A 57,671-nucleotide genomic window follows, 5' to 3' on the forward strand; every position below is an offset into this window, starting at 1 on the left:
GCTCCGCGTGACGGACGTGAGCCCCGGGATGCGACGGGTGACCCTCGGGGGCGAACAGTTGCAGGCGCACGTCGCGCCGAACGGGTTCCCGGTGGAGGCGTTCCGGTCCGACGGTGTGGACGACGAGTTCAAGCTGATGTTCAAGCATCCCGAACTCGACGAGGCCCTCGGCCCCACCCAGGCCGACGGCGTGGTGAACTGGCCGCGCGATCCGAAGCTGCTCATGCGCACCTACACCGTCCGGCGCTGGGATCCGGTCGCCGGCGAGATCGACGTGGACTTCGTGCGCCACGGCGTGGGTCCCGCGTCGAGCTGGTCGTACCGCGCGGAACCCGGTGAGACCATCCAGATCGCCGGACCGAAGTCGTCGGCCGGACACCCGCAGGGCGTGGACTGGACGCTCGTGGCAGGCGACGAGACGGCTCTGCCGGCCATCGGGCGCTGGCTCGAGAACTGGCCGGAGGGTGCACGTGGCCGGATCTTCGTCGAGATCGCTGACGACTCGCATCGGCAGGATCTTCCCGTTCCCGACGGGGTGGAGCTGACCTGGCTGAGCCGCGACGGCGCCGAGCCTGGCACGACGACCCTGTTGTTCGATGCCATCCGGGCCGCCGAGTGGTGGGACGGCACGGTCTGCGCGTGGGTGGCCGGTGAGGCCCTCACGCTCACCCCGATCCGGCGGTGGCTGCGCAACGAGAAGGGCCTGCCCAAGGAGCAGGTGGAGGTCACCGGTTACTGGCGTCGTCAGGAGGTCGCGGTGTCGGAGGCCGACGCCTCCCTGCCCGATTTCGAGGCGACCGAGGACGAACGCGACCGCTTCGACGAACTGGCCGAGATCGCACCGGGTTTCGCGCTGCGGGTCGCGGCGACCATCGGACTGGCGACGGCCTTCGACGCGTCGCCGCGCACCCTCGACGAACTCGTGGCCAAGACCGGAACCGACCGCACCGGTCTGGGCAAACTGCTCCGCTATCTCACTGCCGTGGGGGTGGCCGAGGATCTCGGCGAGGGCCGGTTCCAGCTCACCGGCGTCGGCCGTGAACTCGAGGACGACCACCACATCGAGGAACTGCGACTCGACGGCGTGCACGCGCAGCGGGAACTGGCGGGCATGCTCGCGCTCCTCGCCGCCGTCCGCACGGGTCACGGGGACGACGCACAGCGGTTCGGGAAGAGCTTCGCGCAGCGCATCGCGGACGACACCGCTCTCCTGACGGACCGGTACGAGCAGGAAGCCGAGATGGCCGTCTACTTCGCCGGTGCCCTCGCGGCGAAGGTGCCCGCCGACGTCATGACGATCGTGGTCTCCGGTGAGGCCGCCGGTTCCTACGCCCACGCCCTCGTCACGGCGAATCCGTCGGCACGGGCGACCGTGGTGGCCGCGCCGTCGGAGATCGAGGTCGTGCGTCGCGTCCACGGCGAGCACGTGCGCGTCGCCTATACGCCGGGCAGCATGCTCGAAACCCGCCCCGAACCGGTCGACGCGGTGCTGCTGACCGGGCGGTTGAACGAACTGCCCGATGCCGACGCCGTGCACGTGCTGCAGCAGGCGGCGGCGGGACTGAATCCGGACGGCCGGGTCCTCGTCTTCGGCACTGTGCTCGACGACATCGCCGGTGAGCACGACTACGAGGACGATCTCGTCGACTTCGCGCTCAGCGGCGGCGGTGGTCGTACGCACGAGGACCACCTGGCACTGTTCGAGGCGGCCGGCCTCGCGGAACCCGAGCGCACGACGGTGGGTTGGGGCATGACGGTGTACACGTCCACCGGCTCGGCGGGCTGAGATCGTGAGAATGCAGCGGCCTCGCGACGCGCGGGGCCGCTGCAGAACGACAAGAAGAGCTGCTGCGAGGAAGTCTCCCGCGAGGAATGTCTTCCGAACGGTGGACCTAGCGGGAGGCTTGTCGAAACTTGCCCCAGCGCTGGACGGATGGTCCCGAGCCACGGGGCTATTCGGAAGCGTGCGTGTCCACCAGGCGCACCGAGGCGGAGCCTTCCTCAGCTGTCTCGACCGGATGAGGTTCGTCAGGTTCCGGAAGTTCAGGGCCGAGCCGCGGAGGCGCTCCAGGCACCCGTTGACGGTCCCGGTCGGGCCGTTGCACGTGCCGGTCCGGTCGAAGAACGCGAGGATGTCTCGTGGGCGAGACGCCGCGTGTCCGTCCCGCGCGAGAGCGCCCGGCTACCGCATCCCCGGCACCACGGGTCCGGCTCGGCGACGCGGCACTCGATCACCGCGCGATCCGGCTCGAGCAGCTGACCGACGGCCACAAGACCGAGCTCGTCGAGGTGGAAGAAGACGGTCAGGTCGGGGGTCGCGAAGGTAGCGTGGTGCACGTCGAGGTCTTCCGGCGGATGGTCAGTGTGAGAGCTTCCATCATCGGAAGGCCTCGACTTTCATCCGGCGACCGACGCGCTCAGCCACCCACCCCCTCAACTGCGACACTCCTATTGACTTGCTGTCAAGCGGCGGTCGTTTGGCGTCGAGGCTGCAGCGTCTGGACGATGAGTGGATAGAGCTGCCGAACGAGATACCGTTTCAGGCAGCGGATGATTTCCATCTTCGTCTTGCCTTCCGCGATCCGTCGTGTCGCGTAGTTACGGGTCTGCTGGTCGTAGCGCAGCCGCACGAGCACGATGTGGTAGAGCGCTGAGTTCGCCTGCCGGTCGCCTGCGCGGTTGAGTCGGTGACGGTTGGTCTTGCCCGACGACGCCGGTATCGGACAGGCTCCGGCCAGTGCCGCGAACGCGGCTTCCGAGCGTAGCCTGTCAGGGTTGTCGCCGGCGGTGATCAGCAGCTGCGCCACGGTGTCTCGGCCGCAGCCGAGGACGCTCATCAGGTCCGGGGCATGGTCTTCGAGTAGCCGTTGCAGGTGCCCGGACAAGTCCTCGATCTGCTCGGTCAGTGCTTGCCAGCGCCGCGCCAGCAGCCGCAGGCTGTAGGCCGTGGCCTCGGCTGCGGTCACCGGCGCAGGTGTCGGTCGTGACGCCGCCAGCGCAGCGATCAACTTGGTGTTCGACAGGCCCCGGTAACGCGAACGCAGCTCCTCTGGCGCCGTGATCAGCATGCCCTTGATCTGGTTGATCGTCGCTGTCCTGGCGGTCAGTGCAGACGACCTCGAGGTGCGCAGCACCCGGAGTGACTCCACCAACCCATCGCCACCCTTGGGTGCGGCGCTGGCTCGACCCGACAGCACCGCCTCAGCGGCCGAATAGGCGTCGAAGGGATCGCTCTTGCCGCGAATCCGGCGATCGAACCGGTTGGGGCGGTTGACCTCACTGACCGCGATGCCCGCGACCTGCATCGCACGACTGACCCCAGCCCCGTACGAGCCGGTGCACTCGATGCCTACCTTCACCAGCCCAGGCCAGGACCGCAGGAACCGCAACGCCGCCTGGTAGCCGGCCGCGGTCGCTGGGACCTGTACATCTGCCAGTCGTCGTCCGGTGGCATCGATCGCTGCGACGTGGTGGGTGTCGGCGTGGGTATCGATTCCGCCGTAGACCTCGAGGTGATCCTGATTCACCATGGGACTGCGCCCTTCCATCTTGTCGGGTGCGCAGTCCGGCCGGGCGTCAGTCAGTTCACTATCGGGGATCTCGCCAGACTCCTATCAGGACATGACGGCCCGCCGGGCTGCACTCAAACGAGTGAGCCGAGCCGGTCGACACGTCGCAGACAGGACAGCCACCAACCTGCAGTGGCGTCAGAAGAGCCGTGAGCCAGACCCGCCCACCAGACCCATCCTGCGTCCACCGAGCCGAGACCGTCACGCCCATCAAGGAGTCAGACCAACCGGTCCACGAGATCCATAGTGAAGAGCCACAACACCGGCTACGCTCATCGTGACCGGCGTGCTGCACACACCCCGGCGGCCGGATCCGCCGCCCGAGAAGGGATGAAGGAAACAGAACAATGAGCAACATCACACACGTGACCGTCCTGGGAACCGGAGTCCTCGGCACCCAGATCGCCTTCCAGACCGCCTACAGCGGCTTCCAGGTCACCGCATATGACATCAGCAGCGACGCCATCGAGGCAGCCAAGAAGCGGTTCGACGCTCTCGTCACCACCTACAAGGACGACGGAGTCGCGGGGGCAGCCGAGGGGAAGGCGGACGAGGCGCTCACCCGCGTCCGGTTCTCCTCCGACCTCGCCGACGCGGTCGCGGACGCGGATCTGGTCATCGAGGCGATCCCCGAGGTACTGTCCATCAAGCAGGACACCTACCGAAGGCTCGGCGAGCTCGCACCGGAGAAGACGATCTTCGCAACGAACTCGTCGACACTTCTGCCCAGCGACCTCAAGGACTCCACCGGACGCCCCGCCAAGTTCCTCGCGCTGCACTTCGCGAACCGGGTCTGGAAGTTCAACACCGCCGAGGTGATGGGCACCGCCGACACCGATCCGGCCGTGTTCGACGAGGTCGTCGCCTTCGCCGGCAACATCGGGATGGTTCCGATCCCCGTGTACAAGGAGAAGTCCGGCTACGTCCTCAACTCGCTACTGGTGCCGTTCCTCAACGCCGGGTACGCACTCGCCGCCGGCGGATACGCCGAGCCGAAGGACATCGACAACGTGTGGCGGATCGGCACGGGAGCGCCGATGGGCCCCTTCCAGATCACCGATGTCATCGGCCTGGCCACCCCGTACAACATCCTCGCCCACGGCGGGGAGGAGGACCAGGCGCTCGCGGCCTGGCTGAAGAGCGAGTACATCGACCACGGCAAGCTGGGCGTCGCCACCGGCGAGGGCTTCTACACCTACAACTGACCCACGACCGCGGCAGAACAGTCCACGAGAGGACGTGCAAGCCAGATGTACTACAGCAGTGGAAACTACGAAGCCTTCGCCCGCCCCCGCAAGCCCGAGGGAGTCGAGAACAAGACCGCCTGGTTCGTCGGCGCCGGGCTCACCTCGATGGCCTCGGCGGTGTTCATGATCCGCGACGGGCAACTCTCCGGCGACAAGATCACAATCCTCGAGCGCCTGGACCTGCCCGGCGGCGCGCTGGACGGTATCAAGAAGCCGGACAAAGGGTTTGTCATCCGCGGCGGGCGCGAGATGGAAGACCACATGGAGTGCCTCTGGGATCTGTTCCGCACCATCCCGTCGCTCGAGGTCGACGGATCCGTCCTCGACGAGTTCTACTGGCTCAACAAAGACGACCCCAACTACTCACTCAACCGGGTCACACACCGGCAGGGCGAGGAGTTCGTCACCAACAATGAGTTCGGCCTGAGCGAGAAAGCTCAGAAGGAGTTGGTCAAGGTTTTTCTCGCCTCGCGTGAGGAGATGGAAGACAAGCGCATCGACGAGATCTTCGGTGAAGAGTTCCTGAGCAGCAACTTCTGGCTCTACTGGCGGACGATGTTCGCGTTCGAGAACTGGCACTCCGCACTCGAGCTGAAGCTCTACCTGCACCGGTTCGTGCACCACATCGGCGGGCTCCCCGACCTTTCGGCGCTGAAGTTCACAAAGTACAACCAGTACGAATCGCTCGTGCTGCCCATGTACCGCTGGCTCCTGGACCAGGGCGTGAGATTCGAGTTCTCCACCGAGGTCACCGACATCGACTTCGTTTTCGACGGCGACCGTAAACAGGCCACCCGCATCCACTGGACAAAGGGCGGCGTGCCCGGCGGCGTCGACCTCGGTCCCGACGACCTCGTGCTCGCCACGATCGGTTCGCTCACAGAGAACTCCGACGACGGCACCCACCACAATGCGGCCAGACTCGACGAAGGTCCCGCGCCGGCGTGGGACCTGTGGCGGCGCATCGCGGCCAAGCACCCCTCTTTCGGACGCCCCGAGGTGTTCTGCGGCGACATCTCGAAGACGAAGTGGGAGTCAGCGACGGTCACCACCATCGGCCCTGAGATCCCGAGGTACATCAAGAAGATCGCCAAGCGCGACCCGTTCTCCGGCAACATCGTCACCGGCGGCATCGTCACCGCGAAAGACTCGTCCTGGCTGCTCAGCTGGACAGTCAACCGCCAGCCGCACTTCAAAGCGCAAGCACCCGACGAGATCGTCGTGTGGGTCTACGGCCTGTTCGTAGACGTGCCCGGCGACTTCACCGGCAAGACAATGCAGGAGTCGACCGGCGAAGAGATCACCCAAGAATGGCTCTATCACTTGGGTGTGCCCGTCGAGGACATCCCGGAGCTCGCGGCAAACGGCGCGAAGACCGTGCCCGTGATGATGCCCTACGTCACCTCGTTCTTCATGCCCCGCACCGCCGGTGACCGCCCCGACGTGGTGCCCGAGGGCGCAGTGAACTTCGCGTTCATCGGCCAGTTCGCCGAAACCACGCGCGACACGATCTTCACCACCGAGTACTCGGTGCGTACTGCGATGGAGGCCGCCTACCAGCTGCTGGGCATCGATCGCGGCGTGCCGGAGGTGTTCAACTCCACCTATGATCTCAGGTTCCTGCTCGAGGCCACCGCGCGCTTGCGCGACGGCGAGGAGGTAGAGCTCCCCGGCCCGAAGTTCGTCGGCAACCGCATCATCAAGCACCTCGACCACACTCAGATCGGACAACTCCTCACCGACTTCGGAGTCATCCCCGAGCTCGACGGCACGACGAAACGAGTCCGTGCCGATGACGCCGGAGCCTGACCCGCAGACGCTGACTCCGTCCACCGAGCGACGATCACCCCGCGCCGATCTCCGGCCTGAGTTCCACAACTTTTGGTGACCCGCGTTTATCGCATCGATGAGTTTGCGGGCGTCGTCGTTGATGCTCGGCTCGACGATCATCTCGTGGTCGCCGATGGCGACCACGATCGTGCGCAGGGGTTCGAGGGCGCCGACGACCTTCTTGATCGATACGCCGGTGATGTTCTGCAGGTATCGGGCAACCGCCAGCGCGGCGAACACCACGGTCAAGTGCGCCTCGATGGAATCCCTGGTCCGGTGGAAGACCGGTCTGGCCTTGAGGTCGGACTTGGCCATCCGGAACGACTGCTCGACCTTCCACAGGTCGTGGTACGACGCCACCACGGCGTGGCCATCCATGATCGTCGAGTCGATATTGGTGACGTACCCCTTGTATCCGGCCGCTTGGCGAGCCCGTTCGATCGAGGCCTCGTCCAAAGTGACGTTCTGTCCGATGAGCTTGACGAACCGCTGCTTCTTCAAGGGCTCGGCCCGGTGGGCCACTCGCTGAGCACGGTCGATCTGCGCGCTGAGCGTGCGGCGATCCCGCTGGGCGCGCTCCCACTTGTAATGCCACACCACTCGGCGGTCGCGCCTGTCGCGGCCTTGCCCCATCGGGCGGGTCAGCTCCACGATCTCGCCGTCGTCGATGCGTTGCCGCGGCGACCGAAGTGCTCTTCGAGCTCCTTGGGCGCTTTGGAGGTGCGGGAGCCGACGATGAACAGTAGACCTGCGTCTTCGAGTCGTTGAGGTTGGCCGCTGAAAGCATCCCGGCGTCCGCCACGACGACCATGTCCGCGATTGCGTGCCGCTCCTGGAAGGCGGTAATCACCGGGATCAAGGTCTTGGTTTCGGCCTTGTTGCCCTCGAAAACGTGCACGTCCAGCGGGAATCCGTCCCGGGCGACCAGCAGGGCGACGCCGGGGCCGCCGGCGGCCGTGACGTGGCGCCAACAAGCGGCCGCGATGAGAGTGCGGTAGTCGCGAGCAATTACCCGACCCAGACAGTTGTAAAGCGTGTTGACGTGCGGGGGATCTAGGCCAAGGCGCCCAAGCACCCGTACCGAATCTAGTTTGCTCGTCGGCTCGACCAGACGGGCCAGTACCAGGTCGCGGAATACCGAATCCGCCACCACGCCCAACCCCAGGCGCTCGTAGCTGCCAGCCAAGCCCTGCCACAAAATTCGTGGCGACGAGCGTTTGACTACGGCTGCCGTGCTGGCGGGCAGATCGATCACCGCCGAGGCTCGATCCTCCAGCCCGAGATCGAGTTCGTGCTGGTTAGCGTTGATTCGTTGCTTAGCAATCTCGATCAATGATTAGGTCGTCGGTTCGATTCCGACAGGCGGCTCCGGCGAACAGCCCCTGACCTGCGCAAACGCAGGGCAGGGGCGGTTCGGTTCTGGTGGTCGCGCGATGCGCTGGCCTCACGGTTCTGCCCGACACCGACGTCGCTCTCCTCTGCGACGGACCCCTCGCCGGCTGAGCGCTCGGGCCGGCATCCTGCCCGTGTGCCGATAGGCCTCGCTCCGCTCGGCAACGCAGCGTGGCGTTGTGTCGCGACCTGGACGTGCGAGGTGTCAACGGTGCGTCGGCGCAGCGATCGTTGTGTGCGCAGCGAGATGCTCCATGCCGCACGCGCGGCGCGCACGAACGCAACGCCCCGGAACGCCAACGACCCGTCATCGCTGCGACGCGCAACGCGTCTCCCGTCACGGCAACGGATCGCAACCACGACCCGCCCACGGCGCCTCGCGGGACGGAGGGCAAGTTGACACAGTTGCGCTGCCATGGAACCGCGCTGGCTCTCTCGATGACCACCGGTGAAACAGTGCCGCTCCAGGCTTGCGCCTGGTGTTGCCTGGCCTCCTCGTGATCGGCCCGTCGGGGATCGTCAACGTGGTGCGGGTGTCGAGGCGGTCGGGTCCGACGGCTCGGCGGGGCGCGATCGTCTCGTGCGTTGGCGGACTACGGGAGCTTGGACGCGAGGACGTCGGCCGCCAGGATCTCGGGTGCTGCGCCGAGGAGGTGCTGGTTGGCCATCAGGGCTGCGACGATGGCGCCGTTGGCGTGGGCGTCGCGAGCGGCCTCGTCGGGGAATGCATCGAAGATCCAGAAGGTGTCGGCGTGGGTCCTAGCCGCGAACCAGACAATCGTTCCTACTTCTTCGTTGGCGAGTGCGACAGCGCCGGCGAGCAGATCGGCGAGCGCGTCGTGCTGTCCATCGGCCGCGACGATCTTGGCGACGAATGCATACGGAAGTGATGCTGGTGTGGACATGAGGGGTTCTCCTCGAAGTCGGGGTTCTTCGTGGGGCGAGTTCAGCGTATGACGAGCGAGGGCCGGTGGGGAGTGGCGTATACGACAGTATTGCTATTGTTCGCGCCATGCGTATCGGACTGATCGCGATCGACGGCTGCTTCGGTTCGGCTGTCGCGTCGGTCATCGACATCGTGCGGGTGGCCGACGGAGCCCGCGGCGATGTCGACCCGCGGATCGACCCGATCGAACTCGCCATCCTCGGACCGAAACGGCGAGTGACCACGACGGCATCGATGACCCTGTCGGTAGACCACCCGCTGTCGGAGTCCGGAGAGTTCGACGTGGTCATCGTCCCTGCGCTTGGAACCCTCACGGCCGCCGCTACCAACGACGCCCTCCAGAGCCGAGATGCACGTTCGGTCATCGCCTCACTCGGGCGCCTCGACGACGCGACCACCCGGATCGCCGCGGCGTGCACCGGCGTGTTCGCCGTCGCCGAGACCGGACGGATGAATCATCGGCGGGCGACGACCAGCTGGTTCCTGGGGCCGGAGTTCCTGAAGCGCTATCCGACCGTCGCCCTCGATCTCGACACCATGGTCGTGGTCGACGGGAACCTCGTCACCGCCGGCGCCGCGTTCGCCCACATCGACCTCGCGCTCTCACTCGTGCGATCGATCAGCCCCGACCTGGCCCAACATGTCGCCAAGCTCCTCATCATCGACGAGCGTCCGTCGCAGGCGGCCTTCGTCGCCTACGAACATCTCCGGCACGAGGACCCGATCGTCGTCGAGTTCGAACGCTTCGTGCGCGCCCGCCTGGACGAACCGTTCAACGTCGCCTTCGTCGCGCAGTCGCTCGGCACCAGCCGGCGCACCCTCGAACGACGAGTCCGTGCGGCGCTCAACCTCACTCCGCTCGGCTTCGTCCAACGGCTTCGCATCGAACGAGCTCGGCACCTCTCAGCAACCACGGACCTCACCTCCGCCGAGATCGCGCTACGGGTCGGCTACGCGAACGCCGAGACTCTGCGCTCCCTCCTGCGCAGGGAGCGACGCCGTTCCTGACCTATCGCCATGCCTGTAGCCGGTGTCCTAGCGCTCGGTTGGAACCACCTCTCAGCACGTCGCGTCGACGCTCCTGCGTCGCCCCTGGACGACCCACTCGACACGCCCGCAGCACAGGCCATGTGACGTGCCCCGGCTTCCCGGACGGTCGGGGTCGGGTGGCTGTGGTGTCGCTGCGTTCTCGTCGAGGAGGTCAGCAGACCCGATCAGGGTCGATTGGGATGAGCCGCGAAGGCGGTCAGCGCGGCCGAAGCCGGCCGGCGGGGTAGCGTCGGACACGTCGAGGTCTTTCGGATGGATGGCGTAGGAACCTCCATCGTCGGGAGACCTCGACGTCTATCTGCGGACCGACGCGCCCGGCCGACCTACACCGTCATCTGGGAAGAGCCTGTAATGGTCGCACGGAATGCTCAGGCTGGGGAGAAGCGGTAGAAGTATTTGGTGACGTAGAGTTCGTCGACGATGGTGGTGACCATCAGGATGAGGTCGGGGCCGTCGGTGAACAGGTTGCTGTTCATGTCGAGGTCGCTGTCGGAGTACTTGCTCACCCAGGTGCCGTCCACGAGTCGCTCCATGCGGAGGTATGGCGCCACGCTGCTGACGATGCGTCCGTCCTGGTCCTCGATCGAGTCGGTCAGGACGCCCTGCTCCTTCTCGGCGGAGGTCCAGGGGACCTTGGCGCCGCCTCGCATCGAGAAGTGGACCTCGCCGTCGGAGTCGGTGATCTCGAGCGTTTCGCCTCCGGCGGGGGAGATGGTTTCCGGGGTGTAGAGCGAACGGTCGCGGAAGATGATCGCGTAGCTGCCCGAGCGGTGTCCGGCGTCCTGTTCGGAGAAGCCGGTCAATTCCCACCGGCCGAGCAGCGCTGTCGGGTCAGTCGTCTGGGGAGCGGGCATGCCAAGTCCTCTCAGTGGGGGTCGGGTCAGGGGGGGCAGCGCGGCTCGAAGCTCCATGGAGTTGTCATCGTTGAAGCGCCAGGCCTCGGCTTCGTTGCCGAGGTGGTAGGTCACGGTTGCGGACTTCGCCTCGAGGTCGCACTGGATCACCCCTGCGACAGGTTCGCCGGGTTGGTCTTCCCGGTTGTCGAGCCAAGTGTTGTTGACTACCGCTTTTAGAATCCCAAACGTCTTGGGGTGGATGTCGCCGACGTTATCCTCACGCTGAGGCCCATAAGCGGCGGCAAGGAGTTTTATTGTGTTTGACTCGTAAAAGAGGATAAAGGCAGCGTGGTCTGCGGGATACTCGGCGAGAAAATAGCGGTCGTTGGCGAGTTTCTCGACAAGAGCTTCGACTGTTTCGTTATCAACTGTCAATGTGGTTGGCATTGCTGTATCACTTTATCTTTGATCGGCTAAACCTCTGGCCTGCCTCGTTTTTGAATCTCTCGGTTATGGTTTCGGGGAGGCCAAGTGAACTGTATCCAACGGTAACTTCTGACGCCCGAGAGCCATCCGGTGGGTGGCTCAAAACTATCTCACCTCGGACCACCGCCGAGGCTCGATCCTCCAGCCCGAGATCGAGTTCGTGCTGGTTAGCGTTGATTCGTTGCTTAGCAATCTCGATCAATGCCGCAAGCTCGCCGGGCGTGTGGGCCGAGCCGATGTGCGCGATCATCTGGCGCCGACCGCGGATCTTCTCCCAGATCTGCACGCCGATGGCCCCGGAGGCGGTCTTGGACTGCACCACGTACAGATCCACCTCCTCCAAACTCCGCTCGATTAGTGACCCGCGCGCCACATGCTCGAACTCGTGACCTGCAGCGATCCTAACGAATTGGCTAGAAACGACGTCAACTTGTGGAACTCAGGTCTGACACGGGGTGATCCTCGCTGATGCCCTGCACCCGTTTGACGAATTCGTCGCCGGGCTGAACCTCGACCGCGTCGACACTCTCGTCGGCTCGTTCCTCAGCGTCGAGTGCGGTTTCGAGCACGGTCTTCGTCAACTGCCCGAGCAGTCCGTTCGGGCCCATCAGTTAGACGCCTTGTTCCTCGGCCTGGGCCAGTAGTTGCTGCGCCAACTCCAGCTGGTTCATCTCGTCCGCCATGGGCTCCAGTGTTTCCGTCATGGTCGATCCTTCCCGCCAAGCTCGCTGCTCGGCGTGTCAGGCCAACCCGGATCCACCGTTATTCAGACAGTCCCGCCTCGACAGCTTTCGGTCGAGCTCGTCGGCTGTCGAGTAGACCACGCGCGGGCGCGCAGGATCAGGCAGGTGGTGGTGGCGTGGGAGACTCGGTTGCATGAGCGCCGACGTCGGCCCGCATCGGCAACCCCGCCGCAACGATCCGCTCGAGGTGGGCGATGCCTTGCACATGAGAAAAGCCCATGTCCGGTCCAATCCCCGTGTTGTGACAGCCTTTTTCGTCCGGCATAGCTTCGGTGTAGGCGAGCCGGGCAGAAGCCGTCGACCGCGGAGTGCAGGTAGAGACATCCAGCCATTGCTCCGAGCCGTTTGGCTGCGTCGGCGGTTCCAGATGGCGCGGAACCGCGACCGTGGGCCCGCCGGCCGCCGCCATCGACGATTATCCGGGCCGGGGCATCGGCGGTGGTGGCGAGATAGTGCCGTTGGTGGTGAACCATGATCAGGTCATTCTGCCCTAACCGATCCGGCTGATCCCCGACCACAGGTCGCAATGATGCTCGGCGGCGAAGGAATCGGCGGTGCTGATCCCAGAGCTGCTCATCTCGAGAGTGGAGCCGGGGGTGGTCGGCCAGTCGGCGAAGTCCGCTGTCACCGGATCGCCGGTGTGGGCGAAACGTGCCCAGCTCTACTGGATGCGGCGGGAGAGCTGGTCGCCTGCCGGGGGAAGCGGGATCGGGATGCCGAGCAGCTCGGTGAACACGTAAGGAAGTTCGGCCGCGTGAAAGGCGCCGGGAAGCACCGGGTTCTGACCGAGCGGCGCTTCGTTGAAGCGGTATTGCCAGACCTCGGCCCCACCGGCACGCGCGGCCTCGGTAGTGAACAGTGCTGGGCACGCGAAGAATCCGTCGGTGAGCACCTTCGCCTTCGCCTTGACCGCGGAGGAGAAATCGACTGGCGGATATTGGCGCAAAACCTGGCCCGCGTTGTCGCCGAACAGTTCCTGGGCCCAAGCCAGGTAATCGGATTCATCGGGGATCATGCCTTTCAGGTAGTCGAGCAGGGCGATGAAAGTGGCGCCTTCGTCGGCGTTGCTGCCTACCAGGAGCGGCATGTCGCGGGCGGCTCCGGCGGCGAGCGCCTGTTCTGGAGCGGAGGTCAACACGACGCCGTCCTGTACGGGGCTCCAGGCGACCGCCATCGAATGCAGTTCGGCGCTGGGCGAATCCAGCAGCTTCCCGACCGGAAGAGCGCGCAGGCAGTTCAGTCGCGTGTGCGGATCGCGGCAACCGAGGCTCGCCGCGTAGTCGGCCGACCGCTGGAAGGCGAGTTCGGAGTCCGGAGGTGACAGCGGGCTGCGCGCGCATGAGCCGCTCTGGATGATCGCCCGGTGGAAAAGGCCCCGTGCCAGCGGCGAAGCGAGCTGCGTGCACACACTCATTCCGCCGGCCGATTCGCCGAAGAGGGTGACATTGCCGGGGTCGCCACCGAACGCGGCCGCATTCTCCTGGATCCAGCGCAGCGCGGCCTGTTGATCGAGTGTGCCGTAGGTCCCGGTGATGCCGCCGGTGCTGTCGGCCAGTTCGGGTAGCGCAAGGAAACCGAACGGGCCGACCCGGTAATTGGGGATAGCCACGATGACCTTGTCCTCACGCACCAGCCGGTCGGGGGAGTCGTACTGGGCGTTGGAGCCGAGTACGAAGGCGCCACCGTAAATCCACACCATCACCGGAAGAACCGCGCCCGCAGAGTTCTCCGGCACATAGATATCGATACTCAGGCAGTCCTCGCTCGATTCTTGCACCGCCAGCCCGAACGGCGCCGGAGACGCCTGCGGGCACTGCGGCCCATGCGCGTGGGTCGCAGGTACACCCGTCCACGGAGCGACCGGTTGTGGTGGTGCGAAACGGTTTTCACCCGAGGTGGGTGCGGCAAACGGAACACCGAGGTATTCGACAATCCCATTGGCGTGCCGACCGCTGATGGGTCCGCCCGTGACAGTGACTACCGTGTCGTCGGGTGCCGCCGCGGCGGGCGGAACCACCACTGCCGCACTGGCACTCATGAGGACTGCGGCTGCCACCAGCAGTCGACGGAAGGATCTCGGGTTCCGCAACGCAACGCTCCCGCAGTAAAATACTTTTGGAACAAAACCACTGTAGGTGACCGGCCTCACAGAGGGAAGAGTGCGCGACTTATTCGTCCAGCACGGACAGCAATCGCCGCAAGGCCGGAACCGCGGATTCCAGGACTTGCTGATCCTCTGGTGACAGTTTCGCCAGCGAGTCCCGTAGCATCGACGCACTGGCCCGGTCGTACCTGGCCAGCAGTTCCTTGGCCCGCGCCGTCGCGACAAGCACCACCCCGCGCCCGTCCTCGGACGACGGCACCCGATCCACCAGATCCGCCATCGTCCGCACCAGATTGCTCACCGTCGACTGCGCCACCTTGAGCTCGAACGCCGCCCGCCCCGGCGCCAGACCATCCTGCGACACCAGCAATCTCAGCAGTTCGATCTGCGCCTCCGGCAAATCGGGCAATCCCTCCAGCACCCGCGTCCGTCGCAGCACCGCTCGCCGCAACGGTCCGAGCAACGCACTCAACTGAGCTTCGACCCCACCTGCCATCCCACCATTCTCCCGGCCTCGCACGAAAGGCTGTGCGTGGTGTCCCGCGGGAAGCCCAGCTCCCACATCCGAGCGCACCGCCCTGCCGTCAGGCTCGCGTGTCAACCGAGCCACCGGAAACCGCGTCACCACCTCGCCGATAACGAGCTGGATGCTGGATCACTTGTTACGTTGTTCCACCGACAGTTCCGGCCGACATGGAGCGGCGGTACCGAGCGGAGCGCAGTCGCCTGATGCCGATGATCAACGCGGCAACGGACCCGAGAGCAGCGATACTCGGGCCGATAACGCGCAGCGCTGTGATCTGTTTGCGAGCGGCGGCCACCTGGGTGGCCATCTGGTCGATCGTCTGATCGTCGAATTTCAGGTCGCCATCGAAAACGGTTATCCGGTCGGGGGCATCGGCGGTGGTGGCGAGGTAGCGCAGCTGGTGCTCGTTGATGATCACGACGGCGCCGGTGGTCGGCTCGACCCAGTAGTCACGCGTTGCCGAATAGTACAACGAGACTCCGACCAGTTCATCGCCGCCCTTACCGCCCAGGAGCCTGGCAGGGAGATCCACCCGCCCACGCATCGGGAGCAATCCGCTGAGATCGACAACTGGGATGTCAGCACGGAAGTGCAACAGGCGTAGACCGTTTCGGACAGTGGAGTCATCGACGTAGGCCATGGTGGTCTCACGCTGCGAGATCGCGTCGAAGTATGGATGATCACGCTTCGCCGTGCCGAAGGGAAACTTGTATTGCAGGCCGTGGCGGACAGTTTCGAGCGGCTTCTGATCGAGTTCGAACATGGTCATGGCTGGTCGACGCTGAGGCATGCCAGTGGTTCTGCTGACGGCCACCTGATCGACCGACGCGTCGAGCAGTCTCGATGTGTCGGTGCGATCGCGCCGGGTAACTTCGAAGGAGGCGCATAGTGTGACCAAGTTCGAGTCCGTCGGAACGACGCTGTTGACCAGGGTGGTCAGCTGTACGGGAACCTCATGGTCGATGTGCACCGTTCCCTCCAGCAGTTGCCTGAAGTCCAGCACGTCTCCCGTCCCGGTCGCGCGGGTGACCTGATGGATCCGGTCCGGGAATTTCACCAGACTCTTCGCCACATAGGTGGGCAGGACGATCGCGACAAGGGCGAGAAGCGTGGCGGTACCCACCGCGATATAGCCGAGACAACTGGCGCGAGAACGGGTTTCGCGGGCCGCACTCGCAGGCACGGACGCTGGCGGGCGCCGGGAATGGACAGCGGTATCGGGCATGGTCGATCCCTTCGAGTTCCGCTCCCACCGGATCGGTTGCCGCTCGGGGGTCTATCGGCCGACTGCGGCGAGCGAACTCGTACAGCTGTCCGATCGGTCGGGGGAGGGCGGTCGGTTCAGTGATGGACTCCCATCGCCGTACCACCGAGACATTGATGATGATATCGTCACATTCGACGCAAGTCTCAGTCAAGTAGATATGACGAATTCGTCACTATATGGTGCGCACACCCATGTGCCATGGATTTCACGGCCAACCTCAGGCGATCGATGAGACGTGGATCTTCCGGCATCAGCAGCGCCGGAGCCGGATCTGCACCGCCCGTCGCCGCGCGGCCGGCAGCCTCGACGACCGGATACGATGCGAGGTTCGTGTGTGGACGGGTCGATCCGAGCTGGAGAGCGGGCGTGACGTAGGTGCGGATCGGGTTGCGCCGACCTCGAACACCTCCCGGCCGACCGGCCGGGAGGTGAGGGGAAACCGTTACCGGATTCCCCCTGCTTCGGCCGCATCGTGGGCACCGTCCGACCAACTACAGCGGTCGCGATAGACCACTTTGCAACAGGTGTCCGATACCGGCAGGCGGACAACCGCGTCGCACAGACGTGACAGGTCACGGCCGGCGCACTGAACGGTGCCGTCGGGGCGGATCAGCGCAGCGCGGGCGCGCCCCTGGCGCAGCCAACGATGGAGTTCCTCCCCTGCGTTGGTGATGATCAGGACCGCAGCGCGGTCCTCCACCATCGCGCGCTGGGCCGCGGTCGGTGTCCGCGAGGTGATGAGGGCGAACCGGCCCGTGATGAGGTCGTCAAGTCGCCGGCCGTCCGGTAGTGGTGGATTCGGAACGAGTCGTCCAGCGAGGCTGGTGAAGCGCGCAGTCTTGGTCACCAGGCTGCTGTGGTGGAGCGCGGGGGTCTCGCCATTTATGAAACGCCGGTCGAACCCGGGCATGCGGTGCACATACGGTGCGAAGACCCGGCGAGCTCGGCTACCGATCTCACCACCGGCGGTCATCGATGCGCCGAGCAGCATCGCGATCCGAATCATCGCCTGCGCGTGCGGCTTTCGTTCGATTTCGTAGCTGTCGAGGGCGTCGTCGCCGAGCTCGCCACTGAGTACCGCGGCCAGCTTCCAGCTCAAGTTCGCGGCATCTCGGAGTCCGGCGCCCATACCCTGGCCGATGAAGGGTGGTGTCAGGTGCGCCGCGTCGCCCAGCAGAAAGGTGCGCCGGGAGCGCCACTGCTGGGCGACCCGTGCACAAAAGGTGTACTCGGCCACCCGAAGCAGCTCGAAATCGGCGAGCGCGACCGACTCGGTCCAGGGCCGGATCAACGGCAGCAGATCCTCCATCTTCTGATAGTCGGAGGCGGATTCGTTCGGCAGCAGCTGAAATTCCCAGCGATATCGCTGTTCCCCGATACGCATGAAGGTGGCGGCCCGGTTCGGGTCGCTGACCTGGTGTATACCGTCCCACTGTGCCAGTTCGGCGCTGGTGGCCACATCCACGACCAGCCAGCGTTGCCGGAAACCGAAGTCTCGCATGCCGACGCCCATCGATGTGCGCACGATACTGTTCGCACCGTCGCAGCCGAGCAGGTACCGGCCGCGGATCGAATTCCGAGCACCGGTCCGGCGGTCGATGTAATCGACACGGACACAATCAATTTCATCGACAGATCCGATGACCTCCACCTCGCCACGGATAGTGACCTCGGAGCGGTGACCGGCATTTTCGCGCAGTATCGCTTCCAGCTCCGGTTGATCGAACAGATTGGCCTCGGGATGCCCGTTGCGGCCCGGGTTGGGGTCACGATCGAACTGCGCCAGTACATGACGCCCGGCTCCGTCGATCAAGCGCAGCCCGAGCGCGGGCCGGGAGATGGCATCGAATGCGGTGCCCACCCGCAACCGGGTCAGTATCCGGCGGACCTCACCGTCGAGATGCACCGCGCGGGGTTGCGGATAGACGCCGTTCCAGCGTTCCAAGACAACCGTTTCGATACCGTACTGCGCGAGCAGGGTCGCGGCCGTCAACCCGCTGGGCCCCGCGCCGACGACCACGACCGGAACTGCGGCAGTGCTCATCTCAGCGCGCGCCTCGCACGGTGGTGCGCTGGGTACCGAGGTCGATGGCTCCGTCGTCGGTGCCGATAAATACTTCGATGAGGTCCCCGGGTTGGAGGTACTTCGGATTCTTGGCCTGGCGGTCGAAGAATATCTTCCATTTCAGCTTCGGCGGCAGCAGCGACCCGATCATCTCCACGGGCTTGGGTGGTGCACTGAGCGCAGTGCCGATCGGCGTCCCGGTCAGCAACAGATCCCCGGCATCCATACGCTGGAACCGAGTCAGGCTTCGCAGAGTCTCGACCGGCTTGTAAATCATGTCGGTCACCGTCATATCCTGGCGGATATCGCCGTTGACCCACAGTCGCAGCCTCAGTTCGTCGAATCGCTTCAACTCGTCGGCGTCCATGAGCACCAGCGCCGGACCGACCGGAGTGAAAGTCGGATATGACTTTCCCTCGTAGAACTGGGTTTTGGGGAGTTGCACATCGCGTGCGGAGATGTCGTTCGTGACAACCAGGCCGGCGATGTAGTCGGCCAGATTCGCTGCGTCGATGTGCGATCCGACCGGCATCGCCCGGCCGAAGACGAGCCCGATCTCGACCTCGTAGTCGAGCAATCGCACATGCTCGGGGCGAATCACATCGTCATAAGGCCCACTCACCGAACCGGATGTCTTGCGGAAGAACGTGAGCGGAACCGACTCCGGATCGCCTCCCGAATCCTTGACATGCGACGCGAAATTCGTCATCTGCGCCACAACCCGGCACGGAGCGGTCACCGGCGACACCAGCGCGAGTTCACTGACCGGAACCAATTGCGGCGCGAGTTCGCTGATGGGAACAACTTCGCTGTTGCGGCACGCGGCGTTGATCGCGGGCCGGACAGCGAGAAGTTCGGCGGTGGTTGTCGCATCCGTATCGATCCGGGCCGCTCCTGCGGGTGTTTGCACCCACCAGGCATCGGCGGTGCGAAGAACAGTCACAGTCATGTACGGGCTACTTTCATCAGGCCGAATAACCGGCGAAGGTCGAATTCGTTGTCGTTCCCACCGACTGCGCGAAATATCGAAAGCAGCTCACGCAGCGATTCCGGGCCGGGCGATATCCCCAGGAAATCTCGCGTCGCCGGTGGACCCCATTGAGACAGGCCGGAGGCCGTCATGGGAGCCCAACCTGGCTCGAGGGTGTTGTCGAACATGTCACCGTCGCTGAAATGCTCGACCAGGAAGCCGTCGGGATCGCGCCAGTAATCGAAGATCTGGCTCCCTTGAATATGCCGCCCGATACCCCATGACCGGCGATATCCGTGATCCTGGAGATATTCACCGCCCGCAGCGAGTGTGTCCAGGTCGGCCACCTGAAAAGCCGAGTGGACGTATCGATTCGAGGGACCGAGGGTCAGCGCGAGCGTATGGTGATCGACCGGGATCGACCCCTGATCGCATCGGATGAAACTCATGACCGGGCCACGATCCCGCTGCCCCGGGAAAAACAGGAAATCGCTGACGATCAAGCCTAGGTACTGCAGGTACCAATCGAGCGTCTGCCGATACCGTGTCGTCTGGACGACTACGTGCCCCAGACGCTGAATACGCGCCGGCGCTCGCGGGGAACGCTGCGTGCTGTTGATCCGAGTCAGGCGTTCCCCGAAGTTGAGGCTCAACGGAGGGGGTGCCGGTAACGCATCGAGTTCACGGGTGTCGCAGACAACTCTGACGCGAAGCCCGCTCGGGTCGACGAGCGTAACCGCCATCCCACCGATCGATTCGGGTAGCGCCACAACTCGCGACCCCACTGCGTCGCCGAGTCGCTTCAGATCCGACCTTTCGGCGGCGCGAAATGCCGGACCGAGGAATCGGGAGCGGGGAGCGCGGCGTACCCGAATGCATGGTGAACCAGGTTCGGTTCCACGGAGCTGCAACTCGGCCTCGGTCCGGGACGCGGTCGCGAACCCGAACGCATGGGCGAACGCCTCGGCCCGGCGAAGGTCGGGTTTTTCGAACTCCAGCCAGGCCAGATCCACGACCTTCACCACCGGGTTCACTGCCCGTCCCAGGTGTTCACCCGGCCGGGCGCCCTCAGCGCTGTGCAGACCCGCATGAGCGTCATGACGACCGTTCATCGGAGTGCGCCCGCCTGGTCGCTGTAGATACCCTCGATCGTCTCGGCGTAATTGCGGAGCACAACGGCGCGTTTCACCTTGAGGCTCGGGGTGAGTTCGCCGGATTCCACGGTCAGATCGCGTGGCAGTATCCGGTACTGTTTGATCGTTTCCCAGCGGTTGAGCCTGCAGTTGACCTCGGTGATTGCCTGCTCGACTGCTGTCGACACTGCATCGTCCGGCAGGTCACCGCGCACTTCGGGGTCGATGGTCAGCAGAATGCTCACGAAGTTTCGTCCGTCGGCGACCACAACTGCCTGCGACACCAGTGGGCAGGTGGCCACTACCGCCGATTCGATCAGGGCCGGTGCGATGAACTTTCCACCGCTGGTCTTGACCAGATCCTTCTTACGATCGGTGATCTTCAGGAACCCGTCGGCATCGACCTCACCGATATCACCGGTGGCGAACCACCCGTCGGCGTCGATGACCTCGGCAGTTTGCTCTGGTAGACCGTGGTAGCCGCGCATGATCCCGGGCCCCCGCAGCATGATCTCTCCGTCATCGGCGATGCGGACCTCGGTTCCCGGGAAGGGCTGTCCGACGGTGCCGATACGAATATCGCCCGGCCGGTTCACGAATGCGGCGCCCGTGGTCTCGGTGAGGCCGTATCCCTCGTTGATCGCCAGGCCGATGGCCGCGAACCACTCGGCGATCTGCGGCGACAATGCTGCACTACCGGAGACGAGGTACTCGATCCGTCCGCCGAAACCTCGCCGGATCCGCGCGAAAACGAGCCGGTCAGCAACGAAGAGTTGCATCCGTTGCAGCACCGTGGCCCGACCGGCCGAGCGTCGGCGAACAGCGTCGACCCCGACCGCGATAGCCCAGTCGAAAAGGGCTTTCCGCATGCCCCCCTGGGCAGTGACCATGCTGACGACCCGGGCGTGAATCTTCTCGAAAACGCGCGGTGCAGCGGCCATGAAGGTCGGCCGGATGATCGGCAGGTTGTCGACGATCCGGTCTATCCGGCCGTCCACCGCCGTAACGAACCCCGTTTCGTACTGGGCGGCGAGCAGCAACTTGCCGAAGACATGGGACAACGGCAGCCACAGAAACTGCACGTGGTCGGGCCGGACAACGTCCTCACTCGCCACCGCCGCGCCCAAGTAGAGCCAGTTGGCATGGGTCAGCTCCACCCCTTTGGGTCGTCCCGTGGTGCCCGAGGTGTAGATGATCGTCGCGAGTTGATCGCGACCGACCGCCCGCACGGACTTGACAACAGCATCCGCGTCTTCTCGAAGATGCCTGCGGCCGAGCAGCGCCAGTTGCGCAAGCGTGAGGACCGAATCATCGGCAGCGTCGGCGTCGCCGTCGAACAGCACAACATGGCGCACCGCGGTTTCGGAGGCTCGAATCTTTGCCAGCTGATCACGATCCTCGGCGAAGACGACGACAGCGCCGGCGTCCGCCAGGATGTAGCCGACACCTTCGGCGTTCGTACTCGGGTACACAGTGGTGGTCGCCGCGCCGGCCAGCGCAATGGCGAGATCGGCAAGGATCCATTCCAGACGGGTCGAGCCGGCAATGGCAACCCGGTCTTCCGCGAGCACACCCAAGGCAAGCAAACCTGCGGCGAGGTCCGTGGCACGCCGAGCAGTCTCCGACCACGTCAAGGTCAGCCAGCCCGTATCCGTCTCATTGGGCGCACGGAACGCCGGTGCATGCGGCGCCCTCCCGGCCTGAGCGAGGAAACACGCGCCGACCGAGTCAAATTTGTCAACGGCGAGAGTGGTCATGTCACAGCTTTCGTGTGGTGTTGCGAAAGACGGAAGGGACGCCGGACCCCATGCGAGATCGCAGCGCGTGCCGTGATGGTCGGCCATCGTCACCAACCTTCACTGATGACGATATCGTCACCTACGAACAGCACGTCAGTCAAGACAATTGACAGAATCGTCATTACTGACACCACGCAGGTATGATCGACCGAGTGACCGTTCCCCAGAATCGGCTCGAACGCCGCAAGCTGAGAACTCGGACAGCGCTCATCAGCGCTGCCCAATCACTGCTCGCGGCAGGGAATCAGAACGTGCCCGTCCTGCAGATCACGCAGCTCGCCGACGTCGGGATGGGTTCCTTCTACAATCACTTCGAAACGAAGGAACAGCTGTTCGAAGCAGCGGTCGACAACGCGCTAGAGGCGCTCGGCGATGTACTCGATGCGCTGACCGACCACCTGACCGATCCGGCAGAAATCTTCGCGCAATCCGTCCGGTTGACCGGACGCCTGCATCGACTCGCACCAAAGATGAGCAAGGTCGTACTCTCGGCAGCACCCGGCCAGATGTCATCGGATCGCGGACTTGCCGCACGCGCCCGCCGCGACCTCGCCAGCGGCATCGAAGCCGGCCGCTTCTCGATCCCCGACCTCGACCTCACGCTCGTTGTGGTGTCCGGAGCCGTCGTGTTCCTCGGTCAACTGCTGCACGACCAGCCCGACCGCGACGACGCGGCCGCCAGCGACCGAATCACCGAGGATCTACTGCGTTTCGTCGGAGTTCCCGATGAGGAAGCACGTGCGATCTGCGCTCAACCACTCCCCGACCTACAACAGCTGCTCGCGGACACCGCGATCTGTTGATCAGTGGGCACGGTAATGCTCGGTCACGATCGTTCGCCGGACCCCGGATCTGGTACAGCTCACGGTCACCTACCCGGACAGCTACGCATCCAAATTCGACCTCGGCGTGTTCTGACACGCGCAGTCGCCAGCGCTGCTAGAGGTCGGACCCGTCCTGCACCCCGACTACGCGGTAGCCGGCAATATGGACGCCCTGTTCAACCGAACAAGCCGACCACGCGATCGACCTCTACAGCCGAGGCTGGTCCCTGGCCAAGGTAGCCCGACACATCGCCGTCAACCCGACCACAGTCCTGACCCGACTGCGCGAACGCGGCGTCCGAACTCGCGACAACCCACGGACGAACCCGGCCCTGACAACCGACAGCCAGCTGGCCTGAAGGCAGCCGAGTCCTCCCGACCTAATCAACACCAGGAGCAACGAAGACACTTTAGGGGAACTAGAACCCTCACAACCAGGATTTCCCCTGCTCAGCGCCACGTCCAGATTGAGCGTCCAGTAGCAACAGTGAACCCCCAAGTCTCTGACCTGGGGGTTCACCTATGGTGGAGCTAAGGGGACTCGAACCCCTGACCCCCACACTGCCAGTGTGGTGCGCTACCAGCTGCGCCATAGCCCCTTGCACGGCCCTGACGGGGACCGCCACCGAAGACTACAGGCGAGAGCGTGAACTCTCGCCTGTAGCGATCTTGTGGAGCTAAGGGGACTCGAACCCCTGACCCCCACACTGCCAGTGTGGTGCGCTACCAGCTGCGCCATAGCCCCGTATTCGGTTGTACCGTCGCGCTCCGGTTGACCCCTTCGCGCTGAAAGAAAACTACACCATCGCGCTCGACGCCAACAAATCGGCTGGTAGACAGCGTGACTGTGGCGGGAGCACGCACCGTGCGCAGCTCCCGCCACCGCTCCGTCTATCCGACGAGTTCGGTCACCCAGTTCTCGTCGCCGAGGGCGTCGATAACGGTCCCCTCGTACACGACAGCCGGCGTGCCGGCCGCTCCGGTCGTCGCGAGCAGACGGCGTCCCGCCTCCGCGTCGGCCGAGGCCTGATCGATCCGGGCGCCGTCGGTGATGCACTGCGCGACGTCCTCGGAGGCACCCGCGTCGCGCGCCATCTGCGCGAGACCCGCGTTGTCGATGTCACCGTCGCCACCCTCGGCCGGTTGGTTGTCGGGCGACAGCAGGGCGTCGTGGAATGCGGAGAACGCGCGGGCATCGCCGCTCTCGGCGACGCACTGCGCCGCCGCCACCGCGCGGGTCGAGTAGTCGCCGCTGCTCGACGCCCGGTCGAGGAAAGCGAGCATCCGGTACCGGATCGCCAATTGGCCGTCGTCGATCGCCTGGGCGAGCTCCTGCGAATGCTTGTGTTCGAGTTCGGCGCAGTACGGGCACATCGGGTCCTCGAACAGGTCGACGGTCCGCGGGGCGTCGGGGCGGCCCAGCAGGATCGCACCGTCGTCCTCGATCGACACCTCCACCGCGGCGTTCTGCACGGAGCCGTAGTCGTCGTTGCGGGGACCGCTGCCACCCGAGGACCACAGCACACCGCCGACGACGAGCACACCGATCACCAGGATGGCGATGCCGCCGAGAATGTAGGTGAACCTGTTCGATGTCGGCTCCGGTGTGTACTTGCCGGATGGGACCTTCTTCGCGCTCACGGATTCTGCCCTCTACTGCTCGTCGGTGGGGAAGGACGATCTCACTCTGCCATCGACGGCTGAGTGGCCGCTGAGAGGGACATCCGCGAACCCGGACCGAGCGCGAACCAGGTGCGCGGTCGGACGATCAGCCACATCGACATCGCCAGAAAGCCGACATCCCGGGCGATCTCGATGGCGTAGTCGCGGCCGTCGACGCCCTCGACCACACCTCCTCCCCCGAAGCAGCCGCAATCGATCGACAGGCCGCGCGCCCACGCCGAGGCGATCGCGACGACGAGCGCGACCAGCCCCAAGGCGCTGACGAGCGCTGCGAAGCGCGTCGCGAGACCGACGAGCAGGACCAGGCCCAGGGCCAGTTCGAGAACGGGGAAGGCGGCGGCGAACGGCCGCACCCAGCCGGTGGGCAAAATCTGGTACGCCCGTACCGCCACGACGGTCTGCGTCGGATCCGAGAACTTCACCCAACCGGAGACGAGCCACACCGCCGCCAGACCGTATCGGGCGAGCGTGGAGACGAGACCGACCCACATGCCGGCGACAATACCGGGCGGTCGTCTCACCGCGCCGTGTCGTCGGTCACCTGTGTCGCCTGCTCGACGACCCGGGGGCGTCCGACGACGAACCACGGCAGCGTCGCCGCTAGCATGATCACACCCGTGACCGCGAAGGCCGTCGAGTAGGACAACCGGTCCGCGAGGAAGCCTGCGGCGACCGGACCGATCACCGCGCCGACATCGGCGACCATCTGGAAGGTCGCGAGCACCGGCCCGCCCCGGGCCTTGCTGCCCACGACGTCGGCGACGGCGGCCTGCTGCGAGGGATTCGACAGCCCGGACCCCATACCCGCCACGAACGAGGTGATGAGGAACCAGACGACGCTCTCGGTGAATCCCATGGCGATCGTGCTGACCCCGCACACCACCAGACCGGCCAGGACGAAGGGGCGCCGCCCGAACCGGTCGGACAGCTTGCCCGACTTGATGAGGACGAGTGCGTTGCCCACCGCGAAGGCGGTCAGCGCGACCCCTGCGAACGCCTCACCCTCGTCGAGGGCTTCGACGACGAACAGCGGCACCATCGCGACGCGGACCCCGAACACCACCCAGCCGTTGGCGAAGTTCGATCCCAGCGCCGCGCGGTAGACCGGCGAGCGTAACGCGTCGCGCAGGCGCATGACGGGCACGCCGTCCCCGCTGTCGGGACGGGCGAGCTCCGACGAGCGCAGGCTGACCCCCACGACCGAGGCCGCGACGAGCAGCGCCACGGCGTAGATGAGGAAAGGTGCGCGCAGCCCCAGTCCGATCAGAGCACCGCCGAAGAGCGGGCCGAGGATGTTGCCCATGAGGAAGCTGGTCGCGTACAGACCGGACACACGCCCCCGGGCATCGGGGGGCGCGATCCGCACGAGCAGGCCGAGCGCCGACACCGTGAACATCGTCGACCCGATGCCGCCGAGCGCTCGGAAGACGAGCAGCTGCCAGTAGCTCGCCGCGAATGCGCACGCGCCCGTCGACAGGGCGACGATGAGCAGACCCGTGATGTAGACGGGCCGCTCCCCCAGCTTCTGCACCAGCGACCCGCTCGCCGGCGCGAAGAGCAGCCGCATCGCCGCGAACGACGACACGACGACCGTCGCCGCCGTCACACCGACGTCGAAGCTGCGCGCGAATTGGGGCAGCGCGGGAGCGACGAGACCGAAGCCGAGCGCGATCACGAAACTCGCGACGACCAGAACCCAGATTTCCCGCGGCAAAGCCGCATCACGTGTCCGCATGATGCCCACGATGTTAGCGAGGCGCACGACCTCGCCCGGTCGCGCGGTGGGCGAGCGGGCTCAGGACAGGACGGACGAGACGAGTTCGCGTGCCGCTTGCTGGACCTCGGCGAGATGGTCGGGGCCGCGGAACGATTCGGCGTAGATCTTGTAGACGTCCTCGGTGCCGGACGGGCGGGCGGCGAACCACGCGTTCTCGGTGGTGACCTTCAGGCCACCGATCGCGGCACCGTTGCCGGGTGCCGCAGTGAGCGTCGCGGTGATCGGTTCGCCGGCGAGCTCGGTGGCGCCGACCTGCTCGGACGACAGTTTCGACAGCACCGCCTTCTGCTCGCGCGTCGCCGGGGCGTCCACGCGCGCGTAAGCGGGGTCGCCGTACCGATCGACGAGTTCGGCATAGTAGCGGGACGGGCTCTTCTCCGTCACCGCGGTGATCTCCGCCGCGAGCAGGGCGAGGACGATGCCGTCCTTGTCGGTGGTCCACACCGAGCCGTCGCGCCGCAGGAAGGACGCACCGGCGCTCTCCTCACCGCCGAAGCCCAGCGAACCGTCGCTCAGGCCGGGGACGAACCACTTGAAGCCCACCGGCACCTCGAGCAGGTCGCGGCCGAGGCCGGCGGCGACCCGGTCGATCATCGACGAACTCACGAGTGTCTTGCCCACCTTGCTCGACTCCGCCCATCCGGGGCGGTTCCGGAACAGGTAGTCGATCGCGACGGCGAGATAGTGGTTCGGGTTGAGCAGACCGGCGTCGGGGGTGACGATGCCGTGCCGGTCGGCGTCGGCGTCGTTGCCGGTCGCGAGGTCGTAGGCCTCGCGGTTGCGGATCAGGGACGCCATGGCGTTCGGCGACGAGCAGTCCATGCGGATCTTCCCGTCGGTGTCGAGCGTCATGAACCGCCAGGTGGCGTCGACGAGCGGATTGACGACGGTGAGGTCGAGGGCGTGCCGTTCGGCGATCGCGCCCCAGTAGTCGACGCTCGCACCGCCCATCGGGTCGGCGCCGATCCGTATCCCGGCGGCGCGGATGACGTCGAGATCGACGATGTTGGGCAGATCGTCGATGTAGGCGGCGAGGAAGTCGTGTCGTCCGGCGGACGCGAGGGCCGAGGAGAGCGGCACCCGCTTCACCCCGTCGAGCCCGGCGGTGAGCAGTTCGTTGGCGCGGGCGGCGATGACCGACGTCGCGTCGCTGTCGGCCGGCCCACCCGACGGCGGGTTGTACTTGAAGCCACCGTCGCGCGGAGGATTGTGCGAGGGGGTGACGACGATGCCGTCGGCACGGGCACCCGAGCCGGAATTGTGCTGCAGGATCGCGTGACTGACGGCAGGGGTCGGGGTGTAGCGGTCGCGGGAGTCGACGACCACCTCGACGCCGTTCGCGACGAGCACTTCGAGCGCGCTCGCCCACGCCGGTTCGGACAGGGCGTGCGTGTCGCGGCCGAGGAACAGTGGGCCCGAAGTGCCCTGCTGGGCGCGGTATTCGACGATGGCCTGGGTGGTCGCGAGGATGTGGGCTTCGTTGAACGCACCGTCGAGGCTCGAGCCGCGATGGCCGGATGTGCCGAAAGCCACCTGCTGCGAGGCGTTCTCGGGATCCGGTTGCACGGTGTAGTAGGCGGTGACAAGGTGTGCGAGATCTTCGAGATCCGCCGCGGTGGCCGGCTGCCCCGCTCGTTCGTGCGCCATGTGCTCTCCTCGTCGATGGTGGTGTTCTCATCTTGCCGCCGATCCGCGGCACGCGCGGGATGAGTACCCCGATCCGCGCGTCGGTACGGATACTGACGAAAAGGTCATCACGGCCATGGGACCAAAGTTTCTGACCCGAAAGTAGTATTGGCGTTCACAATTAGGTGGGCTAACTCCGGTGAACGAAATGAAGACGATGCCGGGGAGGACATTTCTTCGTTTCGCTCTCGCTGTTTCGGCGCCGTCTCCGACGTCTCCGGGACCGACAGCGACCGTGCCCGTCGTCGAGAACACTCACCCTCTGAGTCTCGACGGCGGGCACTGCCGTTTCCCGAGGCTGCCGATCAGGCTCACCCGGACAACAAGAAACCCGGGTAGGTGATCGATGGTCGATCACCTACCCGGGTCGATGGTGGAGCTGCCGGGAATCGAACCCGGGTCCTCCGCCGCCTCGCGAGGGCTTCTCCGTGTGCAGTTCGCTATGTCTCTACTCGGATCTCCCGTTCTCGCGAACAAGACGAGATGACGATCCCAGTCGCTGTTTGTTGTCCCGCACGTCTCCGCGACCGAGCCGTACGGTAGAGCTCTCTAGTCGATGCCAGGATCCGGGTCGAGAGCAAACCCGGGCTGACAGAGACGCGCTCGCTTAGGCAGCGAGGGCGTACTCGCGCTGAGTGGACTCGGCGCTTAATTGGTTGCAGCGACGCTTACGGTGGTCTCTTGCCTGCACCGACACGCTTCCCCTTGCTCAACGTACGCAGTCGAAACCGTTCAGCCCCGTACGCGCCTGCGACCTTCGCAGGACTACCTACTGTAACGACCCGAAGGCCCGATGTCATTCCCATTTTCGAAAACGATTCGTTGCCGGGTCATGAGCCTACTCACACCGCCGCTCACCGGCAACGGAACCGGGTCGGGGTGACCCGAGTCCGGCGTCGCCGGGTGTCACCCGTAGCGCTCCGTCCGGTGACGCGCTTTCCACGATGCCGGGTCCAGCGCCTCCAGGATTCGTATTCTTCCCACCCCACCCCGGATCAGCCGGGCAGGCTGACGAGTGCGACGGCCAGTCCGGCTGCGAGCAGGCCGAGCAGTTTCACCCGGCTCACGCGCTCTCCGAGCACGATGACGGCGAGTAGCACCGTCACCGCCGGATACAGCGCCGCGATCACGCTCACCAGGGAGAGCAGTCCGTGCTGGTAGGCGAACAGCAGTGCACCGTTCGCGATCACGTCGATCACGCCGATCCCGATCAGGATCGGCAGGAGCGACCGGATCGGCCACACCACGGTGCGCCACGAGAAGGCGATCACCAGCCAGACCACGAGGGTGGCGGTCGCGCGGGAGGCGGCGAGCGGCCACAGTCCGGTGCCGGTCCCGACCTGACCGAGGCCGATGAACGACAACGCGAAGGCGATGCCCGATCCGACCGTCCACCACGCGATCCTCGAGGTGAAGCGCGGGTGTCCCACACCGGTGACGGTCTCGTCGGATTCGCGGCTGACCAACCCCACCGCGATCACCGCGACGACGATGCCGAGATAGGCGAGCAGACCGGGCCGGTCCCCCGTCGCGATCCCGACGAGCACAGGGATACCTGCCACGACGACGGCGGTGACCGGTGAGACGACCGACATCGGCCCGTTCGCCAGTGCGAGATAGAACCACCAGACGGCGATGCCGCCGGCCACACCCGCCGCGGCACCCCACGCGAGGGAGGCCGCGGTGAGGTCGCCGCCGGCGATCGACGCGGCGATCAGGGACACGACGAGCGAGACCGGGTAGGTGACGGCGACGACGCCGAGTGCGCTCGCGCGCCGGGAAGCGGCGCCTCCCGCGAAATCGCTGAGGCCGTAACCGACTGCCGCGAGCAGCGCGAGCGCGACCGCGATCAGCGGCTCATGCCCTTCACCCGCCGGCCGAGCTCGCGGGTCACCTCACGTTCGGCGGTCCGGCGTGCGAGATCCTGACGCTTGTCGTAGTCCTGCTTGCCCTTGGCGAGCGCGAGTTCGACCTTGACCTTGCCGTCGGAGAAGTACATCGACAGCGGCACGAGGGTCTGGTTGCCCTCACGGGTCTTGCCGACGAGCGCGTCGATCTCCCGACGGTGCAGCAGCAGCTTGCGGGTGCGGCGCGGAGCGTGGTTGGTCCACGTGCCGTGCCCGTATTCCGGAATGTGCAGACCCCGCAGCCACACCTCGCCGTCGTCGACGGTCGCGAACGCGTCGACCAGGGAGGCCTTGCCCTCCCGCAGGCTCTTGACCTCGGTACCGACGAGGGCGATACCCGCCTCGTAGGTGTCGAGGATGGTGTAGTTGTGGCGCGCCTTCCGGTTGGTCGCGATGACCTTCCGGCCCTTTTCCTTCACGTGCAGGCCTTTCCGGTCCACGATCGATCGAACAGAACACCGTCCAGCATAGGAACCTCGCACAACACCTTATTCACGCACGTACAGACGCAAGGTCACATACGAGGTGAGAGCGGCCATTCCCACACCCACGAGCACCAGGAACGGCGAGACCAGAAGGATGTCGCTGTCGGTGATGCGGGCGACGATGTTCGCGTCGTAGACCTCGGTGAGCATGTCGTCGACGAACATGCTCTTGGCGACGAACAGACCACCGATGGCGAGCGCGGCACCCACGATCGCGGCGATCACCGCTTCGAGGAGGAAGGGCAGCTGCGTGTACCAGCGGGTCGCGCCGACCAGCCGCATGATGCCGACCTCGGTGCGGCGGGTGAAGGCGGCGATCTGCACCATGTTGGCGATCAGGAGCACGGCCGCGATCGCCTGGATCGTGGCGATGGCGAACGCGCCGTTGCGGATACCGCCGAGCACACCGAACAGGCGCTCGACGAGATCCTGCTGGTTGAGCACGCTGTCGACGCCGGGTCTGGTGCCGAAGTCGTCCTGGATCGCCGCGAAGCGATCCGGATCGGACATCTTGATCTTGAAGGAGGCCGGGAAGCTGTCGGCGCTCACGAGTTCGGCGAGTTCGGGCTGATCGGCGAAGACGCGGTCGGTGGCGTCGGCGACGGCGTCGTCGCGGCTCAGGTACTGGACCGACACCACGTCGTCGGTGCCCTCGAGGTCGCTGCGCAGGGCGGAGCAGAGGTCCTGCTCGCACTCCGGATCGAGCGAGGAGATGTCCTCGGTCAGGAACACCTGCACCTCGACGCGGTCGAGGAAGATCCGTTCCGTCTTGCCCGCCATCTGGACCACGAGCAGACCCGCACCGAACAGCGCGAGGGAGATCGCCGTGGTGAGGATCATCGCGATGGTCATGGTGAGGTTGCGGCGCAGGCCGGTGGTGACCTCGCTGAACAGGAAGCTGGCACGCATCGGGTGGGAATCCTTCGGTTGCCTGGTGGGGATGCTCGGGTGACGGGATCTACCGGCCGACGCCGTAGACGCCGCGTGCCTCGTCGCGCACGACGCGTCCGAGATCGAGTTCGACGACCCGCCGCCGCATCGAGTCGACGATGTGGTGGTCGTGGGTCGCCATGAGCACCGTCGTGCCCGTGCGGTTGATGCGTTCGAGCAGCAGCATGATGTCCTGGCTGGTCTCGGGGTCGAGGTTGCCGGTCGGTTCGTCGGCCATCAGCACGAGCGGCCGGTTGACGAACGCGCGCGCGATCGCGACGCGCTGCTGTTCGCCGCCGGACAGTTCGGCGGGCAGCCGGTCGGCCTTGCCGGACAGTCCCACCAGGTCGAGCACCTCCGGCACCGTCCGTTCGATCACCCCGCGCGGCTTGCCGATCACCTCGAGAGCGAACGAGATGTTCTCGGCGACGGTCTTGCGCTGGAGCAACCGGAAGTCCTGGAAGACGCACCCGAGATTCTGGCGCAGCTTCGGCACACGACGCGCCGGCAGTCGGTTGACATGGAAATCCGCCACATGGATGTCGCCGGTGGTGGGCTTCTCCTCGCGCAGGAGCAACCGGAGGAAGGTCGACTTCCCCGATCCGGAGGGACCGATGAGAAAGACGAACTCGCCCTTCTCGACGTGCACCGAGACCCCTTCGAGTGCGGGGCGCGTGGACGTCTTGTAGGACTTGGACACATTCTCCAGCCGGATCACGTGGACATGCTAACCGTTACCGGACGGTGACCTACGGCACCGGCTCGTCGGCGCTCTACGACGGCGGGGCGTCGGTGTCCTCGGTGACCGTCGGATTCTGCTGGTCGTTCAACCCGGGGGTCCGCGGCAGATCGAACGGGAACTGCCTGTTCGTCGTGGTGGGAATCTCCGTGGTCGGCACGTCCTGCTGCGGCACGACCCCCTGTTCCGAACCCGGGCCGTCGGTCGCCGTCGTGGGCGGGTAGAGCGACGAGGTCGTCGGCGGATAGGGCGTGTCGGTGGTCTCCGGCACGTACTCCTCCTGCGGGGCCGTGGTCGCCGGCGGCACGTACGGCACGTACGGGGTCTCGGAGATGAGCACGGCGGTCGACGGTGCCTCGGGGGTGTCCTCGGGCTGGTTGAGGAACAGGTAGGTCACCCACAGCGCGAGCCACAGGGTGCACAACGCGAAGGTCGTGGTCCTGATCCGTCCACCCAGCAGGTGCGACGGGATGCGCCTGCGGTGCGTCTCCTCCGGCTCGGTGGCCGCGCCTCCACCCGACGTCCCTCCACCCGGTGTCACTGTGCCTCCACTCGATCGACCACGCTGGCGGTGTCGAGCTGGGGCGTGACGGTGATGCCCTGTTCACGCAGCGCTCGCGCGATCCGCGCACGCAGCAGACGGCCCACCTGGAACTGCTTGCCGGGCAGCGTGCGCGCGACCATGCGGACGCTGAGCTGATCCACCTCGAGGCTCTCGACACCCATCACGCTCGGCTCGTCGAGCAGCAGCTCCCGCAGGCGGGGTTCCTTGTATGCGGCGACACCCAGTTCGCGCAGGATCTCGGTGACGTCGGCGATGTCGGCGCTCACCGGGATCGGCACGTCCACCACGGCGCGCGCCCAGTCCTTCGACAGATTGACGGCCTTGTTGATCTGCCCGTTGGGGACGGTGATGACCTCACCTGCCGTGCTGCGAACCCGGGTGACGCGCAATGTGACGTCCTCGACGGTGCCGATCGCGTCCTCGGACGCACCGGTCACGGAGATCTGCACGGTGTCGCCGAAGCCGTACTGCCGTTCGGTGATGATGAAGAACCCCGCGAGGATGTCCTGCACGATGCGCTGGGCACCGAAGCCGAGTGCCGCGCCGAGCACGGTCGCCGGCGCAACCAGGCTGCCGATGGGCAGCTGGAGATAGTCGAACACCTTCAGGGTCGCGACGATGTACACGAACGAGATGGCCATCCACGTGACCACCTGGGCGACCGAGTGGCGATGCTTCGTCGCCTCGGACCGCACGAGGTCGTCGGACTGGGTGTAGCGATCGTCGATGCGCCGCGTGATGCGGCTGCCGAGCCAGGAGACGAACCGGGCGATGAGAACCGCGCCCAGGATCGTGAGCGCGATCAGCAGCCCGCTCGTCGACAACCAGTCGAGCAGTCTAGCTCCGGGAAGAAACGGCACAGGCCCCTCTCCTGTTTCCGATCACGACTTCTGCTCTTCCCGCATACGCCAGCGGATGCCCGATTCGAGGAATCCGTCGATGTCGCCGTCGAGCACCGCCGAGGGGTTGTTGACCTCGTACTCGGTGCGAAGGTCCTTGACCATCTGGTAGGGGTGCAGCACGTACGAGCGCATCTGGTTGCCCCACGAGCTGCCGCCGTCGCCCTTGAGCGCATCCATCTCGGCGCGCTCCTCCTGGCGCTTGCGCTCGAGGAGCTTGGCCTGCAGGACGCGCATGGCCGCGACCTTGTTCTGCAGCTGCGACTTCTCGTTCTGACAGGTGACGACGATGCCGGTCGGGATGTGCGTCAGACGCACGGCGGAGTCGGTGGTGTTGACCGACTGGCCACCCGGGCCGGACGAACGGTAGACGTCGACGCGGACGTCGTTCTCGTCGACATCGATGTGGTCGGTGGTCTCGACGACGGGCAGCACCTCGACCTCGGCGAAGGAGGTCTGGCGGCGGCCCTGGTTGTCGAAGGGGCTGATGCGGACGAGCCGGTGCGTGCCCATCTCGACCGACAGGGTGCCGTAGGTGTAGGGCGCCTTGACCGCGAAGGTGGCGGACTTGATGCCGGCCTCTTCTGCGTAGGAGGTGTCGTAGACCTCGACGCCGTAGCCGTGCTTGTCGGCCCAGCGGATGTACATGCGCATGAGCATCTCGGCCCAGTCGGCGGCGTCGACGCCACCGGCACCCGCGCGGATGTTGACGAGTGCGTCGCGCTGGTCGTACTCGCCGGACAGCAGCGTGCGTACCTCCATCGCCTCGATGTCGGCGCGCAGGCTCTCGCGTTCGGCATCGGCGTCGGCCATGGCGGCGGTGCGGGCCTCACCCTCCTCGCCCTCGGCGAGTTCGTACAGAACCGGCAGATCCTCGAGTCGCTGACGCAGACCCTCGACCCGGCGCAGCTCACCCTGTGCGTGCGACAGCTCGCTGGTGACCTTCTGGGCGTGCTCCTGGTCGTTCCACAGCTCGGGATCGGCGGCCTGGTGCTCGAGTTCGTCGATGCGCCGTCGCAGCTCCTCGACGTCGAGGACCGACTCCACGGTGCGGAGGGTTGTGTCGAGCTCGGTCAGGGCTGCGGAAACATCGGGATGCACGATTCAACAGGTTACCGGAGCGACGAACCGGCCCGCCGTGGGCGGCGATCGACACGTGCAGGGCCCGAGCCGGGTCGAGCATCGCCGACCCCGGAGTGGACGGCAAGCTGCTCGGCCCGGAACGACGGCGGCTAGCGTTTCCGTCATGACCACCGACTACACCGCCGACCTGGACCTCGCCCGCCGACTCGCCGACGCATCCGACTCCATCACCCGCGACCGTTTCGGTGCGCTGGACCTGAAGGTGGACGACAAGCCGGACCTGAGCCCGGTCTCCGATGCCGACCTCACCGTCGAGCGCACCATCCGCGAGACGCTCGGCGAGCAGCGACCGGACGACGCGGTGCTCGGCGAGGAGTTCGGTGGCGACGCGGTCTTCCGCGGACGGCAGTGGGTCGTCGATCCGATCGACGGCACGAAGAACTTCGTGCGCGGTGTGCCGGTCTGGGCGAGCCTCATCTCGCTCCTCGAGGACGGTGTGCCCGTCGTCGGCGTGGTCAGCGCCCCGGCACTGAACCGTCGGTGGTGGGCGGCTGCGGGCGGCGGCGCCTGGGTGTCGCACGACGGCGCCGAGCCCCGACGCATCTCGGTGTCGCAGGTGACCGATCTCGCATCGGCGTCGCTGAGCTTCTCGAGCCTGAGCGGCTGGCACGAGCGCGGCATCCGTGATCGTTTCGTCGCCCTGACCGACGACGTGTGGCGGGTGCGCGCCTACGGCGACTTCTTCTCCTACTGCCTGCTCGCCGAGGGCACCCTCGAGATCGCGCTCGAACCCGAGGTCTCACTGTGGGATCTGGCCGCCCTCGACGTATTGGTGCGCGAGGCCGGTGGACGGTTCACGAACCTCGAGGGCGCGGACGGCCCGCACGGCGGCAGCGCGGTCGCGACCAACGGCACGCTGCACGACGAGGTGCTCGGCCGGCTGAAGTGAGAGGCCGGCCCCACGCGCCGCGCGCCGCGTGGGGCCGGGTCCGTCAGCGGACCGGGAGGTACACCGCGGTCTCGAGGTCGGCTTCGCTCGTGACGCTCGGGTCGTTCGTATAGACGTTGAAGTGGTGGGTGGCCACGTCGTCGTCGACCCGGGCCGCGGACAGGCCGTGTTCGGCGAGGAATTCGGCGATCGCCTCGTGGGCCCGCGGGATCGATTCGGCGTACGGCCCGGTCACGGTGGCGACGACGGCCCGGCGTGCGGGGAACTCGTGAACCGTCAGCGGTTCGCGGGCCGTGGTTCCCGGCGCCACCGGCAGGAACACCGATTCGTCGACGTCCGACTCGCGGAACTCGCCGTCGTGTTCGATGCATCCGCCGGGTCCGGTCGGGACGATGCCCTGCTTCTGCAGGGCGGGCATGAAGCGTTGCCACAGTTCACCTTCGGCCGAGTAGTCGGCGACGGTGCCGCGGAGGCAGACGTAGGTCTCCTGCGGAATCTCGGTCAGTTCGATTCGGGTCATGATCGTGTCCTCCGGTATCTCGTCGAGCATGCGGTCCAGGGCTCTCAGTCGCATGCGGCCGAGTTCGAGCTCCTCCTCCAGCACGCGGCGCTGCAGTCGCAGGGCCTGCGTGTAGGCGGGAGTTCCGGCCGTCGCCAGTAGCGCCCCGATGGCGGACACGCCGAAGCCGACGTCGCGCAGGCGCCGGATGCGCGCGGCATCGGCGGTCTGCTCGGGGAGGTATCGGCGGTAACCGCTGACCTCGTCGACCACGGCGGGGATCAGCACTCCGTGCGAGTCGTAGTGCCGCAGCATCCGCACGCTGATCCGGGTCAGGGACGAGAACTCTCCGATGGACATCAACCTGGTGGTGTCGGTCATGGCGCCGAGCCTGCGACCTCACACGGTGTGAGGGTCAACCCGCGGAACTTACCGCGCAGTAGACACCGACCTTACTCAGAAGTAAGATCGGAGCCGTCCGCTGCCGCATCGAGAGACTTCTGGTGATCATGAGCAAGCAAGACAGCGTGGCCCGCCACACGCCTCGCGACACGTCCGCCGTCGGCCTCAATCCGATCAAACGCGACGCCATGGGCGCTGCCATGCGCGTGCTCACCCGGATCACGGGCTCCGAACTGGCCGACCGGTACAAGATCCGCGAGACGATCGACCGGATCACGTACCAGTCCACGAAGACGGGCTTCAAGACCCTGGGTGCCGCCACGCGCACCTTCAAGAAGATGTCGGGCGGCGCGAGCGGCCCGCAGCGTCTCGCCACCGCGAAGAACGCCGACTTCTTCGATCTCACCCCCACCGACGATCAGCAGATGATCACGGAGACGGTGCGCGAGTTCGCCGCCGAGATCCTGCGGCCCGCCGCGCACGACGCCGACGAGGCCGCCGCGGCCCCGGCCGACCTGCTCGCGCGCGCAGCCGAACTCGGCATCACCATGGTCAACGTGCCCGAGGCGTTCGACGGCGCCGCCGACGAGCGCGGCGTGGTCACCAACGTGCTGGTCGCCGAGGCCCTCGCGCACGGCGACATGGGCCTGGCCCTGCCGATCCTCGCACCGAGCGGTGTGGCCGTGGCGCTGACGCAGTGGGGCACCGAGGACCAGCAGAAGACCTACCTGCCGGCCTTCGCCGGCGACGACGTCCCCCAGGCGTCCGTCGTCATCGCCGAGCCGCGCGCCCTGTTCGATCCCTTCGCGCTGCAGACCAAGGCGGTCCGCTCCCCCAGCGGCTACCGGCTCAACGGCGTGAAGTCGTTCGTCCCGGCCGCGGGCAGCGCCGAACTGTTCGTCGTGGCAGCCGAACTCGACGGCAAGCCGTCCCTCTTCCTCGTCGAGGCGAAGAGCAAGGGCGTCGTCATCGAGGCCGATCCGGGCATGGGCCTGCGCGCCGCCGGGCTGGGCCGCCTCCTGTTCGAGGACGTCGCGGTGCCGGAATCGGCACGTCTCGGCGACGACGACGCCGACATCCGCGCCGAGCAGTACGCCGATGCCGTGCGCCTGTCCCGCCTGGGCTGGGCCGCTCTGGCGATGGGCACCGGTCAGGCCGTGCTCGACTACGTGGTCCCCTACGTCAACGAGCGCGAGGCGTTCGGCGAGCCCATCAGCCACCGGCAGGCGGTGGCATTCATGGTGGCCGACATCAAGATCGAGCTCGACGGTCTGCGCCTGGTCACCCTGCGCGGTGCGTCGCGGGCCGAGCAGGGCCTGTCGTTCGCTCGTGAGGCGGCCCTGGCCCGCAAGCTCGCCACCGACAAGGGCATGCAGTTCGGCCTCGACGGCGTCCAGCTGCTCGGCGGCCACGGCTACACCAAGGAACACCCCGTCGAACGTTGGTACCGCGACCTGCGAGCAATCGGAGTCGCCGAGGGCGTCGTCCTCGTCTGATCGGCCCGACCCGAACAAGGAACCTGTGATGATCAATCTCGAACTTCCCCGGAAGCTCAAGGCTTCCGCGAACCAGGCCCATCAGGTCGCCGCGCAGATCTTCCGGCCGATCTCCCGCAAGTACGACCTCGCCGAGCACGAGTACCCCGTCGAACTCGACACGATGGCCGCGATGGTCGAGGGACTCAACGACTCCGGTCAGGGCGCGGCGGGCGCCACGCTCGGCCGCGACAGCAAGGCCAAGCAGGACGGTGCCGCCGGAAATGCCAACGGCGGCAACATGGCCGGCCTCCTCAATGTCATCGAGACGTGCTGGGGCGACGTCGGCCTGACCCTGTCGATCCCCTACCAGGGCCTCGGCAACTCCGCGATCGCTGCGGTGGCCACCGACGAGCAGCTCGAACGTTTCGGCAAGGTGTGGGCCTCGATGGCGATCACCGAGCCCGGTTTCGGGTCCGACTCGGCGGCCGTGACGACCACGGCCGTGCTCGACGGCGACGAGTGGGTCCTCAACGGCGAGAAGATCTTCGTCACCGCCGGTGAGCGTTCCACGCACATCGTCGTGTGGGCGTCCGTCGACAGATCGAAGGGCCGCGCCGCGATCAAGTCGTTCGTCGTGCCGCGCGAGGCTCCCGGACTCTCGGTCGCGCGTCTCGAGAAGAAGCTCGGCATCAAGGCGTCCGACACCGCCGTGCTCGTGCTCGACAACTGCCGCATCCCGAAGGACAACATCCTCGGTTCCCCGGAGGTGAACACCGAGAAGGGGTTCGCCGGGGTCATGCAGACCTTCGACAACACGCGTCCGATCGTGGCCGGCATGGCCGTGGGTCTCGGTCGCGCGGTGCTCGAGGAACTGCGCACGATCCTGAAGGAGGCGGGCGTCGAGGTCTCCTACGACATCCCCGCGAACAACCAGCACGCCGCGGCCGCCGAGTTCCTGGCGCTCGAGGCCGACTGGGAGGCCGCCTACCTGCTCGCGCTGCGCGCGACGTGGATGGCCGACAACAAGAAGCCCAACTCCCTCGAGGCGTCGGTGTCCAAGGCGAAGGCCGGCCGTACCGGCACCGCGGTCTCGCTCAAGGCCGTCGAACTCGCCGGCACCTACGGGTACTCGCAGCGGCCGCTGATCGAGAAGTGGGCACGTGATTCCAAGATCCTCGACATCTTCGAGGGCACCCAGCAGATCCAGCAGCTCATCGTCGCTCGACGAGTGCTCGGAAAGTCGTCCTCCGAACTGAAATAACGTCCGGGGCATGGGGTCCGTTCGCGGGTCCCGGCGGGATGGGACCAGGGGCCGGCGACGGTACCGGGCGTTTCGGAGGATCCATCGGGGGATGAGCCCTCGCCGCAGGTGCGGCGAGGGCTCTACCCGTTCGAGGACATTTGCCTGGAATGTGAGCTACGTCACGGCTACTGTGTGTCCTGACACCGACACACAGCCAGGGGGACGGATGCTCGGTCAGGACATTCTCGGCAGGATCACGGGCGGGCGGATCACGCTCGACGACACGATCGGCCAGGTCAAGGACACCGTCGGATCACTCGCGGTACTCCATCGCGCAGGTCTGCTGCACTTCCCACGCGTGGACCACAGCATCGGGACGATCATGGCGGCCAACAAGTACGGCCCCTTCGCCGGTGCCGTGCACGCACAGGCCGAACGCGGTCTGGACGCCGTCGCACTGATCGACGAGGCCGGCGACGTCACCTACAAGGAACTCGAGGCCCGCTCCAACGCCCTCGTACGTGCGTGGCAGCGCGCCGGGGTCGAACCGGGATCGGTCATGGGCATCATGGCCCGCAACCACCGCGGTCTCGTGCTGACGATGCTCGCCACCGCCAAGCTCGGCGTGCGGCTCGTGATGATGAACACCGGCTTCGCCCCACGGCAACTCGTCGACGTCGCCGCGCGCGAACAGGTCTCGACGTTCGTCTTCGACAGCGAGTTCGCCGAGGTCGCCGCCGCGCTCCCGGACGACGTGCGCCGGTACGTCTCCTGGGTGGACGACGAGGTCCCCGGCATCCCGACGCTGGAGCAGTCGATCGAAGGGCTGGACGGCTCGTCCCTGCCCGCCCCGGACGTCTTCGGTGGATTCGTATTGCTCACCAGCGGCACCACCGGCACCCCGAAGGGCGCGCCGCGCGGCCGCACGTCGCCGTTCGCGTCGGCCCAGTTCCTCGACCGGGTTCCGCTGCGTCCCGGACAGACGATGCTCATGGCCGCCCCCGCCTTCCACGGCACCGGCGTCTCGCAGTTCGCGCTCGCCCTCGCGCTCGGTCAGACCGTGGTGATGATGCGGCGCTTCTCCCCCGTCGACACCCTGGGTCTCGTCGAGCAGCACGGGGCGAACGTGCTGGTCGTGGTCCCGACCATGCTGCAGCGGATCCTCGACCTCGGACCGGAGAAGATCGCCGAGTACGACACCTCGAGCCTGAGGATCGTCTTCTCCGCGGGTTCGTCGCTCTCGCCCGACGTGTGCCGCCGGACGACGGAGGCCTTCGGGCACGTGCTGTACAACCTGTACGGATCCACCGAATGCGCCGTCGCGACGGTCGCGACCCCCGACGACATCCGGCAGGCCCCCGGCACGGCCGGTCGCCCTCCGGTGACCTGCCGGGTGGTGCTGTTCGACGACGACGGCAAGCGCATCACCGAACCGCACGTCTCCGGCCGCATCTTCGTCTCGAGCGGTCTGTCCTTCGCCGGCTACACCGACGGTCGCGACAAGGAACGCATCGACGGACTGCTGTCGATCGGCGACATCGGGCACTGGGACGAGAACGGCCTGCTCTTCGTCGACGGCCGCGACGACGACATGATCGTCTCCGGCGGCGAGAACGTCTATCCGCTCGAGGTCGAGAACCTGCTCGCCGAACGGGAGGACGTGCTCGACGCCGCCGTGGTCGGTGTCGCCGATTCGCAGTTCGGGCAGCGGCTGCGGGCCTTCGTGGTCCCCTCCCCCGATTCCTCCCGCGACGCCGAGGACATCAAGGCGTTCGTGAAGGCGAATCTCGCCCGGTACAAGGTCCCGCGCGAGGTGGTCTTCCTCGACGAGCTGCCACGCAATGCCACCGGGAAGCTGCTGCGCCGGGTGCTGGAGGAGATGGATGTGCCCGAGGATCCCGAGAAGGGGTACACCGCGGCCCGGGGCTGACCCTCGAACGAACGAAGGCCGGTCGTCCGAGACGACCGGCCTTCGTGGTGGTAGCGGGGACAGGATTTGAACCTGCGACCTCTGGGTTATGAGCCCAGCGAGCTACCGAGCTGCTCCACCCCGCGTTGCATGAACGAACCTACACGAGCGCGGAAACGGAATGCAAATCGCCTCGTCGGACGCGGATGCGCCTCGACGACAACCGGAATCGCGCCTTCCCGCAGGTGGTCCGGTTCACATTTCCACCATGACTATCACCACATAACGGAGGTGTAACGATCTTGCATCGACCCCCGTTATCACCTTCCTGAACTGGGGAAACCCGACGCCGTCATCCCATCAGATGGACAGGCTCCCCTCTCGGCGCGGGGATGACGGGCCGCGACCCGCTTTGTACTGTCGGTCCCGGCTCGAAACAGCCGAGCCACCACCGGCCCGTCGCCGCCAGTCTGCCCCGCGGGATCCGGTGCCTACGAAGACCCGAGGGGCAGGGACGCGACCGACACGGTCCCCGATCCGGACGGAGACATTCTCCGTCGGCCGAGATCGACGAGGGCCGTCGCGCTCCGCGAGCGCGGGAAGGACTCCACAGCATGACCAACTTCAGCACGCGTGCATTCCGCACTGCCGTCGTCACCGGTGCACTCGCCGCGGTTCCGTTCGCGCTCGCCACCGGCACCGCGTCCGCCGCCCAGCACAACTGGGACGGCGTCGCCCAGTGCGAGAGCGGTGGCAACTGGGCCATCAACACCGGCAACGGCTACTACGGTGGCCTGCAGTTCTCGCAGAGCACCTGGGAGGCCAACGGCGGCAGCGGTCGCGCAGACCAGGCCTCGAAGGCGGAGCAGATCCGCGTCGCCGAGAACGTCCTGCAGACGCAGGGCCCCGGTGCGTGGCCCGTCTGCGGTCAGTACCTGACCACCGAATCCGCGCCGGCTCCCGCCGCGCCCGAGGCTCCCGCGCCGGCTCCCGAGGCTCCGGCACCCGCGGCTCCGGCCGCCCCCGAGCTGCCGGCCGAGGTCACCCAGGCCGTCGACACCGCCAACCAGCTCGCCCAGCAGTACGGCTTCGGCGCCGAGTTCGCGCAGATCGTCGACATCACGCTGGCCGGTCGCTGACGCAGACCGCCTCCAAGAACACGACGAAGGCCCGCGGTTCGCACCGCGGGCCTTCGTCGTGTCCGTTTCCGTTACCGGATCAGCCGCCGGTGGACTCAGCCGCCAGTGGATTCGTAGGCGTCGACGGCCTGCTGCACCCGCCGCAGCGCCCGACCGTAGGCTTCGAAATCGCCGCTGGTCTGCGCGTTGGCCAGCTCCGCAAGTGCCGAATCGAGCTCCGCGACCGCGGCATCGCGATTCGCGGGAGCGGTCGGCGCCGGCGAGGCGGGCTGCTGTTGCTGCTGATCGGAAGGCTGGTTCTGCTCCTCCGTGCCCTCGCCGATCGCCTCACCGCGGGTCTCGTCCTCGACCTCGGCGGTGGGCAGCGCCTCGCCACCGGGAGCGGTGGCCGCGTCGCCGACACCGGGACCGAAGACCTGGTCGAGCGCACCGGCGAGAGTGGGCGCGTAACCGATCCGGACACCACCGCTGGCACCCGGCTCCCGGTAGCTGACGAGCACGCGCGACAGCTGCGGGAAGGTCGACGTGCTGCCCGCCGTCGCATTGCGCTCGGTGTACATCGGCTGGACGTACAGGATGCCGCCGTCCGCGATGGGCAGGGTGAGCAGGTTGCCGTACTGGATCCGGTTGGACCGTTCGAGCAGGGTCCGCTCCGAAGCCACTCGGGTGTCGGAGATCATCGCGTTCTGCGTCTGCTCCGGACCGAAGGTCTGTGTGTCCGTCGGTAGCTGCAGGATCGTGAACTTGCCGTAGTTCTCCGGATCGGATTCGACCGAGATGTACGCCGACAGGAACTGCCGGTTGTAACCCACCATCGCCGAGGTCAGGCGGAACCGCGGATCCGCCGTCTCACGATCGCCCATCAGCAGGTAGTAGGGCGGCTGGTTCGCGCTGGTGTCGACCGTCGGATCGGCCGGCACCGACCAGAACGCGTTGTTGGTGAAGAACTCGCGTGGATCGTCGACGTGGTACTTGGCGAGCATCTCGCGCTGCACCTTGAACAGGTCCTCCGGGTAGCGGAAGTGCGCCCGCAGTTCGTCGGAGATCTGGTCCTGCGGGGTCACCGCCTCGGGGAAGACACCCATCCACGCCTTCAGGACCGGATCCTGATCGTCGACCTGGTAGAGCGTGACGGTGCCGTCGTAGGCGTCGACCGTCGCCTTGACCGAGTTGCGGATGTACGAGACCTCCTTGCGGGGCAGCAACCGGCCGGTGTTCTGGTCGATGCTGTCCTCGACGAGGCCCTCGAGCGACGCGCGCTGCGCATACGGGTAGTAGTCGAGTGTGGTGTACGCGTCGACGACCCACTTGATGCGGCCGTCGATCGCCGCCGGGTAGGCGTCGCCGTCGGCCGTCAGCCACGGCGCGACCTTCGTCACGCGCTCACGCGGGTCGCGGTTGAACAGGATCTTCGAGTCGCTGCCGATGGCGCTCGAGAACAGGATGTTGCGTTCGCCGTACTTCGCGGCGAAGGCGAGCCGGTTGAACCAGTTGCCGATGTCGACGCCGCCCGTACCGGTGTAGGTGTACTTCTCGGTGTCGGTGTCGTACTCGCGCGGACCGGACGAGTCGGCGCTGTTGCCGACGATCGCGTAGTCCGGATCGGCCTCGGCGATGACCTCGCCGTAGTAGATGCGGGGCTGCTCGACGGGGATGACCTGGTTCTCCGCGGCGAGCGACGCCAGGTCGCTGACGAAGTAGACCGGGTAGCCGCTGTTGCTGTTGGCGGCCTCCTCCGCCGAGGCACTCGCGGCGGCGTTCACACGGTTGGCGGGCGCCGCGACGAGACCGTTGCCGTGCGTGTACACGGTGTGGCGGTTGATCCAGTCGGTCTGGTTGCCGGTCAGGCTCGTGGGCGAGAGCTCACGCGCCGCGACGATGTAGTCCTCCATACGACCGTCGAGCTCGTACCGGTCGATGTCGAGCGACTCGGGGTAGCCGTAGAAGTTCTTCAGCTGCGTCTGCTGCGTGAAGGTGCGGGGAAGCACGTTCGGGTCGAGCAGGCGGGCGTTCGCGATCGTGGTGATGTCGGCCGGGATGTTCTCGGGCGAGGTGGTGCCCACACCCGGGTAGTCCTCGTACGCCACCTTGTCGTCGGTGATGCCGTACGCCTCACGGGTCGCGGCGATGTTGCGCTCGATGTACTCGCTCTCCTTGTCGGCAGCGTTCGGGCGCACCGAGAACTGCTCGACCATGAGCGGGTACACCGCGCCGACGAGGATCGACGAGAGCACGAGCAGCGCCGTCGCGAGCGCGGGGATCCGCAGGTCGCGCAGGAAGATCGCGGCGAAGAACGCGATCGCGCAGATGACGGCGATCGCGAGCAGGATGAGCTTGGCCGGCAGCACCGCGTTGATGTCGGTGAAGCCACCACCGGTGAAGGTGGGTTCCTTGCGGCTGCTCCACAGCAGTTCGTACCGGTCGAGCCAGTAGGCGACCGCCTTGAACGCGACGAACAGTCCGGCGAGGACGGCGAGCTGAACACGCGAGGCCGTCGACATGCTTCCACCCCGACCGGCGAGGCGGATGCCGCCGAAGATGTAGTGCGTGACGAGGTTCGCGATGAACCCGAGCACGATCGCGACGAAGAACCAGTTGAGCAGGAATCGGTAGAACGGCAGGTCGAAGGCGTAGAAGCCGACGTCGAGACCGAACTGCGGATCGGTGGTGCCGAAGTCACCGCCGTTGAAGAACATCTGCACGGTGACCCAGCCGGCCTGGGCGACCAGACCGGAGAGCACACCGAGCACGACCGGGATACCGATCCCGAAGGCGCGCATGCGCGTCATCACGGTGGTGCGGTAGCGCGCCACCGGATCGTTGGGTCCGGTGGTCGGTACGAAGACCGGGCGCGACCGGTAGGCGAGCAGCATCGCCAGCCAGACGACACCGCCGATGAACAACCCGACCACCAGGAACAGTGCGATCCGGGTCAGGAGAACCTTGACGTATACGTCCCGGAAGTCGACCTCGCCGAACCAGAGCCAGTTGGTGTAGGTGTCCACCAACCGCGGTCCGAGCAGGAGCAGCACTGCGGCCACCACTGCCAGGATCAGCAGAACTCTGCTCCGCTTCGACAATGTAGGTACTCCGGTCGGGGGCCTCATGCCCACGTGCCACGCTCCCAACTCGTCCGGCGGCGCGATCGCACCGCATCTGTACATCTCGCGCTCGACGAACGCGTACGAACGCGCCTCGTTCTCACGGAGTGACCGTTTCGCCCCACTCTACGGAATCCTCCTACCGGGGGTCGTACGACGCAGGTCCGGCAGCGCCCACCCGCGTACGGGTGCCAGGATAGGCCGGTGAACCAACGTCTTCCCGTACCTTCCGAACAAGCACTCGCGCGCGCCGTCCACGAGATCATCGATTTCGCGGATGCGGAGGGTTGGGACCGCCCTCCCGTGATGTTCGCGCTCGTCCCGACCGTGCTTCTCGCAGCCGCCGAACCCACCCTCGCCGACCAGCTCGACGAGGGGCACGAGTACACGCCGATCGCGCAGGAGGACTTCCCCGACGACGTCGAGGGCGGCAGTCCCGCACTCGAGGAGTTCCTCGCCACGACCACCTGGCCCGGCTCGGTCGCCGGGTGCGCCCTCGTGCAGGAGGTGGTCGTGTTGCCGCCGAGCGCCGAGAACGAACTCGACGACGCCTTCGCGCCGCTGCTCGCCGATGCCCACGCGGCGGACGAGGCGGCACGACTCGCAGCGCACAGTCACCCGGAGCGGCGCGCCGCCCGTCTCATCTCCGCCGTGCTGCGCGACGGGCCGTCGCTCTCGCTCCTGCAGTTGCGTCCGCTCGACGACGACGATCCGTTCGCGGGCGCCGAGCTGCGGACCTACGACAACCTCGCCCCGCATGTCGTGGCGGCGTTGTACGCGACCCTCGAGGCGAGCGACGACGACTACTGAGCTGCCGGATCACCGAGCTGTCGGTGCTGCGGCGGGTGTGATCAGCTGCAGGCCGGCGCGTCGCTTCCGTCCGCGATCGCGGCCAGCGCGTCGATCGCGCCCTCGAGCGTCTCGACCTTCACGAGTTGCACGCCCTCGGGGGCGCCGCTCTGCGCCTCCGCGCAGTTCTCGGCGGGCACCAGGAAGACCGTCGCGCCGTCCTCCGACGCCGCGGTGAGCTTGTGGGTGATCCCGCCGATCGGCCCGACCATCCCGTCCGAGTCGATCGTGCCGGTACCGGCGACGTCCAGGCCACCGTTGAGCAGGCCCGGGCTGAGCTTGTCCACCACGGCCAGGCTGAACATCAGGCCGGCGGACGGGCCACCGATGTCGGCCAGGTTGAAGGTGACCTCGAAGGGCACCTCGGGGACCTCCTCGGTGGCGATGCCCAGGAAGCCCTTGTCCGGGTCGCCGGGCCGGGGACCGACCGGAACATCGAACGACTCCTCGGCATCGCCGCGCAGGACGGTGATGCCCACCGACTCACCGGGCGGCACGTCGCCGACCGCGCGCTGCACCTGGCCGGCCGTGCGCATCTCCTCGCCGCCGACGGCGACGATCCGGTCGCCCGCCTCGAGCAACCCGGAAGCGGGAGCCTCCTGACCCACCTCCGCGATCCGCAGGGTCACCGGCAGGTCGAGATAGTGCAGGGCGGCCAGTTCGGCGGAGCGCTCCGACTGGGCGAACTGCGCCTGGTCGACGGCCTGCACCTCGTCCTTGCTGCGGTCGGGCGGATAGACCTGTTCGCGCGGCGCGACGCCGTAGCGACCGCTGATCCAGGCGGTGAAGGTCTGCGCGAGGGTGAGATTGTCGGTGACCCCGACGGTCGTCATGAACAGACTGCCCTCGGTCTCGTCCGCCTCGATCCCCTCGAGCGCGACGACCGGGGTGCCCTCGATCTCGCCGAGCGTGTCGAAGACGGGGCCCGGACCGAGCGCCACGTACGGCGCCCGGACGTTGAACGCCACGACCACGATGACGAGGATCGGGAGCACGAGCGCGAGCGGCAGGACGTAGCGACGATTCACCCGGCCAGGGTAACGGTCGCCCGACCGCCCCCTTCACACCACGACCGTGTCGTGTTCGCCATGAGCGTGACCACGATGCCGGTCCCCGCCCCGGCCGCCTTGTACCGTTGGATACATGAGCGACACGCCCTTCGGATTCTCGAATCCCGACGACGACCCCGACCGCAGGAAGGACGAGGGTTCCGGTAGCGGCGGCTCCGGTGGCGGCATCCCGTTCGGATTCGGACTCCCCGGCAGCGGCGGGGGCGACAACCCGTTCGGCGGTCAGGGCTTCGATCCCGCGCAGTTCGGTCAGATGCTCAGCCAGTTCGGTCAGATGCTCGCCGGCATGGGCAGCGCCATGGGTTCCGGCGGCGGCTCGGGCCCGGTCAACTACGACATCGCGACGAAGCTCGCACGCCAGCAGATCGGGTCCGTCGACCCGGTCCCGCCCCGCACCACCGACGCCGTGGCCGACGCCGCGCGCCTCGCGGAACTGTGGCTCGACGCGGCCACCACGCTGCCCGCGGGTGCGTCGAAGGTCGTGGCGTGGACGCCCGTCGACTGGCTCGACAACACCCTCGAGACGTGGAAGCGCCTGTGCGATCCGATCGCCGAGCAGGTCAACGGCATGATGCTGAACGGCCTGCCCGAGGAGGCCCGCGCGATGGCCGGGCCCATGCTCGGCATGTTCTCGCAGATGGGCGGGGTCGCCTTCGGCTCCCAGCTCGGCCAGGCCCTCGGCCAGCTGTCGAAGGAAGTGCTCACCTCCACCGACATCGGTCTTCCGCTCGGCCCGGAGGGCACCGCCGCCCTGCTGCCGGCCGCGGTCGAGAGCTTCGGTGAAGGACTCGAACAGCCCGCCCAGGAGGTGCTCGTCTTCCTCGCCGCACGCGAGGCCGCCCACCAGCGCCTCTACAGCCACGTGCCGTGGCTGCGTCAGCGGATGCTGGCGACCGTCGAGGAATACGCACGCGGCATCCGCATGGACATGTCGTCGATCGAGGATCTCGCGCAGGGACTCGACCCGTCGGCTCTCACCGACCCGTCCAAGCTCGAGGAGATCCTCAAGCAGGGTGCGTTCGAACCCCAGACCACCCCGGAGCAGAAGGCCGCCCTCGAACGGCTCGAGACGATGCTCGCGCTCGTCGAGGGCTGGGTCGAGACGGTCGTCGCCGACGCCCTCGGCGAGCGGCTCCCGGGCGCCTCGGCCCTGACCGAGACCCTGCGCCGTCGCCGCGCCACGGGCGGACCGGCGGAGCAGACCTTCGCCACGCTCGTCGGCCTCGAACTCCGGCCCCGGAAGGTGCGCGAGGCCGCCGCGCTGTGGCGACGCCTCACCACCGATGCCGGCACCGAGGCCCGCGACCACGTGTGGGCGCACCCCGACCTGCTGCCGGACTCGTCGGATCTCGACAACCCGGCAGCCTTCGTCGACCGTGTGATCGGCGGCGGCACCGGAGCCTTCGACGATCCGATCGCCCAGTTGCAGGCGACCATGGAACGCGAGCAGGCCGAACGCGATCGCGCCGCCGAGGAGGGATCCGACGAGGATCGTCCCGGGGACGACAGCACCTCCTAGAACGACCCGACAGAGGCACCCGCGCCTGTGGACAACTGCTCCTCGTGAGCCGTCCACGGGCGCGGGTGCTGTCAGTCTGTCTCCATGATCACCGCATCGCGCGAGACGACCACGAATCCTGCGCCGCCCGAGGCGGCGGTTCTCCGGGTCGATCCCGAACTGGCCGTGCTCGAACGGTCCGACGGCTCGATCCAGCTCGGTTGGGGTCCCGGCACCGCGACCGTCGTCCTGCCACCCGAAGGCATGGACAGCTTCGACCTCGGCGTTCTCGTCCGGCTGCTCGACGGCCGGCTCACCCTCGACGAGGTGCTCGACGCCGCGGCCGAGCGTGGGCTTCCGTCGGGACGGGTGCGCCAGGTGCTCGACGAGCTCACCGCCACGGGCGCGGTCCGGCAGGTCCCCTCGTCGCCGGTCGGTCCGGCGCGACCGCGGCGGGTGCGGGTCCACGGCTCGGGTCCGCTCGCCTCGGCGATCGTCGACGATCTCCCGGTGTGGGACGTGCGGTGGGTGCGCTCGTCGTCCGGTGACGAACCGCAGGGTCCGGCCGACTGCGTCGTCCTTGCCGACGGCCAGGTGCCCGACCCCCATCTCGTGAGCATGCTCGTACGGGCCGGGATCCCTCATCTCGCGGTGCGGATCAGGGACGGACGCGGCATCGTCGGGCCGTTCGTACTCCCCGGCCGGAGCAGTTGCCTGCGCTGCGCCGATCTCGTGCGGACCGATCTCGATCCGTCCTGGCCACGGCTGGCGAGTCAGCTGTACGGGCGGCAGGGCCACGCCGGCCGGGCGGTGACGTCGGCGACCGCGGCGATGGCCGTCGGCCAGATCGAGGCGTTCCTCTCCGCCGATCCGTCGGTGACTCCGGCGGTCGATCGCACGCTCGAACTGGACCTACGATCCCACCGCATCGTCACGCGTCGGTGGTTCCGTCATCCCCGGTGCGACTGCTCGGCCGTCGCTCGGGTCGGTCAGGCATGATGGGGGGCGTGCCAGACATCCCTCGCAGAAGCTCGTCCCGCACTGCCAAGCTCGCGAGCATTCCTCTGGGAATCGCCGGGCGCGCTGCCGTGGGTTTCGGTCGTCGGCTCGCCGGTGGAGATCGGGAGGAGATCGACGCCGAGATGACGGCGAAGGCCGCCGAACAGTTGTTCAGCGTGCTGGGCGAACTCAAGGGCGGCGCCATGAAGTTCGGCCAGGCCCTGAGCGTGATGGAAGCCGCCGTCCCGGAGGAGTTCGCCGAGCCGTATCGGGAGGCGCTCACCAAACTGCAGGCCGAGGCCCCTCCCCTGCCCGCCCGGGCCGTGCACCGCGTGCTCGACCAGCAACTCGGCACGAAGTGGCGCGAGCGCTTCGAGTCGTTCGACGACGTGCCCGTCGCGTCGGCCAGTATCGGCCAGGTGCATCGGGCCGTGTGGTCGGACGGACGCGAGGTCGCGGTGAAGGTCCAGTACCCGGGCGCCGACGAGGCACTGCGCGCCGACATGCGCACGCTGTCCCGGTTCGCCGGATTGTTCGCCACGATGATGCCGGGCGCCGATGTGCGTGCGCTGCTCGACGAGTTGTCCGCACGCACCGAGGAAGAACTCGACTACCGGATCGAGGCCGACAACCAGCGGGCCTTCGCCAAGGCCTTCGCCGGCGACGAGAAGTTCCTGATCCCGCGTGTCGTCGCGAGTGCACCGAAGGTCGTCGTGACCGAATGGCTTTCGGCCACTCCGCTGTCGGCGATCATCAGCGGTGGTACGCGGGAGCAGCGCAACCGGGCCGGTGCGCTGCTCGCGGAGTTCCACTTCTGCTCGCCCGCACGGGCCGGTCTGCTCCACAGCGACCCGCATCCGGGCAACTTCATGCTGCTCGACGACGGCCGTCTCGGGGTCATCGACTTCGGGGCCACGGCAGCGATGCCCGACGGCTTCCCGCCGGTGCTCGGACGGATGGTCCGGCTCGCCCTCGACGAGCGTTTCGACGAACTCACCCGGCTGCTCTACGACAACAAGTTCGTGCTGCCCGGCCGCACGGTCACCGACGAGGAGATCGCCGACTACCTCCGGCCGTTCACCGATCCGATCCACACCGAGTCGTTCCACTTCACCCGCGCATGGCTGCAGCGGGTGGCGGGCACGGCCACGGACTTCTCGAGTTCCACCTTCAAGACGGCCCGGACGCTGAACCTTCCGCCCGAGTACGTGAGTGTGTTCCGGGTACTGCTCGGTTCGGTCGGCATCTGCGCTCAGCTCGACGCCGAGGCACCGTACATGCGCATCCTCAGCGAATGGCTACCCGGCTTCGTCGAGGAGTGACGAAGCCGGGCAACCGTATTCACGCACAGACCAGTTCCTTGCGGGGTTCGGGCAGCGGATTCTTCCGAGGCCGGCCCCGCGGCCGCTTGCGGGCCACGACGACACCACGGTCGATGATCTCCCCGCCCCACACGCCCCAGGGTTCCTCCCGCTCGAGAGCGGCGTCGAGACACCGGGCACGCACCGGGCAGCCCGCGCACAGCGTCTTGGCATACTCGAGATCGGCCGGGGTCTCGGCGAACCACAGGTCGGGGTCGTTGTCGTGGCACGGCAGGGTGTCGCGGTCGCGGTCGTCGCGTGACACCGCGAAAGTGTCGCTGCGCGACAGGATGTCGGTACGACGCATCTCGTCTCCTTCCGTTCGGTTCGACAGGCTCGACGGGTATTCGCTCGGCACGTGAGCTCCTTCGTTGGTTCGGTGGAATGCGATGCGAACCCGGCCGGAGAACGAGAAAGGCCACGGTCCGCTGGGCGGGGTCCGTGGCCTGGAGGAGACGAAGGTCTACCGGGAGATACTTCCCGATCGACTTCCGACCACGGACGAGACGGCGGCGGCGTACACACGTCGGCGTGCACGCGGCGCGGCTACCACTTCGGCAGCCACAGGGGTGGCGGCGATACGAGCCACAGGTGTGGCGATGTGAGTGGTAGCGGCGGCCACAGCGACACGAGGGGCCGCTGTCGCTGCAAGAGCATCGAAGCCGAGCATCGGGGCCACCTCACTTTCTCGTCGCGCACGGGCCGTCTCCCGTGACATCGTCATCCAGCCTAGATTCGTGGACACGATCGGCACAAGTTATTTTCTACCTGCGGTTTCGTGCCGCGTTCTTCGTCCCGGCACTACAGTCGGAGGGCATGTCCCTCGCGACCACGAGATTCCTGCCCGTCCTCGACTGCCCGGATCCGCGCGCGCTCGCCGACTTCTACCGCCGGTTGCTCGGATGGACGATCACCAACGAGCGGGAGGACTGGGTCGAACTCGCCCGTGACGACTCGACGGCCATCGCGTTCCAGCGCGATCCCGACTTCACGCCGCGGCACTGGCCCGCCGACGGTGTGCACGCCCATCTCGACTTCCACGTACCCGACCTCGACGAGGCCGAACGTCTCGTCCTCGGGCTCGACGCGCTGCGCGCCGACGACGGCTCGAACAAGACCACCTTCCGGGTGTTCCGCGATCCGGCCGGGCACTACTTCTGCCTGTGCGCCGAGTGATCCCCGCCGGGTAGTCCTCAGAGGTCGAGAGTGTCGACGGCGCGCTCCCCTCGCACGAGGGCGAGCACGTCGGCGCCGTACTGCTCGAGCTTCTTCGCTCCGATCCCCGGGATGGCAACCAACGCACGATCGTCGCGCGGCTGCTGTTCGGCGATCGCGACGAGGGTGTTGTCGCTGAAGACGACGTAGGCCGGAACCTTCATCTCCTTCGAGCGTTCCCGGCGCCATTCCTTGAGCGCGACGAGCAGGTTCTCGTCGAGATCGGACGGGCAGCCCTCGCAGCGGCCGAGCATGGTCGAGGTGGTGCCCATGAGCGGCTTGCCGCAGACACGGCACTGCGGGCGCTTCTTCCGCGGGGAGGCCGGTTCGGCGATCTTCGACGCGGGTGAACTGTCGGGGATGAGCCCGTGCAGGAAGCGGGAGCGTCGCCGCGACCGGCGACCGCCCGCCGTGCGGGACAACGCCCACGACAGTTGCAGGTGCACGCGGGCACGGGTAACGCCGACGTAGAGCAGCCGCCGTTCCTCCTCGATGCCGGCCTCGTCGGGTGGGGTGTCCTTGTCGCCGGTGACGTGGGTGATCGGCAGGGTGCCGTCGGTGAGTCCGACGAGGAAGACGGCGTCCCATTCGAGGCCCTTCGCCGCGTGCAGCGACGCGAGCGTGACGCCCTGGACGGTCGGTGGCTGGCGCGCTTCGGCACGGGCCGCGAGATCGCGCAGCAGACCCTGCAGATCGAGGTCGGGTTCGTGCTCGAGCAGTTCCTCGGTGAGCTGCACGAGCGCGACGAGCGACGCCCAGCGCTCGCGTGCCTGCGCGCCCACCGGTTCGGTGTCGGTCAGGCCGAGCGGCACCAGGGTGGCCCGGACGAGGCTGAGCAGCCCGGCACCGCGACCGGCGTCCTCCGGCAGGTCGTCACGCGTACCCACCTGGCGCAGCGCGTTGACCGCCTGCCGGACCTCCGCGCGGTTGAAGAAGCCTTCGCCGCCGCGCACCTGGTACGGGATTCCTGCCTGCGTGAACGCCTGCTCGTAGGCCTCGGACTGGGCGTTGATGCGGTAGAGCACCGCGATCTCGGCCGCCGGGACCCCCTTGCCCATCAGCTTCGCGACGGCCTTGGCAACCGCCTGGGCTTCGGCGGGTTCGTCGTCGAACTCGGCGAAGGTGGGCTCCGGCCCGGACGGACGCTGACCGACGAGCTTGAGCCGGGTGCCGGCGATGCGGCCCCGCGCCGCACCGATCACGCGGTTGGCGAGGTCGACCACCTCCGGGGTGGAGCGGTAGTCGCGTTCGAGGCGCACGACCGTGGCGTCGGGGAACCGGCGCGAGAAGTCGAGCAGGTGCTTCGGGGTGGCGCCGGTGAACGAATAGATGGTCTGGTTGGCGTCGCCGACCACCGTGAGATCGTCGCGCTCGCCGAGCCATGCGTCGAGCACGCGCTGCTGCAGCGGCGTGACGTCCTGGTACTCGTCGACGACGAAGCAGCGGTAGCGGTCGCGGAACTCCTCGGCCACCGCGAGGTTGTCCTCGAGGGCCGCCGCGGTGTGCAGCAGCAGGTCGTCGAAGTCGAGATACATCCCGTCGCCCGACCGGGTCTTGAGCTGCTCGTACGTCTCGTAGACACGCGCGACCCGCTCGGGGTCGGCCGGTGGGGTGCGGTGGGCGCGGGCGGCCGCGGCGGGATAGTCCTCGGGTGCGACGAGCGTGCCCTTGGACCATTCGATCTCCGACAGCAGGTCGCGCACGGTGTCGGTGTCGGTCGGGAAGCCGCACCGGTGCGCCGCCTGCGAGACGGCCGCGAACTTGCGGTCGAGCAGTTGCCACGGCGTGTCGCCGACGACCTGCGGCCAGAAGTACCGCAGCTGCCGCAGCGCCGCGGCGTGGAAGGTGCGGGCCTGCACCTGCGTGCCGTCGCCGCCGATACCCAGGGCGCGCAGGCGTGAGCGCATCTCCCCTGCCGCGCGGGCGGTGAAGGTGACGGCGAGGACCTGACTCGCGGAGACGTGACCGGCGGAGACGAGGTGGGCGATGCGGCGCGTGATGGTGCGGGTCTTGCCGGTGCCGGCACCGGCGAGCACGCAGACCGGCCCGCGTGGGGCGAGTACCGCTGCTGCCTGCTCGGGGTCGAGACCGTCCACCACATCCGCACACATGGCCTCCATCATGACAGCGACCGCCGACAGCGCAGCCCACCGGTGACCTCGCCCGCTGTGGTGAGGACCACAGCCCACCCCGGTCGCGGAACATGTTCGACGGCTGTGATGTTCTCGAAGACATGACGACCACCGACGCACCCGCCCTGACCGTCTACTCCACCACCTGGTGCGGTTACTGCAGGCGGCTGAAGACCCAGCTCGACCAGAACGGCATCGCGTACACCGAGATCGACATCGAGTCGGATCCGGCCGCCGCGGAGTTCGTCGGCAGCGTCAACAACGGCAACCACGTGGTGCCCACCGTCAAGTTCGCCGACGGCAGCACCGCCACCAACCCGTCGCTCGCCGAGGTCCAGCGCGCTCTGGGTCTGTAGTTCCTGCTCGTTCGGAAAGGCCGGTCGCGTCCGCCGCGGCCGGCCTCTCTCGTGCCCGGGCTTCTACTCCAGGCCTTCTACTCCTTGGCCCAGCCTTCGAGCATCCCGCGCGCGATGGAGATCGAGCCGGGCAGCAACAGCGGGGCGTCCTCGGCGGAGGCCCAGTCACCCGTCGCCAGCGCGGCACGGACCTCCTCGCGGGTGAACCACCGTGCCTCGGTGATCTCCCCGTCGCGGAAGTCCAGCGCCTGCTCGGGATCGGCGATCGCCGCGAATCCGAGCATGAGCGACCGCGGGAACGGCCAGGGCTGACTGCCGAGATACCGCACGTCGCGCACCTCGACACCGACTTCCTCGCGGATCTCCCGCACCACGCACGATTCGAGTGACTCACCGGCTTCGACGAAGCCCGCGAGCACGGAGAAGCGCCGCTCGGGCCACACCGGCTGGCGGGCGAGCAGCACCCGATCGTGTCCGTCGTGCACGAGGCAGATGATCGCGGGGTCGGTGCGAGGGAACTCCTCGTGCCCGGTCTCGGTGCTGATCCGCGACCAGCCGGACATCGTCGGGCGCGTGGGTGAGCCGTCGACCGCGCTGTAGCCGCCGTTGTCGTGCCAGTTCAGCAACGCGACCGCGCTGACCATCAGGTCGGCGTCGGCATCGTCGAGACGCTCGCCGACGCGCCGCAGATCGGCCACCGTGCCCGTCTGCGCCAGGACGCGGGTCGCCCAGACGTGGTGTCCGTCGCGGATACCCAGGAAGATCGCGCCCTCGACCGGTTCGGGGCCGAGTTCGGACGCCTCACCGAGCACGAGCGCACTGTCGGAGACACGGACCTGGTTACGCCGGTCGACCCGCAGAAGTTTCGCGTCGGCCCAACCGGCGCGCAGGGCGTCCTCGTCCTTACGCAGTTCCTCCGCCCGGTCGACGACGGTACGTGAGAGCAGCGGGGTACCCGACAGAGCGAAACCGGTCACATCAGCACCCTAGCCACGCATGGCGCCCGGCGGCGAACCCACCAAGCGGATGTAGAGCAGTTTGTCGTTCGCTTCGAGCGCGTCGACCTCGGGCGAACCGATCCGCCACATCCGTCCGTCGCGGACGACGGCGAGGACGATGTCCTTGAGATGCCGCGGGGATCCCCCGACCTCGCTGGGGTCGACGTCGCGTTCGGCGATGGCGAATCCCGCTTCCGGGGTGAGCAGGTCCTCGATCATCTCGACGACGTTCGGCGTGGTCGTGGCGATACCGAGCAGGCGACCCGCCGTCTCCGACGAGATGACCACCGAGTCGGCTCCCGACTGACGCAGCAGGTGGGTGTTCTCCGACTCGCGGATCGCGGCGACGATCTTCGCGCGCGGAGCGATCTCGCGGGCGCTGAGGGTCACGAGTACCGCGGTGTCGTCTCGGTTCGCGGCGACGATCACGGCGGCTGCGTGCTGCACTCCGGCGAGGCGGAGCACATCGGATTTCGTCGCCGAACCCTGGACCGTCACGAGTCCCTGCCCTGCGGCGGACTCGAGAACGACCGGATCGGTGTCGACGACGACGATCTCGGACGGCGGGACTCCGTCGCCGAGCATCGCGTCGACCGCGGTACGGCCCTTGGTACCGAAGCCGATGACGACGGTGTGATTACGCACGCGGCGCCTCCAACGCTGGATCTTGAATGCTTGCCGGGAACTCTCGGTCAGTGCCGACAGCGTGGTACCGACCAGCACGATGAGGAAGAACACCCGCAGTGGAGTGATCACCAGGATGTTGATCAGTCTCGCCTGGGGGGTGAAGGGGGTGATGTCGCCGTAACCGGTGGTCGAGAGCGACACGGTGGCGTAGTAGATGCAGTCGAGCAGCGACAGTTCGCTGCCCTGCGAGTCGCGGTAGCCGTCGCGGTCGAGGTAGACCACGAGAACCGCGAGGATCAGCGCAGCGAAGGCGTAGCCGATGCGACGCGCGATCGCGAAGCCGGGACTCGTCTGCTCCTGCGGTACGCGCAGCACACCGACGAGCGCGAAGTCGGGGCGCTCGGTGAGCTGATCGGAGCGGCTGAACCGCGCACGCAACCTCCCGGGCATCGCGGTGTCCCACCTTCCTGCTGTCGACCTGCGCCGGAGGCCGCCCTCCGCCGTCGCGGCACCGGGCGGACCGCCTCGATACCGGATCGCAGCCTACCGCCGCGCGCTAGTCTGGCACGCATGTCCACGAAAGCGTCGCAGCGCTCTGCGATCCGGCTGGCAGGTCTCCTCCTCGGCGTCGGGGTCCTGCACTTCGTGCGACCGGAACCGTTCGACGGCATCGTGCCCCGCGCCCTGCCGGGCGATGCCCGCACCTACACCTACGCCTCGGGGGTCGCGGAGATCGCCGTCGCCGGCGCGCTCGCCGTGCCCCGCACCCGACGCCTCGGCGGTTCCCTGGCCGCGGCGCTGTTCCTGGCGGTCTTCCCCGCCAACGTGCAGATGGCCGTGACGTGGCTGCGCAGCCCGAAGCTCTCCCCCGCCGCCAAGGCGGTGTCGCTTGCCCGGCTCCCGCTGCAGATCCCGCTCGTCACCGAGGCACTGAAGGTCCGCCGCACCGCGGTTCGCTGAACGATCCACCTACCGTTCACCCGCGGTGATTGAGGTCACAGCGAGCGGGTATGCGTCGGTATGGACACCGCACGTGGTCTGAAGGTGGTCGTCGTCGGCGCGACCGGCAATCTGGGAACCGGGATCGTCGAGGCGCTCGGGCGCGAACCCGCCGTCGCCGAGATCGTCGGCGTCGCGCGACGACCGACGGAGTGGACGTCCCCCAAGGCGACGTTCACGGTCGCCGACACCACCACCGACGACTTCCGCCCGATCGTGCGGGGTGCCGACGCGGTGATCCACCTGTCGTGGCTGTTCCAGCCCACGCACCGTCCGGAGGTGACCTGGGAGAACAATGTGCTCGGC

At 67.1% G+C, this 57,671-nt stretch carries 46 protein-coding genes, 3 tRNA genes, 1 other RNA gene and 5 pseudogenes (2 of these 55 only partly in view); 18 read left to right on the forward strand and 37 right to left on the reverse strand.

Features of this window, described 5'->3' with window-relative positions:
- Positions 1-1,786 carry the 3' portion of an SIP domain-containing protein gene (locus tag AC0LPE_RS15860; RefSeq protein ID WP_490604809.1) on the forward strand. It extends 59 nt beyond the left edge of the window, so 1,786 of the gene's 1,845 nt are visible here — the last part of the coding sequence; its start codon lies off the left edge, out of view; its stop codon occupies positions 1,784-1,786.
- Between the two features lie 350 nt (positions 1,787-2,136).
- On the opposite strand, the pseudogene AC0LPE_RS15865 reads toward AC0LPE_RS15860, so the two are convergent.
- Both AC0LPE_RS15865 and AC0LPE_RS15870 read right to left on the reverse strand, forming a co-directional pair.
- Positions 2,137-2,337 (reverse strand): annotated as a pseudogene (locus AC0LPE_RS15865) (ISL3 family transposase); the annotation flags it as partial.
- A 125-nt stretch (positions 2,338-2,462) separates the two neighbouring features.
- Positions 2,463-3,530 carry an IS110 family RNA-guided transposase gene (locus AC0LPE_RS15870; protein ID WP_490604810.1) on the reverse strand — a complete coding sequence of 356 codons (1,068 nt, stop codon included), beginning with the start codon at positions 3,528-3,530 and terminating at the stop codon, positions 2,463-2,465.
- 386 nt (positions 3,531-3,916) lie between these two features.
- Here AC0LPE_RS15870 and AC0LPE_RS15875 point away from each other — a divergent pair, with 386 nt between their 5' ends.
- Both AC0LPE_RS15875 and AC0LPE_RS15880 read left to right on the forward strand, forming a co-directional pair.
- Positions 3,917-4,774 carry a 3-hydroxyacyl-CoA dehydrogenase gene (locus AC0LPE_RS15875; RefSeq protein ID WP_024101447.1) on the forward strand — a complete coding sequence of 286 codons (858 nt, stop codon included), beginning with the start codon at positions 3,917-3,919 and terminating at the stop codon, positions 4,772-4,774.
- Between the two features lie 45 nt (positions 4,775-4,819).
- A complete protein-coding gene (locus tag AC0LPE_RS15880) occupies positions 4,820-6,625 on the forward strand; it encodes an oleate hydratase (RefSeq protein ID WP_006550365.1) in 1,806 nt (601 codons plus the stop codon).
- Between the two features lie 75 nt (positions 6,626-6,700).
- On the opposite strand, the pseudogene AC0LPE_RS15885 reads toward AC0LPE_RS15880, so the two are convergent.
- Together AC0LPE_RS15885 and AC0LPE_RS15890 are read right to left on the reverse strand one after the other, a co-directional pair.
- Positions 6,701-7,982: pseudogene (locus AC0LPE_RS15885) on the reverse strand (IS1634 family transposase); the annotation flags it as partial.
- Between the two features lie 649 nt (positions 7,983-8,631).
- Positions 8,632-8,943 (reverse strand): putative quinol monooxygenase, encoded by a 312-nt coding sequence (locus tag AC0LPE_RS15890; protein WP_006247389.1) that lies wholly within the window; start codon positions 8,941-8,943, stop codon positions 8,632-8,634.
- A gap of 107 nt (positions 8,944-9,050) precedes the next feature.
- Between AC0LPE_RS15890 and AC0LPE_RS15895 the strand changes: the two genes are divergently transcribed.
- On the forward strand, positions 9,051-9,992 hold the full coding sequence (locus AC0LPE_RS15895) for a GlxA family transcriptional regulator (RefSeq protein WP_024101449.1): 942 nt from the start codon (positions 9,051-9,053) through the stop codon (positions 9,990-9,992).
- A 410-nt stretch (positions 9,993-10,402) separates the two neighbouring features.
- Here AC0LPE_RS15895 and AC0LPE_RS15900 read toward each other — a convergent pair whose 3' ends face one another.
- From AC0LPE_RS15900 to AC0LPE_RS15950, 11 genes and pseudogenes are all read right to left on the reverse strand, one after another.
- Positions 10,403-11,317, reverse strand: coding sequence for a hypothetical protein (locus tag AC0LPE_RS15900; RefSeq protein ID WP_230823892.1), 915 nt, complete (start codon positions 11,315-11,317; stop codon positions 10,403-10,405).
- A 157-nt stretch (positions 11,318-11,474) separates the two neighbouring features.
- Positions 11,475-11,678, reverse strand: a pseudogene (locus AC0LPE_RS15905) (IS1634 family transposase); the annotation flags it as partial.
- Between the two features lie 220 nt (positions 11,679-11,898).
- A pseudogene (locus AC0LPE_RS15910) lies at positions 11,899-12,039 on the reverse strand (IS256 family transposase); the annotation flags it as partial.
- A 550-nt stretch (positions 12,040-12,589) separates the two neighbouring features.
- A complete protein-coding gene (locus AC0LPE_RS15915; RefSeq protein ID WP_490604811.1) occupies positions 12,590-12,727 on the reverse strand; it encodes a hypothetical protein in 138 nt (45 codons plus the stop codon).
- A gap of 33 nt (positions 12,728-12,760) precedes the next feature.
- Positions 12,761-14,137 (reverse strand): carboxylesterase/lipase family protein, encoded by a 1,377-nt coding sequence (locus AC0LPE_RS15920; RefSeq protein WP_490604812.1) that lies wholly within the window; start codon positions 14,135-14,137, stop codon positions 12,761-12,763.
- A 130-nt stretch (positions 14,138-14,267) separates the two neighbouring features.
- Entirely contained in the window at positions 14,268-14,699 is a 432-nt protein-coding gene (locus tag AC0LPE_RS15925; RefSeq protein ID WP_059380711.1) for a MarR family winged helix-turn-helix transcriptional regulator, read from the reverse strand.
- 166 nt (positions 14,700-14,865) lie between these two features.
- Positions 14,866-15,954, reverse strand: coding sequence for a cell envelope lipid trafficking protein PgfA (gene pgfA / locus AC0LPE_RS15930; protein WP_490604813.1), 1,089 nt, complete (start codon positions 15,952-15,954; stop codon positions 14,866-14,868).
- Positions 15,955-16,438: 484 nt separating this feature from the next.
- Positions 16,439-18,040 (reverse strand): bifunctional 3-(3-hydroxy-phenyl)propionate/3-hydroxycinnamic acid hydroxylase, encoded by a 1,602-nt coding sequence (gene mhpA, locus AC0LPE_RS15935; protein WP_160877594.1) that lies wholly within the window; start codon positions 18,038-18,040, stop codon positions 16,439-16,441.
- A gap of 1 nt (position 18,041) precedes the next feature.
- Positions 18,042-19,010 (reverse strand): fumarylacetoacetate hydrolase family protein, encoded by a 969-nt coding sequence (locus AC0LPE_RS15940; RefSeq protein ID WP_059384782.1) that lies wholly within the window; start codon positions 19,008-19,010, stop codon positions 18,042-18,044.
- Positions 19,007-20,143: a VOC family protein gene (locus tag AC0LPE_RS15945; RefSeq protein WP_059384783.1), complete on the reverse strand. Its 1,137-nt coding sequence runs from the start codon at positions 20,141-20,143 to the stop codon at positions 19,007-19,009. Before AC0LPE_RS15945 ends, AC0LPE_RS15940 begins: the two co-directional genes overlap by 4 nt.
- Positions 20,140-21,921, reverse strand: a complete 1,782-nt coding sequence (locus AC0LPE_RS15950) for an AMP-dependent synthetase/ligase (RefSeq protein WP_085468495.1) — start codon at positions 21,919-21,921, stop codon at positions 20,140-20,142. Before AC0LPE_RS15950 ends, AC0LPE_RS15945 begins: the two co-directional genes overlap by 4 nt.
- Positions 21,922-22,103: 182 nt before the next feature.
- Here AC0LPE_RS15950 and AC0LPE_RS15955 point away from each other — a divergent pair, with 182 nt between their 5' ends.
- A complete protein-coding gene (locus tag AC0LPE_RS15955; RefSeq protein ID WP_106199274.1) occupies positions 22,104-22,766 on the forward strand; it encodes a TetR/AcrR family transcriptional regulator in 663 nt (220 codons plus the stop codon).
- 544 nt (positions 22,767-23,310) lie between these two features.
- On the opposite strand, the gene AC0LPE_RS15960 is transcribed toward AC0LPE_RS15955, so the two are convergent.
- The 14 genes from AC0LPE_RS15960 to prfB all read right to left on the reverse strand — a co-directional run bounded on the left by AC0LPE_RS15960 (position 23,311) and on the right by prfB (position 34,559).
- Positions 23,311-23,386 (reverse strand) — tRNA-Ala (locus tag AC0LPE_RS15960).
- A 73-nt stretch (positions 23,387-23,459) separates the two neighbouring features.
- Positions 23,460-23,532: transfer RNA gene (locus AC0LPE_RS15965), tRNA-Ala, on the reverse strand.
- A gap of 146 nt (positions 23,533-23,678) precedes the next feature.
- Entirely contained in the window at positions 23,679-24,428 is a 750-nt protein-coding gene (locus tag AC0LPE_RS15970) for a DsbA family protein (protein WP_490604814.1), read from the reverse strand.
- A 41-nt stretch (positions 24,429-24,469) separates the two neighbouring features.
- Positions 24,470-24,961, reverse strand: coding sequence for a MauE/DoxX family redox-associated membrane protein (locus AC0LPE_RS15975; RefSeq protein ID WP_490604815.1), 492 nt, complete (start codon positions 24,959-24,961; stop codon positions 24,470-24,472).
- A 26-nt stretch (positions 24,962-24,987) separates the two neighbouring features.
- Positions 24,988-26,205: an MFS transporter gene (locus AC0LPE_RS15980; RefSeq protein ID WP_186455285.1), complete on the reverse strand. Its 1,218-nt coding sequence runs from the start codon at positions 26,203-26,205 to the stop codon at positions 24,988-24,990.
- 60 nt (positions 26,206-26,265) lie between these two features.
- Positions 26,266-27,894 carry a phosphoglucomutase (alpha-D-glucose-1,6-bisphosphate-dependent) gene (pgm, locus tag AC0LPE_RS15985; protein WP_490604816.1) on the reverse strand — a complete coding sequence of 543 codons (1,629 nt, stop codon included), beginning with the start codon at positions 27,892-27,894 and terminating at the stop codon, positions 26,266-26,268.
- A gap of 410 nt (positions 27,895-28,304) precedes the next feature.
- Positions 28,305-28,673: a transfer-messenger RNA gene (gene ssrA, locus AC0LPE_RS15990) on the reverse strand.
- Positions 28,674-28,928: 255 nt separating this feature from the next.
- The gene (locus AC0LPE_RS15995; protein WP_490606360.1) at positions 28,929-29,786 is read right to left on the reverse strand and encodes an EamA family transporter; all 858 of its coding nucleotides are present in this window, start codon (positions 29,784-29,786) and stop codon (positions 28,929-28,931) included.
- Positions 29,783-30,259 carry an SsrA-binding protein SmpB gene (gene smpB / locus AC0LPE_RS16000; RefSeq protein ID WP_024101458.1) on the reverse strand — a complete coding sequence of 159 codons (477 nt, stop codon included), beginning with the start codon at positions 30,257-30,259 and terminating at the stop codon, positions 29,783-29,785. Before smpB ends, AC0LPE_RS15995 begins: the two co-directional genes overlap by 4 nt.
- 69 nt (positions 30,260-30,328) lie before the next feature.
- On the reverse strand, positions 30,329-31,234 hold the full coding sequence (ftsX, locus tag AC0LPE_RS16005; protein WP_016693133.1) for a permease-like cell division protein FtsX: 906 nt from the start codon (positions 31,232-31,234) through the stop codon (positions 30,329-30,331).
- Between the two features lie 49 nt (positions 31,235-31,283).
- Positions 31,284-31,973, reverse strand: a complete 690-nt coding sequence (gene ftsE / locus AC0LPE_RS16010; protein ID WP_006550350.1) for a cell division ATP-binding protein FtsE — start codon at positions 31,971-31,973, stop codon at positions 31,284-31,286.
- A gap of 55 nt (positions 31,974-32,028) precedes the next feature.
- On the reverse strand, positions 32,029-32,535 hold the full coding sequence (locus AC0LPE_RS16015) for an Rv3103c transmembrane domain-containing protein (RefSeq protein ID WP_490604817.1): 507 nt from the start codon (positions 32,533-32,535) through the stop codon (positions 32,029-32,031).
- Positions 32,532-33,419 carry a mechanosensitive ion channel family protein gene (locus AC0LPE_RS16020; RefSeq protein WP_026061332.1) on the reverse strand — a complete coding sequence of 296 codons (888 nt, stop codon included), beginning with the start codon at positions 33,417-33,419 and terminating at the stop codon, positions 32,532-32,534. The genes AC0LPE_RS16015 and AC0LPE_RS16020 overlap by 4 nt, the downstream gene beginning before the upstream one ends.
- A gap of 21 nt (positions 33,420-33,440) precedes the next feature.
- Positions 33,441-34,559, reverse strand: coding sequence for a peptide chain release factor 2 (gene prfB / locus AC0LPE_RS16025; protein ID WP_016693130.1), 1,119 nt, complete (start codon positions 34,557-34,559; stop codon positions 33,441-33,443).
- Positions 34,560-34,704: 145 nt separating this feature from the next.
- Between prfB and hisN the strand changes: the two genes are divergently transcribed.
- Entirely contained in the window at positions 34,705-35,490 is a 786-nt protein-coding gene (gene hisN, locus AC0LPE_RS16030) for a histidinol-phosphatase (RefSeq protein WP_490604818.1), read from the forward strand.
- Between the two features lie 43 nt (positions 35,491-35,533).
- Here hisN and AC0LPE_RS16035 read toward each other — a convergent pair whose 3' ends face one another.
- Positions 35,534-36,370: a MerR family transcriptional regulator gene (locus AC0LPE_RS16035; RefSeq protein WP_160877608.1), complete on the reverse strand. Its 837-nt coding sequence runs from the start codon at positions 36,368-36,370 to the stop codon at positions 35,534-35,536.
- Positions 36,371-36,492: 122 nt separating this feature from the next.
- Here AC0LPE_RS16035 and AC0LPE_RS16040 point away from each other — a divergent pair, with 122 nt between their 5' ends.
- The 3 genes from AC0LPE_RS16040 (at position 36,493) to AC0LPE_RS16050 (ending at position 41,042) form a co-directional block, all read left to right on the forward strand.
- Positions 36,493-37,887: an acyl-CoA dehydrogenase family protein gene (locus AC0LPE_RS16040; RefSeq protein ID WP_490604819.1), complete on the forward strand. Its 1,395-nt coding sequence runs from the start codon at positions 36,493-36,495 to the stop codon at positions 37,885-37,887.
- A gap of 28 nt (positions 37,888-37,915) precedes the next feature.
- On the forward strand, positions 37,916-39,130 hold the full coding sequence (locus AC0LPE_RS16045; RefSeq protein WP_490604820.1) for an acyl-CoA dehydrogenase family protein: 1,215 nt from the start codon (positions 37,916-37,918) through the stop codon (positions 39,128-39,130).
- A gap of 208 nt (positions 39,131-39,338) precedes the next feature.
- Entirely contained in the window at positions 39,339-41,042 is a 1,704-nt protein-coding gene (locus AC0LPE_RS16050; protein ID WP_088899414.1) for an acyl-CoA synthetase, read from the forward strand.
- Positions 41,043-41,090: 48 nt separating this feature from the next.
- Here the strand turns inward: AC0LPE_RS16050 and AC0LPE_RS16055 are convergent.
- A tRNA-Met gene (locus AC0LPE_RS16055) sits at positions 41,091-41,167 on the reverse strand.
- 468 nt (positions 41,168-41,635) lie between these two features.
- On the opposite strand from AC0LPE_RS16055, the gene AC0LPE_RS16060 reads away from it, so the two are divergent.
- Positions 41,636-42,160 (forward strand): transglycosylase family protein, encoded by a 525-nt coding sequence (locus AC0LPE_RS16060; protein ID WP_006550275.1) that lies wholly within the window; start codon positions 41,636-41,638, stop codon positions 42,158-42,160.
- A gap of 95 nt (positions 42,161-42,255) precedes the next feature.
- Here the strand turns inward: AC0LPE_RS16060 and AC0LPE_RS16065 are convergent, their stop codons facing one another.
- On the reverse strand, positions 42,256-45,273 hold the full coding sequence (locus AC0LPE_RS16065) for a UPF0182 family protein (protein WP_490604821.1): 3,018 nt from the start codon (positions 45,271-45,273) through the stop codon (positions 42,256-42,258).
- Positions 45,274-45,465: 192 nt separating this feature from the next.
- Here AC0LPE_RS16065 and AC0LPE_RS16070 point away from each other — a divergent pair, with 192 nt between their 5' ends.
- Positions 45,466-46,071: a PPA1309 family protein gene (locus AC0LPE_RS16070; protein WP_106199265.1), complete on the forward strand. Its 606-nt coding sequence runs from the start codon at positions 45,466-45,468 to the stop codon at positions 46,069-46,071.
- Positions 46,072-46,112: 41 nt separating this feature from the next.
- On the opposite strand, the gene AC0LPE_RS16075 is transcribed toward AC0LPE_RS16070, so the two are convergent.
- Entirely contained in the window at positions 46,113-47,138 is a 1,026-nt protein-coding gene (locus AC0LPE_RS16075; RefSeq protein ID WP_088899411.1) for a YlbL family protein, read from the reverse strand.
- A 115-nt stretch (positions 47,139-47,253) separates the two neighbouring features.
- On the opposite strand from AC0LPE_RS16075, the gene AC0LPE_RS16080 reads away from it, so the two are divergent.
- From AC0LPE_RS16080 to AC0LPE_RS16090, 3 genes are all read left to right on the forward strand, one after another.
- Complete coding sequence (locus tag AC0LPE_RS16080) at positions 47,254-48,699, forward strand: zinc-dependent metalloprotease (RefSeq protein WP_160874223.1); 1,446 nt, start codon at positions 47,254-47,256, stop codon at positions 48,697-48,699.
- 84 nt (positions 48,700-48,783) lie between these two features.
- Positions 48,784-49,677: a hypothetical protein gene (locus tag AC0LPE_RS16085; RefSeq protein ID WP_160874225.1), complete on the forward strand. Its 894-nt coding sequence runs from the start codon at positions 48,784-48,786 to the stop codon at positions 49,675-49,677.
- Positions 49,674-50,999 (forward strand): ABC1 kinase family protein, encoded by a 1,326-nt coding sequence (locus AC0LPE_RS16090; RefSeq protein WP_088899421.1) that lies wholly within the window; start codon positions 49,674-49,676, stop codon positions 50,997-50,999. Before AC0LPE_RS16085 ends, AC0LPE_RS16090 begins: the two co-directional genes overlap by 4 nt.
- A gap of 19 nt (positions 51,000-51,018) precedes the next feature.
- Here AC0LPE_RS16090 and AC0LPE_RS16095 read toward each other — a convergent pair whose 3' ends face one another.
- The gene (locus AC0LPE_RS16095) at positions 51,019-51,345 is read right to left on the reverse strand and encodes a WhiB family transcriptional regulator (RefSeq protein ID WP_051033099.1); all 327 of its coding nucleotides are present in this window, start codon (positions 51,343-51,345) and stop codon (positions 51,019-51,021) included.
- 509 nt (positions 51,346-51,854) lie between these two features.
- Between AC0LPE_RS16095 and AC0LPE_RS16100 the strand changes: the two genes are divergently transcribed.
- Positions 51,855-52,214, forward strand: a complete 360-nt coding sequence (locus AC0LPE_RS16100; protein WP_016693349.1) for a VOC family protein — start codon at positions 51,855-51,857, stop codon at positions 52,212-52,214.
- Between the two features lie 17 nt (positions 52,215-52,231).
- Here the strand turns inward: AC0LPE_RS16100 and AC0LPE_RS16105 are convergent, their stop codons facing one another.
- The gene (locus AC0LPE_RS16105) at positions 52,232-54,376 is read right to left on the reverse strand and encodes an ATP-dependent DNA helicase UvrD2 (protein ID WP_026061387.1); all 2,145 of its coding nucleotides are present in this window, start codon (positions 54,374-54,376) and stop codon (positions 52,232-52,234) included.
- A gap of 110 nt (positions 54,377-54,486) precedes the next feature.
- Here AC0LPE_RS16105 and AC0LPE_RS16110 point away from each other — a divergent pair, with 110 nt between their 5' ends.
- Complete coding sequence (locus AC0LPE_RS16110; RefSeq protein ID WP_016693351.1) at positions 54,487-54,741, forward strand: mycoredoxin; 255 nt, start codon at positions 54,487-54,489, stop codon at positions 54,739-54,741.
- A gap of 77 nt (positions 54,742-54,818) precedes the next feature.
- Here AC0LPE_RS16110 and nudC read toward each other — a convergent pair whose 3' ends face one another.
- Positions 54,819-55,718, reverse strand: coding sequence for an NAD(+) diphosphatase (gene nudC / locus AC0LPE_RS16115; protein WP_490604822.1), 900 nt, complete (start codon positions 55,716-55,718; stop codon positions 54,819-54,821).
- Between the two features lie 9 nt (positions 55,719-55,727).
- A complete protein-coding gene (locus AC0LPE_RS16120; protein ID WP_026061388.1) occupies positions 55,728-56,816 on the reverse strand; it encodes a potassium channel family protein in 1,089 nt (362 codons plus the stop codon).
- A 120-nt stretch (positions 56,817-56,936) separates the two neighbouring features.
- Here AC0LPE_RS16120 and AC0LPE_RS16125 point away from each other — a divergent pair, with 120 nt between their 5' ends.
- Both AC0LPE_RS16125 and AC0LPE_RS16130 read left to right on the forward strand, forming a co-directional pair.
- A complete protein-coding gene (locus AC0LPE_RS16125) occupies positions 56,937-57,326 on the forward strand; it encodes a DoxX family protein (protein WP_160874229.1) in 390 nt (129 codons plus the stop codon).
- Positions 57,327-57,386: 60 nt separating this feature from the next.
- Positions 57,387-57,671, forward strand: a pseudogene (locus AC0LPE_RS16130) (NAD-dependent epimerase/dehydratase family protein) (it continues 781 nt past the right edge of the window).

This window comes from Rhodococcus sp. S3, assembly GCF_058211795.1.

Excerpts from the sequence above, each read along its gene's own strand:
- AC0LPE_RS15870 (WP_490604810.1), bottom strand. The coding sequence starts at position 3,530 with ATGGTGAATCAGGATCACCTCGAGGTCTACGGCGGAATCGATACCCAC.
- AC0LPE_RS15875 (WP_024101447.1), top strand. The coding sequence starts at position 3,917 with ATGAGCAACATCACACACGTGACCGTCCTGGGAACCGGAGTCCTCGGC.
- AC0LPE_RS15880 (WP_006550365.1), top strand. The coding sequence starts at position 4,820 with ATGTACTACAGCAGTGGAAACTACGAAGCCTTCGCCCGCCCCCGCAAG.
- AC0LPE_RS15890 (WP_006247389.1), bottom strand. The coding sequence starts at position 8,943 with ATGTCCACACCAGCATCACTTCCGTATGCATTCGTCGCCAAGATCGTC.
- AC0LPE_RS15895 (WP_024101449.1), top strand. The coding sequence starts at position 9,051 with ATGCGTATCGGACTGATCGCGATCGACGGCTGCTTCGGTTCGGCTGTC.
- AC0LPE_RS15900 (WP_230823892.1), bottom strand. The coding sequence starts at position 11,317 with ATGCCAACCACATTGACAGTTGATAACGAAACAGTCGAAGCTCTTGTC.
- AC0LPE_RS15920 (WP_490604812.1), bottom strand. The coding sequence starts at position 14,137 with ATGAGTGCCAGTGCGGCAGTGGTGGTTCCGCCCGCCGCGGCGGCACCC.
- AC0LPE_RS15925 (WP_059380711.1), bottom strand. The coding sequence starts at position 14,699 with ATGGCAGGTGGGGTCGAAGCTCAGTTGAGTGCGTTGCTCGGACCGTTG.
- pgfA (WP_490604813.1), bottom strand. The coding sequence starts at position 15,954 with ATGCCCGATACCGCTGTCCATTCCCGGCGCCCGCCAGCGTCCGTGCCT.
- mhpA (WP_160877594.1), bottom strand. The coding sequence starts at position 18,040 with ATGAGCACTGCCGCAGTTCCGGTCGTGGTCGTCGGCGCGGGGCCCAGC.
- AC0LPE_RS15940 (WP_059384782.1), bottom strand. The coding sequence starts at position 19,010 with ATGACTGTGACTGTTCTTCGCACCGCCGATGCCTGGTGGGTGCAAACA.
- AC0LPE_RS15945 (WP_059384783.1), bottom strand. The coding sequence starts at position 20,143 with ATGAACGGTCGTCATGACGCTCATGCGGGTCTGCACAGCGCTGAGGGC.
- AC0LPE_RS15950 (WP_085468495.1), bottom strand. The coding sequence starts at position 21,921 with ATGACCACTCTCGCCGTTGACAAATTTGACTCGGTCGGCGCGTGTTTC.
- AC0LPE_RS15955 (WP_106199274.1), top strand. The coding sequence starts at position 22,104 with ATGATCGACCGAGTGACCGTTCCCCAGAATCGGCTCGAACGCCGCAAG.
- AC0LPE_RS15975 (WP_490604815.1), bottom strand. The coding sequence starts at position 24,961 with ATGTGGGTCGGTCTCGTCTCCACGCTCGCCCGATACGGTCTGGCGGCG.
- AC0LPE_RS15980 (WP_186455285.1), bottom strand. The coding sequence starts at position 26,205 with ATGCGGACACGTGATGCGGCTTTGCCGCGGGAAATCTGGGTTCTGGTC.
- pgm (WP_490604816.1), bottom strand. The coding sequence starts at position 27,894 with ATGGCGCACGAACGAGCGGGGCAGCCGGCCACCGCGGCGGATCTCGAA.
- ftsX (WP_016693133.1), bottom strand. The coding sequence starts at position 31,234 with ATGCGTGCCAGCTTCCTGTTCAGCGAGGTCACCACCGGCCTGCGCCGC.
- hisN (WP_490604818.1), top strand. The coding sequence starts at position 34,705 with ATGACCACCGACTACACCGCCGACCTGGACCTCGCCCGCCGACTCGCC.
- AC0LPE_RS16035 (WP_160877608.1), bottom strand. The coding sequence starts at position 36,370 with ATGACCGACACCACCAGGTTGATGTCCATCGGAGAGTTCTCGTCCCTG.
- AC0LPE_RS16045 (WP_490604820.1), top strand. The coding sequence starts at position 37,916 with ATGATCAATCTCGAACTTCCCCGGAAGCTCAAGGCTTCCGCGAACCAG.
- AC0LPE_RS16050 (WP_088899414.1), top strand. The coding sequence starts at position 39,339 with ATGCTCGGTCAGGACATTCTCGGCAGGATCACGGGCGGGCGGATCACG.
- AC0LPE_RS16060 (WP_006550275.1), top strand. The coding sequence starts at position 41,636 with ATGACCAACTTCAGCACGCGTGCATTCCGCACTGCCGTCGTCACCGGT.
- AC0LPE_RS16080 (WP_160874223.1), top strand. The coding sequence starts at position 47,254 with ATGAGCGACACGCCCTTCGGATTCTCGAATCCCGACGACGACCCCGAC.
- AC0LPE_RS16085 (WP_160874225.1), top strand. The coding sequence starts at position 48,784 with ATGATCACCGCATCGCGCGAGACGACCACGAATCCTGCGCCGCCCGAG.
- AC0LPE_RS16090 (WP_088899421.1), top strand. The coding sequence starts at position 49,674 with ATGATGGGGGGCGTGCCAGACATCCCTCGCAGAAGCTCGTCCCGCACT.
- AC0LPE_RS16095 (WP_051033099.1), bottom strand. The coding sequence starts at position 51,345 with ATGCGTCGTACCGACATCCTGTCGCGCAGCGACACTTTCGCGGTGTCA.
- AC0LPE_RS16100 (WP_016693349.1), top strand. The coding sequence starts at position 51,855 with ATGTCCCTCGCGACCACGAGATTCCTGCCCGTCCTCGACTGCCCGGAT.
- AC0LPE_RS16105 (WP_026061387.1), bottom strand. The coding sequence starts at position 54,376 with ATGATGGAGGCCATGTGTGCGGATGTGGTGGACGGTCTCGACCCCGAG.
- AC0LPE_RS16110 (WP_016693351.1), top strand. The coding sequence starts at position 54,487 with ATGACGACCACCGACGCACCCGCCCTGACCGTCTACTCCACCACCTGG.
- AC0LPE_RS16120 (WP_026061388.1), bottom strand. The coding sequence starts at position 56,816 with ATGCCCGGGAGGTTGCGTGCGCGGTTCAGCCGCTCCGATCAGCTCACC.
- AC0LPE_RS16125 (WP_160874229.1), top strand. The coding sequence starts at position 56,937 with ATGTCCACGAAAGCGTCGCAGCGCTCTGCGATCCGGCTGGCAGGTCTC.